Source organism: Nocardioides sp., from assembly GCF_036267815.1.
Taxonomy (GTDB): domain Bacteria; phylum Actinomycetota; class Actinomycetes; order Propionibacteriales; family Nocardioidaceae; genus Nocardioides.
This window is the reverse complement of record NZ_DATAVI010000097.1, coordinates 1-57,671: the sequence shown is the minus strand read 5'-3', so window position 1 is coordinate 57,671 and position 57,671 is coordinate 1. Positions and strand designations below refer to the sequence as shown.

Below are 57,671 nucleotides of genomic sequence, written 5' to 3'. Positions count from 1 at the left end.
ACCTGGTCGGGTGCGTCACCGACCTCGACGATCTTGACACCACCGGTCGCGGCGTCGCGGATCAAGCCCTGGGAGCCGAAGCGGATCGGCTCGCCGTGCACCAGCGGGATGATCGCCTCGTCGCGGGTGACCGGCGACTTGACGGCGTCGAACGCGCCGTCGTTGAAGATCGGGCAGTTCTGGTAGATCTCCACCAGGGACGTGCCGCGGTGCTCGGCCGCCGCGGAGAGCACAGCGGTGAGGTGCTTGCGGTCGGAGTCGATCGTGCGCGCGACGAACGACGCCTCGGCGCCCAGGGCCAGCGACACCGGGTTGAAGGGGTGGTCGAGCGATCCCATCGGCGTCGACTTGGTGATCTTGCCGGTCTCTGACGTCGGGGAGTACTGCCCCTTGGTCAGGCCGTAGATCCGGTTGTTGAACAACAGGATCGTCATGTTCACGTTGCGGCGCAGCGCGTGGATCAGGTGGTTGCCGCCGATCGACAGCGCGTCGCCGTCGCCGGTCACGACCCACACCGAGAGATCCTCGCGCGAGGTGGCGATGCCGGTCGCGATCGACGGCGCGCGACCGTGGATCGAGTGCATCCCGTAGGTCTCGAGGTAGTAGGGGAAACGCGACGAGCAGCCGATGCCCGAGACGAACACGATGTTCTCGCGGCGCAGACCCAGGTCGGGCAGGAAGCCCTGGACCGCCTTGAGCACGGCGTAGTCGCCGCACCCGGGGCACCAACGGACCTCCTGGTCGCTGGTGTACTCCTTGCCGGTCTGCGGCTGGTCCTGGGTCGGCACCAGCTCGATCCCGCTCCGCATCACCGGCAGCGGCAGGTCGGTCTGCTCACTCGTGGAGGTCATCGGTCGTCTCCTGAGATCGTGGCGCGCACAGAGGCGGCGAGGTCGACCTCGATGCCCTCGGCGTCGGCCACCAGGTTGCCGATCGCCTCGGCGAGGTCGGCGGCCTTGAGCGGCATGCCGTTGACCTGGTTGTAGCCGACGGCGTCGACCAGGTAGCGGGCGCGCACCAGCATCGCGAGCTGGCCGAGGTTCATCTCGGGGATGAGCACCTTGTCGTAGCGCTTCAGGATCTCGCCGAGATCGCGCGGGAACGGGTTGAGGTGGCGCAGGTGCGCCTGGGCGACGTGGTAGCCGGCCTTGCGCACCCGACGGCAGCCGGCGCCGATCGGGCCGTACGTCGAGCCCCAGCCGAGCACGAGCACCTTCGCCGCCGCCTCGGGGTCGTCGACCTCGAGCGGCGGCAGCGACTCGGCGATGCGCTCCACCTTCGCGGCGCGCGTGCGGACCATGAAGTCGTGGTTGGCCGGGTCGTAGGAGATGTTGCCGTGACCGTCGCCCTTCTCCAGCCCGCCGATGCGGTGCTCGAGGCCCGGCGTTCCGGGGATCGCCCACGGGCGGGCCAGCGTCTGCTCGTCGCGGAGGTAGGGCCAGAACTCCCGCTTCTCCTCGACCTCCTCGCCCTGGTCCACACCGGCCCCGCCGGCCACGTCGGTCGAGCCTGTCGAGACCCTGTGGTTGGTCGTCCTCGCGAACGCCGGGTCGATCTCGGGGAGCTCGGCGAGCTCGGGGATCCGCCACGGCTCCGAGCCGTTGGCGAGGTATCCGTCGGAGAGCAGCATCACCGGCGTGCGGTAGGTGACCGCGATCCGGATGGCCTCCAGCGCCGTCTCGAAGCAGTCGCCGGGGGAGCGTGGCGCGACGATCGGGACGGGCGCCTCGCCGTTGCGTCCGAACATCGCCTGGAGCAGGTCGGCCTGCTCGGTCTTGGTCGGGAGGCCGGTGGACGGCCCGCCGCGCTGCACGTCGACGACGAGCAGCGGCAGCTCGGTCATCACCGCCAGGCCGATCGACTCGGACTTCAAGGCGATGCCCGGTCCCGAGGTCGTGGTGACTCCGAGGCTGCCGGAGAACGCCGCGCCGATGGCGGCGCCGATGCCCGCGATCTCGTCCTCGGCCTGGAACGTCGTGACCCCGAACGCCTTGTGCTTGCTCAGCTCGTGGAGGATGTCGGAGGCCGGGGTGATCGGGTAGGAGCCGAGGAACAACGGCAGCCCCGACTGCACGGCACCGGCCACGAGGCCGTAGGAGAGGGCGAGGTTGCCGGTGATGTTGCGGTAGGTGCCGGCCGGCATCGGCGCGGGCTTGATCTCGTAGGAGACCACGAACGTCTCGGTCGTCTCGCCGAAGCTCCAGCCGGCTTGGTACGCCGTGACGTTGGCGTCGCGGATGTCGGGGACCTTGGCGAAGCGCTTCTGCAAGAACGCGATGGTCGACTCGGTGGGGCGTCCGTAGAGCCAGGACAGCAGCCCGAGGGCGAACATGTTCTTGGCGCGCGCGGCGTCCTTGCGGGAGAGGCCGTACTTCTTGACGGCCTCGACGGTCATCCCGGTCAGGTCGAGCGCGTGCACGGCGTACTCCGAGAGCGAGCCGTCCTGAAGGGGGTCGGTGGAGTACCCCGCCTTGGCGAGGTTGCGGGTGGTGAAGTCGTGGGTGTCGACGACGACCGCCGCGCCCTTGGGCAGGTCGCCCAGGTTGGCGCGCAGGGCGGCGGGGTTCATCGCCACGAGCACGTCCGGTGCGTCGCCGGGGGTGAGGATGTCGTGGTCGGCGAAGTGCACCTGGAACGACGAGACGCCCGGCAGGGTGCCCTGCGGCGCCCGGATCTCGGCCGGGAAGTTGGGCAGGGTCGACAGGTCGTTGCCGAACGCCGCCGACTCCTGGGTGAAGCGGTCACCGGTCAGCTGCATGCCGTCGCCCGAATCGCCCGCAAACCGGATGATCACGCGGTCGAGCCGCTTGACCTGCTTGGACAACCTACGTGCACTTCCTTCGCCAGCGCCGGGCTCGACTCAACCCCTCCACGATAGTCCGGAGGGGGCCCGCGGCGGCAACGCCGGACTGTTCTCCCACGTGAGTCACGCCACCCCGCCGGGCCGTCCCCGCCTCGGCGGTCCCGAGTTTTGGGTAGGTCGACGCCTCGAGCGTCCCGAGATCTGGGAGCCCGCTCCTCCAATCTGCTAATGTCAAGCAAACAACGTGACTTACGTTGGGTAAACCCGATCAGCGAGGAAGAAGAGATCCCACCATGACCCACAGGCACAGGATCATCGCGCTGACCGCCGCGGCTGTCGTCGTCCCGGCCGTCCTGGCTGGATGCGGGTCATCCAGCGGCTCCTCGTCCGGCAAGGTGAGCGTCGTGGGCTTCTCGGTGCTCAAGACCGCCAACACGCCGGTCATCGCCGACTTCCAGAAGACCTCCGCCGGCAAGGGCGTCACCTTCTCCCAGTCCTACGGCGCGTCGGGCGACCAGTCCCGCGCCGTCATCGGTGGCCTTCCGACCGACGAGGTACACCTGTCCTTGCAACCCGACGTCGACAACATCGTCAAGGCCGGCCTGGTCGACTCCACGTGGGACCAGACCCCCACCAAGGGGATGCTGACCGACTCCGAGGTCGTGTTCGTCGTGCGCAAGGGCAACCCGCTGGGCATCAGGGGCTGGGACGACCTGACCAAGTCCGGTGTCAAGCTGGTCACGCCCAACCCGGCGTCCTCGGGCGGAGCCAAATGGGACCTCCTGGCGGCCTGGGCCCACGGCGAGGGCACGAGCGGCGGCGACCCCCAGGGGCAGGCCTTCGTGACCAAGATGCTCGGGAACGCCGTGGCGCTGCCCGACAGTGCCAGCGACGCGCTGGCCTCGTTCCTGGCCGGGAACGGCAACGTGCTGCTGGCCTACGAGAGCGACGCCATCGCGGCGCGCGCGGCCGGTGACGACATCGACTACGTCGTCCCCGACGACACCCTGCTGATCCAGAACCCCGTCGCCCTGACCAAGGACGCCTCGACGGCGGCCAAGGACTTCTTGAAGTTCCAGCTGAGCACGGCCGGACAGGCCGACTACGCCAGGTCCGGCTTCCGTCCGGTCATCGAGGGGACCAGCGTCGACGTTCCGGGCGCCAACGACCCGAGCAACGCCTACCCGGCGGTGCCGACCCAGTACACGATCGACAAGACGTTCGGTGGCTGGGACAAGGCCAACGCCTACTTCGACGACAGCACCGGAGCCATCGCCAAGATCCTCTCCGGTCTCCACGTCGGCGGCTGACGTTGTCATCTGCCGTCCTCGGACAGGACACCCGGGCGGTCGGGCGCGGCCGTCCGGGTGTCCGTCTGAACCTCACCCCGGGTTCAACGCTCGGGCTCGGGGTCGCCATGCTCTGGTTCAGCCTGCTCGTCCTGATCCCGCTCGCGGCCATCGTGGCCACGGCGGGCAAGGACGGCGTGCACGGGTACGTCGAGGTCCTGGAGAACCCGCAGACGTGGGCCGCGATCAAGCTCACGGTCGGCCAGTCGGCCCTCGTCACCCTGCTCAACGTGGTGATGGGCACGCTGATCGCGTGGGTGCTGGTGCGCGACCGGTTCTGGGGCCGTGGGCTGCTCGACGTACTCATCGACATCCCGTTCGCGATGCCCACCATCGTCACCGGCCTGGTCCTCCTCGGCCTCTACGGGCCCCAGAGCCCGCTCGGCGTCAACGTCGCCAACCAGCGGGCGTCAGTGACCTTGGCCCTCGCCTTCGTCACGCTGCCCTTCATCGTCCGGACCGTCCAGCCGGTGCTGGCCGAGCTCGACGCGGACGTCGAGGAGGCGGCCGCCTCGCTGGGCGCGCGCCGTCTCACGATCCTGCGCCGACTCGTGCTCCCGTCCCTGGTGCCGGCCATCACCGCCGGTGCCGCACTGTCGTTCGCCCGCGCCATCTCGGAGTACGGCTCCCTCGTGCTGATCAGCGGCAACCTGCCCTACAAGACCCAGGTCGTCTCGGTGCGCGTGTCCAGCTTCATCGAGGGTGGCGACCAGACCTCCGCCGCGGCGCTGGCGACGATCATGCTCGCGGTCGCGCTGTTCGTGATCGTGATGCTCGACATCATCCAGCGGAGGGTGGCGCGCCGTGGTTGAGCTCTCCGCGCCCGTCAAGTGGGCGCTCCGCCTCATCGCTGTCGGGTACGTCCTCATGCTGGTCGGGTGGCCGATGGTCACGCTCGCGCAGAACGCGTTCTCCGACGGTCTGACCAACTTCACGTCCGCGTTCAGCGATCCCGACGTCGTGCACGCGATGGTCCTGACCATCGAGATCTCCGGGTGGGCGGTGGCGATCAACACGGTCTTCGGCGTCGGGATGGCCCTCCTCCTGGTGCGCTACGAGTTCCCTGGCAAGCGCGTCCTCTCGGCCCTGGTAGACCTGCCGATGGCGGTCTCCCCGGTCGTCATCGGACTCGCGCTGCTGTTGGTCTACAACGGCCGGACGGGCTGGTTCGGGCCCACCCTCGAGGCGAACGGCGTCCAGGTGATGTTCGCCATGCCCGCCATGATCATGGCCACCTGCTTCGTCTCGCTGCCCCTCGTCGTCCGCGAGGTGGTCCCGGTGCTCACCGAGATCGGCGACGACCAGGAGCAGGCGGCCAGGAGCCTGGGCGCCAGCGCGACCCAGACCTTGCGCCGGATCACCCTGCCAGCCATCAAGTGGGCCGTCGTCTACGGTGTCGTGCTCACCTTCGCCCGTTCCATCGGCGAGTACGGCGCCCTCAAGATCGTGTCCGGCAACCTGAGCGGTCAGACCCAGAACGCCCCGTTGGTCATCGCCCAGCTCTACGACAACTTCGCCAAGGGCGAGGCGTACGCCGTGGCGTTCACGCTCGTCCTGCTCGCGGTGCTGTGCATCGTCATCGTCTCCCTGCTGCGCCCCAAGGAGTCCTCGTCATGAGTATCGAGATCAAAGACGTCAACAAGCGCTTCGGCGACTTCGTGGCGCTGGAGAACGTCAACGTGTCGCTGCCCACCGGGCAGCTGACCGCCCTGCTCGGCCCGTCCGGCGGCGGGAAGTCGACCTTGCTGCGGATCATCGCCGGGCTGGAGCGGGCCGACACCGGCACGGTGAGCATCGAGGGCGTCGATGCGACGCGGATGTCGCCACAGAAGCGCAACGTCGGGTTCGTCTTCCAGCACTACGCGGTCTTCAAGCACATGACCGTGGCGAAGAACGTCGCGTTCGGCCTGGAGATCCGCCACAGGTCGAAGGCCGAGGTCCGCGACCGCGTCGCGGAGCTGCTGAGGCTGGTCCACCTGTCGCAGTTCGCAGACCGCCTCCCGTCCCAGCTCTCGGGTGGGCAGCGCCAGCGGATGGCACTGGCGCGCGCTCTCGCCGTCCAGCCCAAGGTGCTGCTGCTCGACGAGCCGTTCGGGGCGCTGGACGCGAAGGTCCGCAAGGAGCTGCGCGACTGGTTGCGTCGGCTGCACGACGAGGTGCCGGTGACGACCGTCTTCGTGACCCACGACCAGGAGGAGGCCATGGAGGTGGCCGACGAGATCGTGGTGATCAACGACGGGCGCATCGAGCAGGTCGGCACTCCGGACTCGCTCTACGACCAGCCCGCCAACGACTTCGTGATGGGCTTCCTCGGTGAGGTGACCCAGCTCGGCAACGTCCGGCTCCGCCCCCACGACGTCGAGATCGCACGAGCCCCCGACCTGGCCGGCACCGTCGCCGCGGACGTCCTGCGGCTGACCCGGGTGGGCTTCGAGGTGCGCATGGTCGCCGGTACCGAGGATGGCCAGGAGGTCTCGGTGGTGACGACCCACGCGCACGCCCGGAGCCTGGACCTGAAGGAGGGCGAGCGGGTCTGGCTCACGCCGTCCTCGGGAGCAGCGACAGTCCCCGCCATGCACGCCCTCGTCCCGAGCGGGCTGGCCGGCTAGCGTCCGCCCAAGACCCGCGACTCGGCGGATAAGTACGTCGAGAACACGCCGAGTCGGCGCAAGTTGGCGCCCGATACACGCCGACTCGGCGCAAGTGGGGGCCCGATACACGCCGAGTCGGCTTATGCCGACTCGGCGTGGGGCGCGCCGGGGCGCTGGCGCCGGCGGCTGGACCCTCGAGGTCCGAGGTCAGCCCATCCCCATGCTGTCGGTGGCGGACGGCGAGGGCGCGCCGGTGCTGCCGCCCGTCATGTCGTCCATGGGGGCGGGACCGGCACCGGGCGGGGTGATCCCGTGGTGGATGAGCTTCCAGGCCGGGAACAGGCCCATCAACGGGCCCTGGACCTGGCCGAGCATGTCGCCGGCGTCCGCCGTCCACACGATGGTCTCGTAGCCCCCCGTGACCTCGCAGGCGAGCCTGCCCTCGGCCATGTCGTTCTTGGTGAGGTCCTGGCTGATGTGGTCCTGGATCGAGAAGTTGAGCGGGTGCTGGAAGGCATGGTTCCAGCTGCGCTCGCCGGACCGATGGTGCGCGTTGCAATCGCCCTTGTTGGTCTGCAACGGCGACCCGCGGAGCTGCTCGACGATCGCCTCGTAGGCCCGGTACATCGACTGCTTGTCCGGGTACGTGCGCACGTCGAGCATGCTGACGGCCGAGTCCGGGTTCGTGCAGACGACGTGGTCGGTGCTGCTCTTGCACGAGCTGGGCGGGATCAGGCCCTTGGCGTAGTGGTCGTTCGCCGAGCTCAACGCCGCCAGCAGCGGACTCTGGTGGTGGCCTCGGGCATGCAGACCGAGCCAGCCACCCGCCACGATCACGACCGCGACGGCTACCGCCGCGGCCACCCAGACCGTTCTCCGGTTCTGCTGTCCTTCGGCGGGAGCCGGCGCAGGGGAGCCCGGAACGGGAGAGGCCGCAGCAGCGACCGGCTCCGGCGCCGGAGGGGTCTGGGCCGGCGTGTCCTCGGCCGGCGCGGGCGCCGGGTTCCTGACCGCAGAGATCACCGTCTGGCTGTCGCCGGGAGCCGGCGCGGAGCGGGAGATCTCCGGGACGAGGCTCGCCCACGACTCGACCACCGAGGCGGCGAGGCCGTCGTCCATGCCCCAGGCGACCAGGCGCTCGGTCAGGCCCGGGACCAGTGACTGCGCGGTGCCGCGCCCGGCGGTGCGCAGCTCTGTCGGCACCCCTTCCTCGGCGCTGACCACGATCGCGTCCAGCTCGGCCCGATGCTGGTCGGTCGCCGACCCGAGCACGTCGCTGAGCAGGGCACGCAACGGCCCGGGGCGCGCCGCGGCGAGCCAGCCGTTGTCGGAGACCACCCGCTCGAGTGCGGCCAGGACGACGGGTGAGATGCGGTCAGCCATCGCCGTTCACCCCTCGTCCGGACGTCGCCCAGGAAGGAGCGCCGGGTCGATCAGCATGCTCCGGCCTGGCGCCGGCATGGGCACAGCCCCGCGGAACTGGGGTGTTGCGAGCGCCGGCTGGCCGGGGCGCGTTGCCCGTTTCCCGACCTTCCCTCCGACGGGGACGTCGGGCGGTGCCCCCGCACATGTCGTGCACGGAGCGGGGGTGACGATGACGGGTGGCGGCGGCGGGGCCGGGCGCCTCTTGATCCGGACGGTGAACGCACCGGTCTGGTTGCCCAGGTTGCCCTTGGCCTTCGGCACCGAAAGCCTCAGGTGCCAGGTCCCGACACTGCCGGCTCGCGCGCCCACCCGGAACTTGCCGTGTCGGTGGGTGCGAGAGCTCCCGATGGTGCGCCAGTGGCCCTTGAGCTTGCGCTGCACCATGACCTTCACCCCGGCGTCGCCCGGGAGCCTCTGTCCGGACACCGTGAGCCGCGCGCCCTTGAAGACCGACTTGTTGAGCAGGTGGCCGCGCACCTCGGCCCGCACGTCGACCGACAAGGTCTGCGACCGACTCGGAGAGAGCGCCACCGTGCCCGGGTACTTGAAGTAGTAGTCGGTGTGCTTCTTGAGATGCTTCAGCTCGAAGGCCGCGGCGTACTGGGCCGTGAAGCTCTTGGTCGAGACCTTGTGGAACTTCTTCGAGCCGTAGGTCCGCGCGTAGAGGGAGCCTCGGTCCCCGAAGTACACGAAGCCGCCGACCTTCCCCACGCTGGCCTCGTCATTGCGGTATCCGGCGAAGCCGTCGACCCAGTCGCTCTCGCCGTAGTTGCGAACGAAGTGCTTGAGCCCCCACACGAACTTGTCGGTGGGGCTGGACAGCTTGCGCCAGCCGCCGAAGCTGCTCTCGGTGCGGGCACCCTCGAAGTCGTAGGTCCGGGTGCCGCTGGTCGTGGCGACTCGTAGGTCATCGACGTACCAGTCGTCGCCATGGCAGCCGAGCTCGGGTCCGACGTACGCCCTGGCCCCGCTGCCTGACGACCGAGCGAGACCCTGGATGGTGTCAGAGACCGTGCCGGACGCCCAACTGGCTCCGAGCCAGTGGCTCCACGTCAGCGGGTAGTTGTCGACCTGGTTCCACGTGCCCCAGCCGGCCGAGTTGGCGCCCAGTGTCAAGGCACCCGCGTAGTAGCCGTCACTGAAGTCGCCGTCGGGCGCCAGGAAGGCGATCACGTTGCCCGCACCGCTGTCAGCGGTGTCCATGTAGGACGAGAAGCGCAGGTTGGTCAGGGACGCCGGAGAGTTGAGAAGCACCAGCGGCCCGGCCCCCTCGCCCGTTGCCCCGCCGCTGGCCCCGAACTGCCACCCGATCGCCCGCTGTCCGATCGTGCCCGGCTTCTTGTACAGGTCATAGACGTTGTTCGGGAAGGCGTCGATCGGATCGGGCGCCCAGGTCGTGCAGCTGCCCCCGGCGAGGTAGAGGCCGGCGCCGGCAAGATCGTGACCATGCACGGTCACCGGCACGTCGGCGGCCTGCGCCGGCGACACCGACAGCCCCACCAGACAGGCACTGATGGCCGTGCCGATGGCCGAAATGCACACGAAATTCCGCATGGCTTCCCCCCGGAGCGCTCGCGTCTACTTACCTCTGCCGGCCCGAGCCGCGCTCAGCATAGGCGCGAGGTGCCCGGGTGTCACCGGGTGGGATCCCCACCCTCAGCGCGACCTCAGCGGTGCCTCGGCTCCACCTTGCGACGGGCGCTCCAGCGGCCGTCTGGAGGCCTCAGCGCGACCTCGGCGCGGTGCTAGATTCTCCCAACTCCCGGGCCACCCTTGGGTCCCGTCGATGTGGAGGCGATCGTGGCGGACAACGATGACACTGTCGTGAGTGATGCTCTGGCCTCGGTGATCCGCGACCACGGATGGCGAGTCGCCGGAGACCCGCCTCGACTCCGAGCCTCCCTCAGCGACCTCCTCGGACCGGCCACGGACGACCACCGGGGTCTGGTCGACGCGCTGGTCGTCAGTGCGGAGGAGGGCACGCCGGGCGCGGTCCGCGACGCCGGGCGCGAGGCGTTGCCCGAACGGCGAGCCGAGCTCGTCGCTGCGCTCGAGGCCTGGGGCCTGACGGCCGAGCGGGCCGACTGGGTCCTCGCAGCGTGGACCGGCCTGCTGCCAGGTCGTACCGACGTCCCGCCCGACACGGCGCTGCCGCCACCACCCGCGACCGAGCTGCCGACGCCGACCTCCGATGACGCCGTGACCGCGCATGCAGCTCCCGTCGATGCGCCCGGTGGCGCGCTTCTGGGTGCAGGCGCGGCGCCGACCGAGTTGCCTGGTGCCGCCCCGACAGAGCTGCCGTCAACCGCGGTCGGCCAGACACCCCTCACCCCGCCAGGGTCGAAGGGCGAGTCACGGCCGCGCGGTCGCCGGACCTGGCTGGTCGTCGCGGCCGCCGCAGTGCTGGTGGCCGGCGGCACGGGCGTCGCGGTTGCGCTCTCGAACGGCGACAGTCCCACGTCGCAGCCGGGCACCGGGTCCGCGAGCCACGCCCCGGCCGTCGGGAAGAAGCTGCCGGTCGGCCGCGTCGTACTCGCGGCGAAGGCCGACCCGACCCGAGCGAAGCGCAACGCGGTGATGGCCGGGCGCGCAGGTGGCGTGCGGCTCAACGCCTTCGGCCAGGTCCCGAGCGTGGGGAGCGGGAAGTCCGCCGTCCTGCCGGCGGACGGGGGCTCGTTGGTGGCCTTCACCGTGGCCGACTGGTGCCCCGTGACGAAGTGCGCTCACTGGCAGGGACTGGGGTTGCACGTCGCCGTCGGCGGCTCGTCGCGCCCCCTGCCCGCAGGCGGAGACACGTTCGTCGTGTCGGTGCCTCGTGGCGAGCACGACGTCGCCCTCGTCCTGCCCGGCGGCGGCCCAGCTCAGCGGCTCTCGCTGCTGGACGGTCGTCCAGGCCCGGACAACATCACCGTGCTGACGCGCCGGCTCGGGCTGACCAAGGTGCCGGGCTCTGCCGTCTCGGTCGCGAAGTCGTCCGTGAGCTTCGTCCAGAACTCGGTGCGCACGAACACCCTGGCCCGCCACGTGTATGTGACCGCGGCAGAGCTCGGGTACTACGACGGCAAGCTCACTCCCACGAAGCCCGGTGACGCCCTGGTCTACGTGCACGCCTACTTCGAGTACGCCGGCTCCGGACACCAACGGCTGCTCCGCGACGAGGTCCACTTCCAACCTCGGGGCGCGGCGATGGTGGCGCCGATCGCCGACCCGTTCTACGGCGGCGACGGCACCGAGGTCTACGTCTTCGAGGTGCCTGGTGACATGAGGGCAGGGGACTTCGTCGTCGGCGGAAGCGGACTGCCGCGAGTGATCGCCCCCGGCAGCGCCACCTCGGGCGTTCCCCCCGGCACCCACTACACCCTGTCCCTCACCCCCGCCCGGATCCCCGTCCACCTCCCCTAGCCGCCGAAGTCCCACCTCGGCGGGGGAGACCCCTTGGTTGAGGGATGCGGTCGCGGGAGTGGCGGTCTAGCATCTGACCACTTCGGCACGACCTCAGTCCGACCTCAGCGACCCGTTGCACGGTGGGGGGAGACCCGACCGTGCAGGAGGAGACATGGACACGAGCGCTGCCGACACCCGGGGTACGTCGGCCGGGCCGGCCCGGGCGGAGGGGGACCCGTTGCCATCACTGACGGCGGCCGATGCCGCCTTCGTCGACGCGCTCCGCTCGGCGCTCGCGACGGATCCCGGGGCGGCGACGCGACCCGGGCTGCTGCGGCAGAAGCTGGAGTCTGCGCTCGGGCCGGACGAGGCGTCACGTCAGCGGCCGCTCGTGCACCAGGTCGTCGCCGCGTCGGAGGAGAACCTGCCGGGCTACCTCACCAGGATCATGCCGCTGACTGCGCAGTCCCTGCGCCAGCTCAGCGGCGACCTGGCCGCCGCTCGCGGCTGGAACCTCGCCACCGCACAGCGCGTCACCCAGATCTGGGCACACGCCCTGGGCTTCAGTGGCGTCGCGGACGACTGGCCCGCCGCCGAGCCGGTAGCCGGTGCGGCTGCGTCCGATCGTCCCCCTGAGGCGCCGGCGCCCGTGCCCGTCGCGGGTGGCACCGCCCTGCCCCCGGCACCGGCAGCCGGTGAGGCCTTCCCCCTCGACGTCGTTGCCGCGAACGAGACAGGCCCCGCCGTGGGCGACGGCAGCCCGGCCGTCGGGGCGAGCGCACCCACGCCCTGGCCCAGGCCCTCGCGTCGGCTGGCCAGGCGCCACTCGCGCACGGCCACCGGGGAGTCCGCGCTCGGAGTCACGAGGGGCTACGCCGGCATGTCGCTGTGGGTCTACATCCCGGTGGTCTCGATCTTCGTGCTCCTGCTGGTCGCGACGTTCGTGGTGCTGCACCTGTTGCTCGGTGTGCTGCCGATCTTGGTGGTCGTCTACCTCATGCGTCGCGCGTTGAAGGCGGGGGTGCTCGTCGCGACCGCGAGCGGGCTCGAGTTCACGGAGTACTCGGCCCTTGGCAACCGTCCGAAGCCGGGCGGGTTGCTCGCCGCGTCATGGGGTGAGGTGACCGCCGTCGACGGAACCTTCGCGGTGGTGCAGATGGCGGGTCACCGGATCGAGCTGGGACCGCTCGGCCGGCAGTTCGCGCGAGCGGTCGTGGAGCACGCCGGACGAGGAGCCTGAGTGTCCGGGTCAGGCCTCGATGCGTGCGGTCGCCGGGCCGAACTCGACGGTGGTGCCCGGGACCAGCCCGACCGCGCGCCCGGGCGGGACGTCTTGGGCCTGCCCCGACTCGTCCTTCGCGTGCCAGGTCCTCACCCCGACGTTGCGCAGGCCCCACAGGTCCGGTCGCTGCGGATGGACGACGACCTCACCCACGATGTCGTCGTAGCCGAAGTCCCAGCGCAGCTGGTGCCGGGTCACCTTGGTGCCGGCGTTGAGCACGAGGGAGCGGTCGCCGAAGCGCAGCCGCACGGGGGTGCTGATCGGCTGGCCGCACGACCAGCACGGCCTGAACGGCACGCCGTCGTCGGTGAGGTTCTCGGCACGGCAGGCGCAGACCACCACACCGTCCAGGAGCCGGGCCAGGTGAGCACGCCAGACGCCCTCGCGCACGCGACGCGCGGGGTCGTGCAGTCCGGAGGTGAAGGCCGTCGTGAAGTCCAGCTGGAGGTACGGCGGGAAGAGCGGCCAGTAGGCGAGGACCGCCGCGTGCACCGCGGGGTCCGGACGGTTGGAGTCGTCGTGGGGGTCGAAGACGAACACCGGGTCGGTGGCGAACAGTGCCTTCTCGGCGTCCGCGTCGAAGCACTCGAAGCGCAGCTCCCGACGCCCCTGGAGCGGGTGGTGCAGCATCAGCAGGTAGAAGATCAGCACCGACAGGGAGTACAGGTCGGTGGCGGTGGAGGGCATCGCCTCGCCCCGCACGATCTCGGGCGCCATGAAGCGCGAGGTGCCCAGCACCAGCGCGGGATCGCGCCCCTCGACGCCGATGTTGTCGTTGTCGCAGATCAGGGCGTCGCCGGTGGCCGGGTCGAAGAACACGTTGCCGTAGCTGATGTCGCGATAGCAGAGCCCCTGCGCGTGCAGCTTGAGGAACGAGTCCGCCAGCCCGATGCACAGACGGATGACGGTCGAGAAGGCCGTGGCTCCCGGGTCGTTGAGCAGTGTCGCCAGCGGACGGTACGGCGGTGGCCGCAGGGGCATCACGTAGCCGAAGCTGTCGGCACCGTCGAGGACCTCGATCGGCCACAGGAACCGCGACGTGGGTGCCGCCATCTGGACGAGCCGGTCGAGGGTACGTCGCTTGGCCGGCTGGGCGCGCTCGGGGAAGTACCACTTCACCGCCAGGGTCGACGTCTCCGACTCGAGCTCGTAGACCTCACCCTCGCTGCCCTCGCCGAGGAAGGCGCCGACGCGCCAGCTGCCGCCGTGCCGGGGGAGCACCAAGGGCGTCCCGGGTTCGAGCAGCACGCCACCCACCCCTCTTCCCCGGCCCCCGGTCGTGCGGTCGCCCCATTGTGCACGTGCGGGACCGATGGCGCGCGGGCGATCGGAGGGTCCGTGCGATGACGGCTCGTCCTGGCGTGGAGCTCGCGCGCCGACCGCTGCACTTCTTCCTGCTCGTGGACTGCTCGGGGTCGATGGCCTCGGCCGGCAAGATGACGGCGCTCAACACCGCCGTCCGTGAGGTCCTCCCTCACCTCGCCGAGACCGCCCAGAGCAACCCGCACGCCGAGATCACGGTGCGCTCGATCGGCTTCGCCACCGGAGCGCGGTGGCACATCGAGAGCCCGACCCATCCCGACGACGTCGTGTGGCAGGACCTCCAGCCTGGTGGCTACACGGATCTGGGTGCGGCCATCGACCTGCTGGCCACGGTGCTGACCGTCCCGCCCATGGACGAGCGCGCGCTACCGCCGGCGGTCGTGCTCGTCTCCGACGGGATGCCCACCGACGACTTCGACGACGCGCTGCACCGCCTCGCCGCCCTGCCCTGGGGGGCCAGGGCGGTGCGGATGGCGGTCGCGATCGGGCAGGACGCGTCGTACGACACCCTGACCCGCTTCATCGGCGACTCCGAGCTGGAGCCGGTGACCGCGTCCAATCCCGAGCAGCTGGTGATGGCGCTGCGGTGGGCCACCGTGCACGTCGCGAGAGCCGCGTCGTCGGTCGCCCCGAGCGGGCCGCCTCCTGCCCAGATCGCCACGGCGTGGCCGGAGGGGTCGGAGGAGGCGACGATCTGGTGAGGGACCCCGTGAGCATGGACGCGGTCGGCGCGGCGACGTGGCGCGTGACGTCCGCCTCGCGCAAGGGGTCCTCGCACGGCGACGACGTGCCCAACCAGGACGCCGTCCAGTTCCTCGCGGTCAAGGACGCCTCGGGTGCCGACGTATGCGTCGCCGCCGTCTCGGACGGGCACGGCGGCCGGCGCTACGTCCGGTCCGACGTGGGCTCGTCCCTGGCCGTCGGCGCCGCGGTCACCCAGGTCGCCGAAGCGCTGCGAGAGCACACCGGAGCGGAGTCCTTCGAGGCTCTGCTTCGTCGGGAGGTCCCCGAGCTGGTACGCGGCTGGCGGGCCAGCGTGCTCTCGCACCTGAAGGCACACCCCTTCACCGACGCCGAGTCGAGGCGGGCGGGCGCCGATCTCGGCAGCGACCCGGTCGTGGCGTACGGCGCCACCCTGCTCGTCGTCGTCGTCGGTGACCGGGGCGTGGGGCTGGCGCAGATCGGCGACGGCGACGCGCTGGTCCGCACCCACGGCTTCGCGACCCGGCCGGTCCCCGGAGATCCTCGCCTGGTCGCGGGCGAGACGACGAGTCTCTGCCTGGACACGGCGGTCTCCGACTTCCGGTACGCCGCGCTGCCCGGCAGCGCTGACCCCGACCTCGTGCTGCTCGCCAGCGACGGCTACGGCAACTCCTTCGCCGACAAGGACTGGTGGCGCGCGGTCGTCGGCGACCTGGCGTGGTTCCTGACCGACCACGACTTCGAGGACTTCGCCACGCAGTTCCCGACGTGGCTCGGGGAGTCCGCGCAGGTCGGCGGGGACGACGTGTCGGCCGTGGTGATCGCACGGTCGCCACTGGCAGTGGCCCCGGCCCGGGCCGGAGCCGTCGTGGTGGCACCGCCCGTCGCCAGCGACCCCGCGCCGGAGCCCGTCCTGGCCGGCGGTGGCGCGCGCCCGGCTCCGGCGACCGAGGTGAGGCAGGCCCTCCCCGACCTGACCCTGGTGAACCCGCCGATCCCGGCGGCGTACGAGGCGGTCGAGCCGGCGCCCTCGGCTGGTCGTCGTGCTCGGCGCAGGCTGGCGCTGCTGGTCGCCGCGCTCGTGCTGGTGGTCGCGGCCGGGATCGTCTGGTTCGCCACCGACGGATTCGGCACCCAGGGCGGGCCGGTCTCGCCGGGGCCCAGTCAGGGTCCGTCGCCGGGCGGTTCGAAGCAGGGCCATCCCCACCACCACCAGCCGAGCGGCAAGAACGACGGCAAGAACGACGGCAGCGGCGGCAAGAACGACGGCAACGGCGGCAAGAGCAAGGCCACCCCCGGCAAGGCGGGGCGTGCGATCCGATGAGCGATGCGGACCCCGCTGCGTTCCGCCCCGGGGCGCGACTGGCAGCCCGACCGCTGCACTTCATCTTCTTGCTCGACGGGTCGGGATCCATGAGCGTCGACGGGAAGATCGAGGCCCTGAACGACGCCATCCGGGGCGCGCTGCCCCACCTCGCCGCACTGGCCGAGCAGAACCCGTTCGTCGACCTGCTGGTGCGTGCCGTGGTCTTCGCCGACGGCGCGCGGTGGCACCTGCGGGAGCCGACACCGGCACGCGACGTGGCCTGGGCTCCGGTCTCCGCAGGCGGCTTCACCGACCTCGGTGCCGCCCTGGTCGAGGTCAGCTCGGTGCTCGCCGTCCCGCCGATGGACGCCCGGGCCTTCCCGCCGGTGCTCGTCGTGATCTCGGACGGGCGTCCGACCGATGCGTTCGAGGACGGGCTGGCGACGCTGATGGCGCAGCCGTGGGGAAAGCGCGCCGTCCGGCTGGCGATCGCCATCGGGTCCGACGCGGACGTCGACGTCCTTCAGCAGTTCATCGCCGACCCCCAGCTGCGGCCGTTCTCGGCCGGGGACCCCGAGCAGCTCGCCTATCTGGTGCGGTTCGTCTCGACCGCGGCGTCCCAGCTCGCGTCCACGCCGGCCGGCGAGTCGGCCGACCGCCGCATCCCGGAGCCTGCGGTTCCGAAGCCCGCCGCCGCGGGACTCATGGTCTGGTGACACGGGTTGGCTCACCCCCGCAGCACCCCGTCGGTCGAGAGCACGCATCGGTCGCCCCAGCCGTCACCGGGCTTCGACTCGCTCCACCGTCGCTCGCCCGCGCCGCCCGTTCGCGCACCTCAGCCCGACCTCAGAGCACCGCGCGAGAGTCATCGCGTCGGGAGAGGCCCGACACCGAGAACGAGGAGTTGATCAAGATGGCACGCATCGGTGGCGAGCTCGAGCAGCTGGTGAGTCTGCGCGGCGTGTTCGACCGCGAGGCCGGGACTGTCGAGGAGCTGACCCGCACGATCCGCGGCCAGCTGGCCGGCACGTCGTGGGAAGGCCCCGCGGCCGACCGGTTCCGGCAGCTGTGGGAGTCGGAGTTCGAGCCCAACCTGTCCAAGCTGCGCACGGCCCTCCAGGACGCCGCCCTCGAGGTCGCGCGTCGCCGTGAGGCGCTCCAGCAGGCCGGTAGCTGACCGGTTCGTCCCGAACCGAACGGCGCGAGAGACAGAACGGGAGCAGGACGATGACGACAGTGACCAACGACCCGGCGAGCATGCGGGCGGCAGCAGCTCGCCTGCGCTCCGGGGCGGACGGGCTCACGGCGAGCAGCAACCAGGTGGACACCCAGGTCGGGACCGTCACGTTCCAGGGACCGGCAGGGGACCACTTCAGGGTCGAGACCATCGGGGGAGTCTTCGACCTCAGGTCCGCGTCGGTGCGGATGCAGGAGCTGGCCGACCGGCTGGTTCGCGAGGCAGACCGGCTCGAGCAGCAGCAGCTGGCCGAGCAGCGGCAAGGGGGGTGTTGGTGATGTGCCAGGAGAAGATCCTGATCGACCCGAACCAGGTCCAGGCGTATGCCCAGGTTGTGGTCCAGGCGAGCAAGCAGGCGGGGGAGGCGGTCGGCGACGAGTTCCTCCTCGGGCCCACCCAGCAGGACTTCTGCGCCTGTGGCGAGCTGCGCTCCACGGTCCCCTGGGTCGACAGCGAGCTCACCGCGATCCACGAGCAGGTGCTCAAGGGCATCACGCGGGTCGCCGGGGCGGCCGGCCACGCTCTCCACCGCTCGGTGCGCCTCCAGCAGGAGCAGAACGTCGCGACCGACGTCAGCGCACCGGGCACGGTGTCCGGGACGGCGCCTTCGGTGGTCACGGTCTCACCTCAGCCGAGCAACCTCCCGGCCGACGCCAACAGCTGGACCCCCACCCAGCTGTCCAACTGGATCGCCACCAACCAGTACTCCAACGACCAGTGGATCAAGACCATGAACATGATGAACACCGAGGACCCGTTCGTCCTGCCCGACGACGTCGAGCATCTGGGCTACGACAGCCAGGGGAACGCGACGTACGACAACACCAACGGCACGGGGTTCAGCACCGATCCGCTGGACGTCAGCCTCGGTGACGACTGACGTCTCAGACGGGCAAGGCAGACATCGGCGCCAGGTCCAGGAGAGAATCCCAGGTGCCATGACCTCCAGAGTCCACGTCGAGCTCGAGGTGTCCCGATCGGACTCCGAGCCACGACCGATCTCCCTCACCGCCCCGGCCGATGCGTCAGCCGGGGCGGTGCTCGACGTGCTCGGAGCCCAGGCGGGACTGGTCGGGGCGTCCGGAGCCGTCCAGGCCAGGTCGTTGGTCTCGGGACGGTACGTCGACCGACGCGCGACGCTGCGCGACGTCGGGCTGCTGCGGGGCGAACGGCTCAGCCTCACCGTGGGGCTCAACCCCGGTGGAGTCGTGGGGGAGCTGGTGCGCTGGCCGGAGCGGCACGGGCCGGCCGACGACGGGCGCATCTCGCTCAACCGCCCGCCGCGCGCCGTCCACGACGAGCCGGCCCTGTCCGTGCCGGTCCCGTCCAAGCGCACCCACCACCCGCCCCGACGCTTCCCGCTCGGCGCGATCCTCATCCCGGTGGCCATCGGCGCGATCCTGATCCTGGTCGTACGCCGTTGGGAGATCGCCCTCTTCGCGCTCTTCACCCCGGTGATGGTCGCCTGGAACTACGTCGAGGAGCGCCGCGCCCGCGCCGACGAGCTGCGCGAGTACGGCCGCACCTATGACGAGGAGGTCGAGCTCACCTTCGCGCAGGTCCGGACCGTCACCTCCGCATGGGCCGACTGGATGCTGCGTCACCATCCCTCCCCGCGGGAGGTCGAGGCCACGGCGACCCGGCTGACCTCGCGTCTGTGGGAGCGCCATCCCGGTGACCCCGACTTCCTCACCGTGCGACTGGGACGTGGCACCCGCAGCGCTCCGGTCACCCTGCGCAACGACATGGCAGGTCTGGCCGAGCTCTCCGACAGCCCCGACTTCGCTGCGAGCGCCGTGGTCGCCGAGATGCCGGTGACCGTCGGCCTGACGGGCAGCGCGGGGCTGGCTGTCGTCGGCAGGGGAGAGGAGCTCGATCGCACGCTCGCGTGGCTGGTCGCTCAGGTCGTGGCGCTGCACAGCCCGGCCGACGTCCTGGTCGCAGGCGCGCTCACCGACCGTGACAGCGCGGAGTGCTGGCGCTGGCTGCCGCACGTCGCGCGCGGCTGGATCGCCACCGAGCCGGTGACGATGGCCGCCGGTGCCGACGAGCTGCTCGACTCCGTCGCCCGGCTCGCCGAGCAGCGGCGAGTGGCGCGAGACCGGCCCAGGGCCGGTGGCGCCGGTGGGGATCCGCTGCTGGTGGTCTTCGTCGACGGGCGTTGCCACCCCGACCGCGCTCGCCTGTCGGAGGTGCTGGGCGCCCACGACGTCGGCATCGTGACCGTCTGGATGGGCGATGACCCGCGGGCAGCGCCCAGCACCGTGTCACACCTGCTGACCCTGGCCGGCGACCACGCCGACCTGGTGACGATGCGAGGTGGTGAGCGGGCGGTGCTGGCGCCGGAGCACCTCACGCGGGCCGCGCTCCTCGACCTGTCCGCCTCGCTGGCGCCCGTGCGTGACGCGGCCGACCTGCATCAGGTGATGTCGGTGCCCGACCGGGTCGCCCTCGACGACCTGGTCCCCGAGCTGGCCACCCCGGCGGGCATGCGGCGGCGCTGGGAGCAGGCGCCGATCACGCAGCTGACCGCTCGCCTCGGGCTCGGCGACGACGGTCCGTTCGACCTCGAGCTGGGTCCGAGCGGCTCGCACGCGCTCGTGGGCGGGACGACGGGATCGGGCAAGTCCGAGCTCCTCCAGACGATGGTGGCGTCGCTGGCCGCGTCGTACCCGCCGAGCAGGGTGGGCTTCCTGCTCGTCGACTACAAGGGCGGCGCGGCGTTCAAGGACGCGATGCACCTCCCGCACTGCGTCGGCGTGGTGACCGACCTCGACGACCACCTGACCCACCGGGTCATGGTCGCCCTCGACGCCGAGATCAAGCGCCGGGAAGGACTGCTGGCCGGTCGTGGGGCGCGCGACCTGACCGAGCTGCGCCGGAGCCATCCGGACGCCGCGCCCGGCGACCTGGTGATCGTGGTCGACGAGTTCGCCACCTTGGCCAAGGAGATCCCCGCGTTCGTCGAGGGCGTCGTCGACATCGCCGCCCGGGGCCGCTCGCTGGGGCTGCGGCTCGTGCTGGCGACCCAACGACCCGCGGGGGTGATCAACGACCGCATCCGGGCCAACGTCGGGGTCCGGATCGCGCTCCGGGTCAACGACGAGGCCGACAGCATGGACGTGATCGACTCGCGAGAGGCCGCACACATCCCGCGCACCCTGGCCGGGCGTGCGTTCGGCCGGGTCGACCGTGCGCTGACCGAGTTCCAGAGCGCCTTCGTCGGCGCCCCGGTGCGCGAGGGCGTGGACGCCGCGATCGAGGCTCGCGACCTGTGGGGCGGGACGGCGACCCCTCCCGTCTCCGCGTCCGCGGTCGGTCGCACGGTGCTCGAGGAGCTGGTCGCCTCGGCGCAGAAGGTGACCAGGCTCGGGCAGTGGCAGCCCCCGCACGTCCCGTGGCTCCCCGCTCTGGCGCCCGTCCTGCCCCTGCCCGAGCTGACCGCGCGGATCCCCGTGCTGCCTGCGGCGTCGGTGGTGCTCGGACTGGCAGATCTGCCCGAGCAGCAGGACCAGCAGGTGGTGGGCTTCGACCTCGCCCATCACCAGAACATGCTGGTGTTCGGGACCAGCAGGAGCGGCAAGACGACGCTGCTGCGCACTCTGGCCGCGGGCTTCATCGGCTCGCACGGCCCCGACGAGGTGGTCATCGCAGGTCTCGACTTCGCCGGTCACGGGCTGCACGTGCTGGAGGGAGCTCCTCAGGTCGCGGGCATCGTGGGGGCCGACGACATCGGCCGGGTCGGGCGGCTGCTGCGTCGGCTCACGGCCATGACGGAGCAGCGCAAGCGGATGATCGCCGGCCAGGGTCTGACCAGCTTCGCCGAGCTGGCCGAGCGCAGCGACGCCCGGCTCCCCCGAGTGCTGGTCCTGCTCGACGGCTACGCCGGTGCCACCGCCGCCCTCGAGCGCGTCGACGGCGGTCGCCTCCTCGAGCGCCTGGAGCGGCTGATCCCGGACGGACCCGGGGTGGGGCTGCACTTCGTGGTCACTGCCGACCGACGGGCCGCGGTGCCCAGCTCGCTGACCAGCGTGATCACGACGCGGCTCGTGCTCCGGATGGCGGAGCGCGACGACTATGCGCTGGTCGGGGTCCGACAGGATCTGGTGCACCACGCCTCGATGGGTCCGGGTCGCGGCTTCATCCAGGGCACGACCGAGGTGCAGGTCGCGGTGGTGGCCTCGCCCGACCCGCGGGCCGAGGCCGCCGCGATCGACGAGCTGGCGCAGTCCGCCCGTCAGCGGTGGAGCGTCCCGGTGCGCCGGCTCGCGCGGATGCCGGGGCAGGTGCGCCTCGACGACCTGCCAGCCCCGGCGTCGCCGTTCGCGCTCACGTGCGGCGTCGGTGACGACGACGTCCAGCCCGCGGTGCTCGACCTCACGGACGGTCATGCGCTCGTCGCGGGCCCCCCGCGCAGTGGGAGGACAACGGCGTTGGCCACCCTCGCGGTGTCGGCTGGACGAGCGTCCGAGCCGCCCGCGAAGGCGCTGCTCAGGACCCGGCGTTCACCACTCGACGACGTCGTCGCCTGGGACGTCGGGCCCGTCGACGCCACGGATCCGGAGTCGGTCACGCGAGCACTCGGCGAGGTCGACGCCCTCCTCACGGCGGGCCGCTCCGTCCTGTGCCTGCTGGATGACGTCGACTCGATGCCGGACGAGGTGTCCACGGCGCTGGAGGAGCTGAGCCGTCGGGGCCGGGACGAGCCGGTGCGCCTCGTGGCCGCCGTCGACAACCGCTGGGCGATGCGCGCGTACGCCGGGCTGGTGCCCGAGATCAGGCGAGGCAAGCGCGCCCTGCTGATGTCGCCCGACGTCGAGCTCGACGGCGACCTGGCCGGTGTCAGGCTGCGGACCCCCCTGGAGTCCCTGGCCCTCCCGGGCCGGGGCTTCCTTACCTCTTCTGGTGTATTCGAGCTCGTGCAGGTCGCACTTCCGCCCTTGACCTGACACCATGCAGCCACCTCGGGACCGTCGTGGCTCGGGCCCGACCTCAGTGCCGGCTCAGTGTCACGCCCCACCGTGTGGGTCAGTACCAGACACGAGTCACCGCGATGGGGGATGTGGGATGAACCAGGCAGAGAGCAGCCAAGCCGCAGCAGTACGGCGCCAGCTCGTCCAGCTCGTCGGCGCGCACGGTCCGGATCTCCTCGACGACGCCCGGCGCGTGCGCGCCATGCTCGGCGACGCGGTGGTCGGTGCCACCGCCGAGGCCAACCTGATCGGGCTCGCGATCAGCTCGGGTGTGCCGGCCAAGCTCCGTCAGGGCACTGCCGCCTCGGCGATCGTCAGTGAGCTCCAGCAGACGTCGTCGGTCCAGCCGCAGGACGCGGAGTGGGCGGTCAGCGCGATCGCAGCGGCCCTGGGAATGGCGGAGTCCGCGCCGCCGCCGCCTCCGCCACCCGCGCCGCCGTCCCCGGCCGCTGCCCCCGACGCGCCCGGGCCGGCCGCTGCGGCGTCGGGTCCGGCGGGTCCGGCGGGTCCCGACGACCTCGTCATCGGCGGAGTCGGTCCCGACGTGGTCGTCCGGGCCGGAACCACCGCCACGATCGGCCGTGACCCCGGCTCCACGCTGGTGCTCGACAGCACGGCCGTGTCGCGCCTGCACGCGCGCGTCGAGCGCGTTGGCTCCGGCTGGGAGTACACCGACCTCGGGTCGACCCAGGGCAGCTTCGTCGGTGGCGCCGCGGTGCGGACGACCACGATCACCGGCTCCACCGAGATCGTGCTCGGGCAGGGCGCCGAGGCGGTCCGGCTCCGGTTCGGCCCGGGCGTCGCGCGTCCGGCGCCCGAGCGGGCCAGGCCGGACGTCGCGAACGCGGCTCCTCCGACCGAGGTCCCCGGTCGACCCGGCGGAGTGCTCGCCGGCGGTGCCCCGAAGACCGAGGTGACGGGCGTCGACAGCCTGACCGTGACCCTGGGCGGCACCACCCGCGTCATCGCGTCCGGCGGTGCGCTCACGATCGGCCGCGAGAGCGACAACGACCTGATGGCTCCGGGCAGCACTGCCTCCCGGCACCACGCGCGGATCGAGCAGACCGGCGGCACCTGGGTGCTTCGTGACCTCGGGTCGAGCTCGGGCACCTGGCTGGCCGGACAGCGAGTCACCGAGGCGACGCTGACCGGCCAGCAGGAGTTCGTGCTCGGCGACCCTGGACGCGGCGACCATCTCACCACCCAGGCCCCCGGCAGCTCGCCCGCCTCGCACGGCGGCGGCATCGCTGCCGTCGCGAGCGCCGCGAGGTCCTGGCGCGGGAAGGGCCCGGCATGGGTCGTGCCCGCCGCCGCCGCGGCCGTCGTGGTGCTGGTGCTCGGTGTGGTGGCCGTCGGCCTGCGCGCACACCACGGCGGCTCCGGCGCCGACCGGCTGACCGACGCGCAGCTCGCGGAGGCGACCGTCGAGCTGGTCCGGCCAGACGGCATCTACGGCTCCGGGGTCGTGGTGGACGCCCAGAAGGGCCTGATCATGACCAACGCCCACGTGGCGGTGTCCAGCGCCCTGGGACAAGGACTGCCGAAGTTCGGACAGGACACCCCGCAGATGCAGTCGGACCTGCCGAAGAACCCGGCCGAGCTGGTCGTCTACGTCTCCTCTGACGGCAAGTCCGCCGCCCTGCCGAAGTTCTGGGCGAGACCCGTCGCGTGGGACGGCTACCTCGACGTGGCGGTCCTGAAGATCGACCGGCTCTACAACGGTGGGAGCGACCCCGGCGACGCTCCGGTAGCCGGGCCCAAGGACTGGGACTACCTCCCACAGGTGCCGCTCGGCGACTCGAGCGACCTCAAGGCCGGCGACCACATCGGCGTGTGGGGCTACCCGGAGGACCCCGGCTCGCAGGCGCCGAACTTCGGCAGCGGTCAGCTCTCGAGCACGGTCGAGGACCAACGACTGGCCCCCAAGTGGGGAACCGAGGCGAACGCCGCGATCTGGAACTTCGAGGGAGCTCAGGTCCTGCACGGCAACTCGGGCGGCCTGGTCTTCGACGAGACGACGCACACCATGGTGGGGATCCCGACGTGGTACATCCCCGACCACGATGCGGGTGCCCCCTCCGGGTCGCGGATGCGGCCGATCGACTTCGTCAAGCCGGTGCTGGCCGCGGCGCGGGCTGGCCGGCGCTACACCACGCCGTACGCCGTGCCGCACCCGGCGAGCGCCAAGATCACCAAGGTCGTGGCCGTCGGCACCGGCTATGCCGACAACGCGGTCGGGAGCTGCGACGACGCCCACACGCAGGCGGGGAGCAACGCCCTGATCGCCTTCGACTACACCGGCTTCACCGGCGGCCAGAACCTCGACCTCGCCGCCGCCGTCTACGTGCAGGACTCGAGCGGGCAGTGGAACCAGGTCACCTCTGCGATGTCGCAGCTGCACAACCAGATGAAGGCCGACGGCTGCGTGGCGTTCGTGTTCGGCGAGAACCTCCCCAACGGCACCTATCGGATCAAGGTCGGGGTCGGTGGAGACCTGCACGACATCTATGACTACACAGGGAACGTGGATTGGAACTGAGTCCGGGCACACGGGTCCGGGTAGAGCTGCTCGGACCCCTCGAGCTTCGGGTCGACGGCGAGCCAGTCTCCGCCGGCGGCCCGAAGCTGCGTGCCGTGCTGGCCCAGCTCGCGCTGGCCGGGGGACGCGTCGTCAGCGTGGACGAGCTCCTGCTCGGCGTCTGGGGCGAGGATCTCCCGGGGTCGGCGCGCAACACCCTCCAGTACCACGTGACGACGCTGCGCAAGGCCCTGGCCGAGCACGACGCCGCGGAGGCGATCGTGACCCGGGACCCCGGCTACGCGCTCGCGTGCGACACCGACGTGGCCGCCTTCCTCGCCGGCGCGACCCAGGGGGAGCGCGCCTCCTCCGGTGGGGACCACGCGGCCGCGGCCACGGCGTACGCCGCAGCGCTCAACCAGTGGCGGGGACAGGCCCTCGCCGACCTGCGCGACTTCGAGTTCGGCGAGGCGCGTGCGGTCGCCCTGGAGGCACAGCGCCTGACCTGTCTGGAGGCCTGGGCCGACGCGGAGCTGGCGTGTGGTCGCGCCGACGCACTCGTCTCCCCCCTTCAGGACCTGGTCACCGAGCACCCGACCCGGGAGCGGCTGTGGGAGCAGCTGATGACCGCCCTCTACCGGACGGGGCGGCAGGACGCCGCACTCTCGGCGTACCAGTCGGCCCGGATCGCCCTCGACCGCGAGCTCGGGGTCGAGCCCACCGCCCGCCTGGTCGCGCTCCAGAGGGCGATCCTCAACCAGGACTCCGCCCTGAGCCCGGAGCCCGCCGTACGCCGGACGCCCGCGCGCAGGATGACCCAGACGGTCCTCGTGCGCTCGGCCCTGTCGGCCGCGCCGCCCACCCTGGTCGGACCCAGCGGTCAACGGATCCCGGTCGAGGCCGCGCCGGTCGTCCTGGGGCGGCACGAGGCCTGCGACGTGGTGCTGGTCGACGACGAGGCGTCCCGCAGGCACGCCCAGGTGACGTCGGCTCCGGGTGGCTGCCAGGTGACCGACCTGGGGTCGACCAACGGCACCTACCTCAACGGCGTGCGCCTCGAGGGGCCGGCCCTCCTGGTCGACGGCGACCGGATCGAGATCGGCCACTCCGTCGTCCGGTTCATGGCCCGCGGCTGAGACGCGCTGCCGGCGGGCTGCCGGTCGGCTGCCGGTCGGCTGCCGGTCAGAAGGCGAAGCGCTCGGTGTGCTGGGCGATGGTCAGCGTGAACGCCCGGCCGTTGGTGGCCTTCTCGTCGAAGACGTGCGGGCCCCCGATGACGAACTGGCCGCCTTGCAGGGAGGCCGGAACCTCGAAGACCTGGGTGGCGTAGCTCTTCTTCTCGGTGAGGTCACTGGCGTGGTACACGGTCCCGTCCCGGGCCACGAACGTCAGCGCCGGCTCGTCGAAGGCCCACTCGTGCTTCTTGTCGGGGTCCTCGGAACGGGTGTACCACGAGCGGACGAAGAGGAAGGCGCGGCTCGGGTCGTGGGGCGTCTGTCCCGCCACGAAGTAGTCGAGGTGGGCGTCGGCGACCGTGACGTCGAGCGTGTGGTGGTAGAGCCCGGGCTGGCCGTCGATGTAGTAGATCGGGATCGACGTCGCGGTCGTGACCACGAAGTGCCGGTTGACGGTGAGGTCGCGGTGCTGGCGCTCGAGCACCTGGATGTTCCCCGCGTCCGCCTGGCCGGTGAGCAGCGAGATCCGCTGGTCCACACCCTCGGAGCTGAGCACGAGATCGGCGGACGTCGTGTCGGCCGGTACGGCGACGACGTACGGCCCCGATCCCCGCAGGGTCCGCGACTGGCCGCCCACCTCGACGCCGAGGTCGTGGCCGTGACCGCACGACGCGTGGTCCTGGCATGCCCAGGGGCCGAGCCCGAAGGTGATCAGCCGGCCGCCCGGTGGCGGGGTCATGGTGTGGCCGCCGACCTGGACCTGGCTGACCTCGGACAGCGAGGTCAGGCTGACGCCGACCTTCTCCGCGGCCATCCCCACCGGGTGGGCAAGGGGACGCGGCTGCAGGCTGTGGTCGCTCATCAGCATCGTCGCGGACGCCACCATGGGCGTGGGGCGGTGTGCTGCGTCGGTGGTGGCTGCCTGGGCATGCCCGCCGAAGGGGTGCGCGAGCGCGACGAACCCGCCGCCGGCGACGGCCAGCGCTCCCACGGTGCAGGCGGCGACCAGTCCGGTGCGCGAGCGGAGCCAGCCACGCGGGCGGTCGATGCCGACTCCCGGCCGCGGCGCAGGGCCGGGCACGGTCGCCCGAGGTGGCATCGGCGGGAGGGCCGTGGCCGCGGGCGGCGCGGCGGTCATCTCGGCGTCGATCGCCGCGTTCGTCACCAGCGGACGGACGGGCGTCGCGGCCTGAGGCTGACGCGGCGGGGCGGGGTCGGTCGTGGGTGCCGGGTCGGTCCCGCTGGGCAGGACGGAGGCCCAGGTCGCGACCGCCCACTGCGCGCGCTCGGTGCTGAGCCCCCACGACTCCAGCTGGCCCTGTACGTCGCCGAGCTCGCCGTGCCCGGTCGCCGTACTGCTCGCGAGGTCGTCCAGGACACCGTGGTCAGCCGCGACGACGAGCGCGTCGACCAGTCCGCGGTTCTCGGTCGCGTCCACCCCGAGGACGTCGGAGAGCATGGCCCGCAGTCGGTCGCGGTCCTGCACGACCCGCCAGCCGTGGTCGCGCAGCACGGATCGCAGAGCCCGCTCGACCACTCGCTCGTCCGTCATCGTCGTTCCCCTCGTCGCCGACCGGCCGGTGTCTGCCCCGGGCCTTGAAGATGATGGAGGGTCTCCCGGCGCGCTGAGGCGCCGCTGAGGGCTCGTGCGGCGTCGTAGCGCGGGAGCCGCGGCGCACACCCTGCGCCCCCTGGGTCACGCGTGCCCCAGCAGTCCCAGCAGTGGACTCCGTCGGGGCCACGTGGCCTTGACGACCGGACAGGGCCGTGATCCCCTCGTCGTCGGTAAAGAAGGTAAAAAAGTGCTGACCGGGCGGCTTGGGATCTCACGTCGGGTGCTGTCATGTCCGTTCTGTCGCGACGCAGGCCGGCACGCCCTCCCCTTCCCGAGGCCGCGGTCGGCCACCGCGCGCTTCGACGCCGACTCATGTTCCGGGCCGCTGCCGCGGAGGGCCCGCATCCGACGCAGCCGGCGCCCTGGGCTGCCGCGCGGTTCGCGGGCGCGCGTCCCTGGTGGCAGCGACCCCTGAGCTGGAGCATCGCGGTCGGCCTGGTCGTGGGGGTGGTCGGCGGCCTGGTGTGGGTGCTGGGCTCAGGCCGTCCGGCCGAGCAGCGGGCGAGGTTGGCCGCCTCGTACACCGCGCCGATCCGGCTGCGCCCGGGCACGTCGTACATCCGCACGCGGGTGCTCCCCACGGGGGACCTCGAGGTGACCCAGTGGATCGCGTCGGCGACGCCCGTGCAGAGCCTGACCCTCCGAGTCCCGCTGGTGCCGGGGCTCGCGCCGGCTTCGGTCTCGCTCGGCCGGCTGGTGGTGGCGGCGGACGGCGTGCGCTCGAGCGCCCTGCCGGTCGCCAACCAGGCCACCGGCACCTGGGAGTACCGGCTCCCCGTGGCCCGTGCGGTCTTCCTGCGCTACCGGCTGTCGGGCGCGGTGCAGACCACCAGCGTCCCCGGCCGTGCGGTCGCGACGATCACCTCTCTCCTCGTCTCGACCGGACACCGGCTGACCAGCACCACCCAGGCCGTCGTCGGCCGCGACGTCCTGGCCCTCGGCTGCTCACTGCCGACCCCGGGGACGGCTCCCACCCTGTGCGGGGTGACCTCGAACGGCATCTCGAGCGTTCGCCTCTACGGCGCCCAGCAGCAGAGCCGGGTCACCGCCCAGGTCCAGCTCTACTGACTCACCCCGGGCCCCGCAGGTCGATGCCGGCCGCTCTCGGCGTGGTGCGGCGTGAGCCGGCGGGCGTCGAGCGGGAAGTCACGGCTTGGTCCAGGTGTGGTCCTTGTGCCGTCGGTCCACGGCACCGTGTCAGCCGTACCCCGGATCCGGGTGCCCGCACGGTGGAGCTCTGTCTTGCTCAGGGCGAAGATCGACGAGGTGGGCGACGAGGTGGTCGGCGCCGAGGATCGAAGGAGGCAGTCCTATGCACGACACGACTGAGCATCGACAGTCGAGGGGCATGGGTCCACCGGCCGCCAGGGGCACGTTCACGGCGTTCGGGGCTCGTCACGTGACGGGCGTGGCGCTCACCCGATGGGCAGCCGCGGCCTGTTTCGTGATCGCGGGCGTGGTGCTGCTGGTCTTCGGTCAGTGGTGGGGGGCGGTCTTCTTCGTGGCGGCCGGGCTCAACGGCTCGCTCGCCTACCTGGTCCCGCACTGGAACCGGCGCCAGGACAGCTCGAGCGACGCCAGGATCTCGACATGACCAACGCCAGCCCATCGGCGGCCAGGGGCACGTTCACGGCGTTCGGGGCTCGTCACGTGAGGGGCGTGGCGCTCACCCGATGGGCAGCCGCGGCCTGTTTCGTGATCGCAGGCGTGGTGCTCCTGGTCTTCGGTCAGTGGTGGGGAGCGGTCTTCTTCCTGGTGGCCGCCCTGAACGGCTCACTGGCCTACCTGGTGCCGCGCTGGAACATGCTCCGGGATGCCCCGAAGAACGTCGAGCGCGTCCGCGAGCTGCAACGATCGCGGGCTCTCGTGGTGGACGACGCGGCAGCCCGGCTGCGCCGCATCGAGCAGGACCTGCACGATGGAGCCCAGGCACAGATGGTCGCGGTCGTCATGAAGCTGGCGCTTGCTCGGGACCATCTCAGCGCGCCGGCCGCCAGGATCGAGGGCGCCGATCTCGACCGAGTCCTAGGGCTGGTCGTCGCCGCCCATAGCGGAGGGATGGAGGCGATCACCGAGCTGCGGGACCTGGCTCGCGGCATCCATCCGCCGGCTCTGGGCGAAGGCCTCGGTGCCGCCCTCGCGGGCCTGGCGGAACGCAGCGACCTGCCGGTCGAGCTGGTGGTCCGCATGCCGCAGCGCCCGTCTCCTGCCATCGAGACGATCGCGTACTTCTGCGCCGCGGAGCTGCTCACGAACGCGGCGAAGCACAGCGGTGCCCAGCGCGCCCACGTGGAGGTGTCCCACCAGCCCGGCCAGGTGAGGTTGCGAGTCAGCGACGACGGCACAGGCGGCGCCCGGCTCCAACCTGGCGGAGGCCTGGCCGGCCTCGCAGAACGGGTCAAGAACGTTGACGGCAGGCTCCAGGTCGAGAGCCCGGCCGAAGGCCCCACGGTGGTCACCGTCGAACTGCCATCTCACGTCTGATCCCAGAGGAGCAGCATCGAATGCGCATCGTCATCGCCGAAGACTCCGCCGTCATCCGGGCCGGGCTGGTCGAGATCCTGGCCGACCGGGGACACGAGACCGTGGCCGCCGTAGGCGATGCCGATGCTCTGCGAGCGGCCGTGGAGGAACACGCACCGGATGCTGCCGTCGTGGACGTGCGGATGCCACCCGACTACACCGACGAGGGCATCCGGGCGGCAATCGCCATCCGCCGTGACCACCCGGGCACCGGAGTGCTGGTCTTCTCCCAGTACATCGAGATCCGGCACGCCGCCGAGCTGCTGGGAGCGGCATCCGGTCGCGGCGCGGCCGGCATCGGATACCTGCTCAAGGACCGCGTCGGCGACGTCGGCGAGTTCGTCGACGCGCTGGGTCGGGTTGCGGCCGGCGGCACGGCCCTCGACCCCGAGGTCGTCACGCAGCTCCTCCGAGGGGCCGCCCGGCGCGTCGACGGCCTCGATGCGCTGACCCCCAGAGAGCGCGACGTCCTCTCCTTGATGGCCGAAGGCAGGTCGAACGGCGCCATCGCCGGCACCCTGGTGATCTCGGAGCGGGCGGTCGAGAAGCACGTCGCCAACATCTTCGCCAAGCTCGGGTTGGCCCCCTCGGACGCTGACCACCGACGCGTGCTCGCCGTCCTGCGCTACTTGGAGTCCTGACCGGGTGCTTCCGAACCTGGCTGCGGCAGAGATGCCTCTGGTTGGCCGATGGTGAGAGTCAGCGGTAGTTGGTGAAGCGCACCCGCGTAGGTGGGTCGCGTTGACTGTGATCGACAATGGTGACGTGACCTGCGGTTACCCGTGTGTCGACGTTGGTGAATGTTGGCTGCCGACGAGAATCCTGCGGACTCTTTGCGGACTCTCAGCCATGCCCTGACGAAGGGTGACCGGGTCGGCTCCTGGCTGCCAAGCGGCGGCGCGGCGCCGTCGAAATGCCTGGTTCAGAGGCGTCGAAACGCCTAGTTCGCAGGCGTCCGTCTGCTAGGTTCGCGGCATGTCCTACCGTCGCCGGGTCGTCGACGAGCTGCTTGACGAGCTGTTCCCAGACCTTGCGGCGATCGCCCTGGAGGGAGCCAAGGGCGTCGGCAAGACCGCGACGGCCCTCCAGCGCGCCGAGACCGTGATCTCCCTGGATCTGCCCGCCCAGCGCGAGGTCATCGCGGCTGATCTCGACTACGTCGCGCGGGCCGCCCCGCCGGTCTTCATCGACGAGTGGCAACTCCACCCAGCGGTGTGGGACAGGGTCCGTCGGGCTGTCGACGAGGATCCGCGCGGTGGCCGGTTCCTGCTCGCAGGTTCTGCCGGCGTCGCACCCGGCACGCGCATCCACTCCGGCGCGGGCCGGATCGTCAGCCTGGCGATGCGCCCCCTCTCGTTCGCCGAGCGCGGGTTGGCCGAGCCAACGGTGTCGCTGTCGGATCTGTTGACCGGGTCGCGGCCGAAGATCATCGGCAGGTCCGGCGTCGGCCTGACGACATACGTCGACGAGATCCTCGCCTCGGGATTCCCGGGAATCCGAGACCTGCCGGAGCGGGCCAGGACCGTTCAGCTGGACAGCTACATCGCGCGCATCGTCGATCGCGACCTGCCCGAGAGCGGACTCAGTGTGCGCCGTCCCGGCGCGGTCCGCGCCTGGCTGGCCGCCTACGCCGCTGCAACCTCGACCGACGCCGCATACACCAAGATCCTCGACGCCGCCACCGCGGGAGTCGTGGACAAGCCCTCACGGGCCACCGTCGACAACTACCGCGAGCACCTTCGACGGATCTTCGTCCTGGACCCTGTCGAGGCCTGGGTACCGATGTTCAATCCGCTCAAGCGGCTGACACACTCGCCGAAGCATCATCTCGTCGATCCAGCGCTGGCTGCGCGGTTGGTCGGAGTCGGCAAGGCCGGGCTCCTGCAGGGAGCCGGCGACCGGGTGGCAGCTCCGACCGGCACCTGGGTAGGCGCCTTGTTCGAGTCGCTCGTTGCCCAGAGCGTCCGGGTCTGTTCATCGGCCGCTTCGGCGCAGGTGGGCCACTTGCGCACGAAGGAGACGGACCACGAGATCGATCTGATCGTCGAAGGAGAGGACCGCCGCGCGGTCGCGATCGAGGTCAAGCTGAGTGAGTCGATCAGTGACAAGGATGTACGTCACCTCAACTGGCTGCACCAGCAGATCGGCGACCGGCTCGCTGATCGCGTGATCATCACCACCGGCGAACATGCATTCCGCCGCCCCGACGGGGTAGCAGTCGTGCCCCTCGCGCTGCTCGGTCCGTAGATCGGGTCAGCGACTCTGCGCGCGATCGGTCTGTTCGGTGAGCCAGAGGATGAGGTCGGTGCGCCAGTAGCGGACGTGGCGGCCGATCTTGAAGCTGCGGGGTCCGGAGCCAAGGTGGCGCCAGTAGCGCAGGGTCCCTTCGGGGATCCGGAGGTAGCGGCAGGCTTCTTGCAGGGTGAGCATCTCGTCGCCGGGGTTGGCTCCGGCGCGAGGGCCGGTGGGTGGGGTTCGGTTGTGCGCGAACCCGACCCTTCTTCGAACCGGCGTCGACGTCGATCCCGGCAACCCACTGCTCGTAGGTCTCGCCGCCCATCGAACCCACGCGCTGGACCACGTCGGGGGTCGCGGTGAGCCGGGCAGCAGCCACCCCGGTGCCCTCACCGAGGTAGTAGTCATCAGCCCGGGACCGGTCGCGCTCGACGTAGGCCCGGGCGGCCTTCGCTGCCGCGGTAGAACTTCACCCCGCCATGCACATCGACCACCCCGAGTCCTGGTCTCAACGGCGTCCGTCGACAACCAACGGATCCCTAGAAATGCCGCGTGGGCCGCCCGATCCCGGGCGACCCATCTACGTCCTTCGTAGCATGCGTGCCGACTGAGAAGAAGGGTTGGAAGGGGGATCGGAGGAGGAGATTGAGGAAGATCCCGGGGACCGTGAAGAGGCGACGATTATCGGCTGAAGGACGGACCGCGGGGACGGCGAGACAGAAGAGTAGAAGCTGGGTGCCAAAGAGCCCTTTGTTGCGAGGCTAGCTTTGTGCATTCACCGCCTGCGCACCCGCGGAATGGAGACCCTGCCCGCAGCAGAACCGACACAAACGCGTGGCCCGACATGATGCACCGGATCTCGTTCCCCGTCTTCGAAGTTCTTCACACTTCATATTTCGGGCTTCGAAACCGGTACGCCAACGCCGGTGATCCCACCGCCGCAAGGCGTCCCCCACCGCACTATCGAACGCAGAACGTTCTGGCGCCTTCACTCTCGGTTGGTCCTTCGGTTCGGCGACGCGGCCAAGCCCTTGGGGCGCGCCCAGCTGGGCACAGCGCAATCTGAGGGTATCCGGCGATCACTTGCACGGGAAAACACCCGACGGGCCCGATGCCGCCCGCCCCTACCGGCAGTACAGTCAATTAGTTTAGGCAGATCGGAGGCGGACGCCGTGATTCGCATTCTTCGCCACCTCGCGTTTGGTGACCGCCATCGTGGGCGCGACGTTCCTGTACGGGACCTACGACGCCATGGCGTCCGGTAGCGGGATCCAATATCAACAGTCGGGGGCTGATGCGCCGCTGCTCAACTCCCAGCGTTGGACGACGCAGGGAGAGGTGGTCGACCACGGCTGCCAAGCCAGCGCGCCGGTGCTGACCCTGGCTCCCGGCCAGGACTCCGTTGAGGCCCGCGTGGTTGGCGTCGACCCCTCCACCTGCACGTTCGAGTGGGAGCAGGGCACCCCACAAGCCAGCACGTCGTCCAACGACCCGGTTGGCTCGTCGGTCACGCAAACCGACCCACCGGGAACGGCGACGCCGACGGCGCAGCCCCCGGCTACACCACTGTCACTGGCTTCTCCGACCTCGCGACGCGGCATGTCGGCTCCCGGCATGTCGCCAATGACGACGTACTCCTCCTCGGGCAACGAGCTTGCGTGGTTCGAGGACAAGGCCGGAATCGACCTCAACAAGGACCAGTCCCTGCTCTCCTGGGCTTGGAACCCACAAGGCTGCGTGACCAGTTCGAGCGGATGGGCCTACTGGTGGTGGCGCAGCGGCGACGGCTGGCACATGGACGCCAACGATAACGGCATCCATCGGTACTGCGGCTACTCCAACGCTTGGTCTCGGTCCGACTTCCACAACTCGATCTTCTGCTTGGGCTACACCACCCACACCCACTACCGGGGCGTCAACGTCGAAGGCTCCTACAGCGGCGCCCTAACCGGCTGGGTGGATAACCAGTGGTACAACGCCTGCCTGCCGTTGTACTTCCACGAAAAGCTAACCCGCACGACCGGATGATTCCTCGGGAGGAGCGACTCCGATGATCGAACTCGCCATCTTGATGCTGGTGCTGGTCACGGTCGTGGTCAGCGAAGTGATCGCCCACCGGCGCGACGCTGCCGCACGGGCTAGCGCATCTCGACGCTGCCGGTACGCCGCGCTCGGTCTGGGCGTTCTCGGGGCGGCCGCCACGTGGGCAGTCACGACCGACAACGAACGAACCGCGCCCCGGGTGTGGGCCGCGCTAGTCCCACTCGCTGACCTGCGCAAACGCGCCGATTCAGCGGAAGTTGGTGAACTGCACCGCGAAGTCGTAGTCCTGCTGCTTGACCAGGGCGATCACGGCCTGGAGGTCGTCTCGCTTCTTGCTCGAGACCCGGAGCTCGTCACCCTGGATCTGCGACTTGACACCCTTGGGTCCGTCGTCGCGGATCAGCTTGGAGATCTTCTTGGCGTCGTCGGAGGTGATGCCCTCCTTGAGGGCGATCGCGATCTTCGAGACCTGGCCCGACTGGCGCGGCTCGGAGGCGTCGAGGATCTTCAGGCTCTGGCTGCGCTTGACCAGCTTGTCCTTGAAGACGTCGAGTACCGCTGAGGCTCGGTCGTCGGCCGACGCGCTGATCTCGATCGCGTGCTCGCCCTGCCACTCGATCGTGGCGCCCGTCCCCTTGAAGTCGAAGCGAGTCGCGATCTCACGCGCGGCCTGCCCGAGTGCGTTGTCGACCTCCTGCCGGTCGATCTTGCTCACGATGTCGAACGAGCTGTCGGCCATCTTGATGCCCTCCTGGCGGTTTCGGGTCTGGTGTCCTGCCTTGCTATTCTTCCGACCGCCTTCCGAACCCGCCAACCGCGGGGCGGTGGACACGGCAGATTGCCCGAGCGGCCAATGGGAGCGGACTGTAAATCCGTCGGTGTATACCTACCCAGGTTCGAATCCTGGATCTGCCACCGCGACGACGCGATGGTCGCGGACGGGTTGTGTGCCTGAGCGCGCGCGATAGCGCGGGCTCAGGCGCACAACCCATCTCTCGAGGCTCGCGAAGCGGTCAGCCGGAGAGGTTCGAGGACCACTTCTCCTCGATCCGGCCGAACCTCCACACGCCCAGGGCGACGAGCCACGAGACCACGAAGAGTCCCACGATGGCGTAGCCGGCGTCGTCCAGGTTGACCCCGGCGACGGCCGCGAGCGGCCCGCTGGTGATCGACAGTCGGTCGGCCAGGACGCCGACCAGCTCGATCGTCCCGATCACCAGCGCCACGAGCACCGAGATCGTGGTGATCGTGAGGTTGTAGAAGACCTTGCGCACCGGCCGGGCGAAGGCCCAGCCGTACGCCGCGTTCATGAAGACGCCGTCGACGGTGTCCATCAGGCACATGCCGGCCGCGAACAGGATGGGCAGTACGAGGATGGAGTAGAAGGGCAGGCTGACCGCCGCCGCACCCCCGGCCATCACGAGCAGCCCGACCTCGGTGGCGGTGTCGAACCCGAGCCCGAAGAGTACCCCGACGGGGTAGATCTGCCAGGGCTTGGTGATCGACTTGGTGAGCCCGCCCAGGAAGCGGTTCATGAAGCCGCGGGAGTCGAGGTGCTTCTCGAGCTCCGCCTCGTCGTAGTGGCCCGACCGAATATCGCGGAAGACCTTGAGGATGCCGAAGAGGGCGGCGAGGTTGAGGAGGCCGAGGACCCACAGGAAGCCGCCCGACACCGACGGTCCGATCACGCCGGTGATCGTGTGGAGCCGGGAGGAGTCGTTCGCGACCGGGCCGATGAGTGACTTCACGCCGATCGAGAGCAGGAACGCGAGCAGGAACACGATCGTGGAGTGGCCCAGCGAGAACCAGAAGCCCACCGACAACGGCTTCCTGGGTGCCGACTCGCCCTCCACCTCGGTGGCGAGGTTGTCGCCGATCAGCTTGCGGGTGGTGTTGTCGACCGCGGCGATGTGGTCGGCGTCGAACGCGTGCCGGAGTCCGAAGGTGTAGGCCAGCACGCCGACGCCGACGGTGAACACCGGGTGGTCTCCGCCGAGGTGGTAGTGGTGGGGAGCCACGGCCCCGAACAGCACGCCGAAGCCGGCCACGTGCAGAGCCACGATGAACGCCGTCATCGAGACCAGCACCCGCCAGTCGCGCGGTGACAGGCTCGACCGGAAGGCCCGCAGGCGCGAGCCGGATCCCGGCGTCGTCGTCGGTGCGACGGTAGCGGACTGCTGGGCCATCCGATGTCCTCCCGCGGGGTCGAGGTACGTCACCGCCATCTCATCGCAGTTGCGAACGATGTGCAACTACGCGTCCTTGTCAGGTGGCTCGCGCCGGTCGCGAGGGCGGATCGTGCGCCCAGGTCGAGATCCGGCCAGGGGCCGGGGTCGGGACCCGTCGGGACGAACGTCCCGAGGATCCGGGCCGATGGCCGGATGCGAGGGTGGCGAGGCGGACGCGACCCTGGCCTCGTGGCAGACACCGGTGGCGTGATCGTGGTCGGTGTCGACGGAAGCCCCGGCGCCGCCGCGGCCCTCGACTTCGCCCTCGCCGAGGGCGCCGAGCGGGGCAGCCGGGTGCAGGTCGTCACGGCGTGGCTGGGCAGCGGCCCCCTCGACGCCCCCGACTCGGCGGACCAGGCCGACGCGCGGGCTCGCGTCGAGCAGATGCAGGGCGAGGTGGTGGCCCGGCGTCTCGCCCGGCTGGCAGACCAGCGCGAGGACGCCCCCGAGCTCGACCTCGTCGTCGTCCACGACTACGCCGGGCGGGTCCTGGTCGCGCGGGCCGAGCATGCATCGATGGTCGTCGTCGGCAGCGGGGCGCCGAGCAGTGCGAGCCAGCAGGTCCTCGGCTCCGTCGCGGAGTACTGCCTGCGCCACGTGTCCGTGCCGGTGGTGATCGTGCCTTCCCCCGCCCGCTTGGAGCGGCGAGCGGCCGCCGCGGCCGCAGCCGCCGAGGTCGGCTGACTCACCAGGTCCGGGTCGCCTCGCCCGAGGCGTGAGGTGCTCCGCGGGTCTAGTCTTCGCAAGGTGACGCAAGACGGGAGCGTCGCCGAGCAGTTGCGTGCACTGCTCGACGCCAATCGCACGATCGTGGGCGACCTCGATCAGGCCGTGGTGCTGCGCCGCATCGTGGAGGCCGCGGTCGCACTGGTGCACGCGAGGTCCGGCGCCCTCGCGGTCGCCGGCGAGGACGGCTTCCTGGAGGAGTACGTGCACGCCGGCGTCGACCTCGACACCGCCGCCCACCTGCACCCCGACGGCGAGCGCCGAGCCTCGATGTCGGTGCCGGTGCGGATCTCGGGCCAGCCGATCGGCAACCTCTTCCTGACGCGGCCGGCAGCCAGGCCGTTCACGCATGCGGACGAGGACCTGCTGGAGTCGCTGGCCGGGACGGCCGGCGTCGCCATCGCGAACGCCCGCACCTTCGACGAGAGCCGCCTGCGCCAGGAGTGGTTGGTGGCCTCGACCGAGATCACCCGGCGGCTGCTGGTCGGAGACCAGGAGGCGCTGCGCCTGGTCGCGCACGACGTGCACGTGCTGGCTCGAGCGGACCTGACCACCGTGGTCCAGCCGGTCGACACCGACCTGCTGGTCGCGGTGGCCGTTGGTGCCGCGGCCGACCGGATCGAGGGCGCTCGGTACGCCGCATCCGGCACCCTCAGCGAGCACGTCCTCCAGCACGGGAAGCCGGTGCGCATCGCCGACGCCGAGGACCCCAGGGCGCTGGCAGGCACGATCTACCTGGCGGGCGACGTCAGGGTCGGCCCGGTCATGGTCCTGCCGCTCCTCGGGCGCGAGGAGGCCCGCGGCACCCTGGTCGTGATGCGGGGGCCGGGACGCCGGCCCTTCACCGAGGGCGAGGCCGAGATGGCCACGACGTTCGCCAACCACGCGTCCGTCGCCCTCGAGCTCGCCGAGGCGCGGCGCGACCAGCAGCGCGTGCTCCTGCTCGAGGACCGCGCCCGGATCGCGCGGGACCTCCACGACCACGTCATCCAGCAGGTCTTCGCCGCGGGTCTCGTCATCCAGGCGACGGCGTCGGGCGCCACCGACCCCGCACTGGTCCGGGCCCTCCAGGACGTCGTGACCAACCTCGACGACGCGATCAAGCAGATCCGGGTCTCGATCTTCCGGCTTCAGCCGCCCGTGCCCGGTGGGTTGCGTGCGGCCGTCATGGACGTCGTGGCCGACGTGCGGCCGGGACTGGGCATCGACCCACGTCTAGACCTGGACGGACCCCTGGACCTGGTGGCCACCAGCGACCTGGTCAGCGACGTCACCGCGGTCGTGCGCGAGTCGCTCGTGAACGTCGCCCGGCACGCGTCCGCCTCCGCCGTGGAGCTGAGCATCCACGCCACGACCGCCCGGCTCACCGTGACGGTCAGCGACGACGGGGTCGGGGTCGGCGACGACGACCGGCGCAGCGGCCTGGAGAACCTGCGCGAGCGCGCCGAGAGCCGGCACGGCTCGATGGCCGTCGCCGAGGTGCCCGACCTCGGCGGCACGACGCTCGTGTGGACCGTCCCCATCAGTTGAGTGGCGAGTTCTGACCCGTTGAGATGCGGGTTTCGGTTGCCCGTCATGTCGGAACCCGCATCTCAACGGTCAGAACACGCCACTCAACGGGAGGGTCCGGGAGGATGGGGCGGTGACCGAGCAGATCCACGACATCGGCAAGCGCCGGGCGTGGGTCATCTGGCTGGTCGCCCTGTCGGTCTACGTCCTGGCGGTCTTCAACCGCAGCTCGCTGGGCGTCGCCGGGCTGCTCGCCACGCAGCGGTTCGGGATCAGCGCCACGCAGCTGTCGTTCTTCACCGTCTTGCAGCTCGTCGTCTACGCCGGGCTCCAGGTGCCGATCGGCGTCCTCCTGGACCGGTTCGGCTCCCGGATCCTCCTGCTGAGCGGCTTGGCCCTGATGGCGGTGGGTCAGCTGGTCTTCGCCGTCGCCTCGTCGTTCCCCGTCGCGGTGCTGGCACGCGCCGTACTCGGCGCCGGCGACGCGGCGATCTTCGTCAGCGTGATCAGGCTGGTGACGCTGTGGTTCCTGGTCCGTCAGGCGCCGCTGGTCACCCAGCTCACCGGGCAGGCGGGTCAGCTGGGCGCCGTCGCCGCGGCCGCTCCGCTGTCGCTGGCCCTGCAGCACCTCGGGTGGACCCGCTCCTTCTCGATCGCGTCGTCGCTCGGCATCGTCGGGATGGTCGCCGTCGCCCTGGTGGTCAAGGACTCCCCCTACGCGCGCCAGGAGGTCGCCCGGACCAAGATGCGCGCCCTGGCCCGCAGCCTGCGCCTGGTGTGGGGCAACCCCGGCACCCGGCTCGGCATGTGGTCGCACTTCACCTCCCAGTTCAGCGGCACCGTCTTCGCGCTGCTGTGGGGATACCCGTTCCTGGTGCGCGGAGAGGGGCTGGGCTCCGGCACGGCCAGCGCGCTGCTGATGCTGATGACCGGCTGGGTGATCGTCAGCGGACTGGTGCTCGGTGCCCTGGTCTCGCGCTTCCCCTTCTGGCGCTCGCGGATGGTGCTCACGGTCGTGGCGGCGATGGCCGTCGCGTGGGCGGTGGTGCTGCTGCGGACGACGCCCGCACCGCTGTGGCTGCTCGTCGTCCTGGTCTGCGCGATGGCCAGCGGAGGGCCGGCGTCGATGGTCGGCTTCGACCTGGCGCGCACCTTCATCCCGGTCGAGGCGTCAGGGCGCGCGAACGGGTTCGTCAACGTCGGCGGCTTCTCGGCCAGTCTGCTGACCATCGGCCTGGTCGGGGTGCTGCTCGACTGGCACAGCGGAGGTGGCGCCGACCGCTACGACCTGTCGGACTTCCGGGTCGCGATGTCGGTGCAGTTCGTCTTCTGGGCCTTCGGCTCGGTCCAGGTCCTGCGCTTCCGGCGCAAGGCGATCTCGCACCTGGACCGGCTCCACCCCGGCGTGGTCGACGCCATGAAGCGCGGTGAGGCCGTCGTCCACCTGGGCTTCCACGAACGCGAAGGCGTGTGAGGTGCGGTCAGACGCCGGCGGCGTCCGCCTCCATCGCCGCGACGTACTCGCGCTTGATCTGCCGCCACGCCTCGTCGGTCATCGTCCGTCGCCAGTACGGCGAGCAGGAGAGGTCCTGGCGCGAGAGGCCGCGCTCGGACAGGAGGTGACGGCGTACGCCGCGGATCTCGTCGGCCTCACCGTGCACGAAGCCGAACGGCGGGCCCGCCGCCAGCCCGGGCGCCGCGAAGTCCAGCGCCTCGACCGCGGCCAGCAGGAGCGACTCGTCGCGCTCGTCGCCATGCCGGTGCAGCCAGGCCAGGTCGACGTCCCCGCGACTCTCGAGGGGGATCTCGTGGTCGGGCCCGTCGCAGACGATCCGGACGACCGCACGGTCGCCGGGCCGCAAGGCCTCCAGGGAGGCGGCGATCGCCGGCAGCGCGGACTCGTCGCCGAGCAGCAGGTGCCACGCGGCGTCCGGTGACGGGCGGTAGCCGCTGCCCGGCCCCTCGAAGACCAGGACGTCGCCGGCCCGCGCGTTGGTCGCCCAGCGCGAGGCCACGCCCTCGTCGGCGTGGACGACGAAGTCCAGCGTCAGCTCCAGCGCCGCGGGGTCCCAGGAGCGCACGGTGTAGCGACGTCGCGCCGGCCACTCCTCACGGGGGCAGCTCTCGCGGACCACCCCGGGCTCGAAGACCTCGGCGTAGCTGGCTGCGACGGGCGGGAAGGCGGCGTTGACGTAGGCATCGGTGGCGTCGGGCATCACCAAGCCGTCCAGGTCGCCCCCGCCGAGCACGATGCGGACCGTGCTCGGGGTGAGCTCCTGCCTGCGCACCACGCGTCCGTGCACGGCGTACCACCCTCCTCGTCGAGACCAGTCAAGAACTTAGGCAAGCCTAACTTGTCACAGGGTGAGGCCCCAATCCTCAGCCGACGCCCCGGTTGAAGTCGGAGTCCCGGCGGCTGACCATGTCGCGCCGCTCCTCCTCGCTGAGCGCCTCCACGAGCGGCGCGACCTCGGTCCCGAAGCCGCTGACCTCCGGCGCGTCCGGGACCGGCACGATCGTGTGCACCACGCGGTCGGCGTAGACGTGCACGGCGTTGACCGAGGTGTTGCCGTCGACGGCGGAGATGAAGCGGCCGAGCGGTGCGGGGTCGGCGAGGTAGCAGGTCGCCGCCGCCACCGAGACCGGCACGCCGGCGAACGTCGAGTGCGAGCTGAAGTGGTAGTGGCCGCCCAGGATCGCGCGCACGTCGCTGCCCTCCACGACGGTGGCCAGCCGGTCGGTGTCGAGCAGCTCGATCACCTCGGCCACCGGGCACATCGGCGAGGGGATGGGCGGGTGGTGCAGCGCGAGGACGGTCCCGTGCTCGGCCGGGGTCGCGAGCACGTCGTGCAGCCACGAGAGCTGGTCGTCGGTGATCTCGCCGTGGTGCCAGCCGGGGACGCTGGTGTCGAGGCTGACGACGCGCAGCCCGGCGACGTCGTACACGCGGTCCTGGGTGGCCTCGGACTCCGCCCCGAAGAGCTCGCGGGAGTACGCCGCGCGCTCGTCGTGGTTACCCATGCACCACACGACCTGTGCGCCGATCCGCTCCGCGAGCGGCTCGACGAGCTCGCGCAGCCGTCGGTACGCCGCGGGCTCACCGAGGTCGGCGAGGTCGCCGGTGAAGACCAGTGCCTGTGGTGGTGGGTCGATCCGCGCCACCCTGTCCAGCGCCTGGGCCAAGCGCTCGGCGGTGTCGATCGCGCCGTACTGCCGGGCGTCGCCGGCCAGGAGATGGGTGTCGCTGACGTGGGCGATCACGTGCGTCGGTGGCGGCAGCTGGCCGTACTGGATCACGCAGCGAGCCTACGGAATGCGGGCCGGTTCGATCTGGCCGGCGACCTCGCCGAGTGTGATTCGGCCACCGGACGTGCCGGGAGCGGTGTAGCGCAGCACCACCTCGTCGCCGTCCTCGAGGAACGTGCGGCCGCCGGCGAAGGGCTGGGTGCCACCCCAGCTCAGCTCCAGGAACGACCCGCGGGTGTCGGGCTCGGGGCCGCTGATCGTGCCCGAGGCGAACAGGTCTCCGGTGCGGGTGCTGGCGCCGTTGACCGTGAGGTGGGCGAGCATCTGGGCCGCCGACCAGTACATCGTCCGGTACGGCGGGCGGCTCACCACCTCGCCGTTGAGCACCACCTCGACCTCGATGTCGAGCGCGTGCAGCCCGTGTGTCGAGTCGGTGGGGGCGAGGTACGGCAGCGGGACCGGGTCCTGGGCCGGGAGGTCGGTGCGGGCCGCGGCCAGTGCCGCCAACGGCGTCACCCAGGCGCTCACCGACGTCGCGAAGGACTTGCCGAGGAACGGGCCGAGCGGCACGTACTCCCAGGCCTGGATGTCGCGCGCGCTCCAGTCGTTGAGACCGACCACGCCGAAGACGTGCTGCTGGAAGTCCTCGACCCCGATCCGACTGCCGAGCTCGGAGCCGACGCCGACCACGAAGCCCAGCTCGGCCTCGATGTCGAGCCTGCGGCTGGGCCCGAGCTCCGGAGCCGGAGGACCCTGGGTGGTGGCTCCCGGTGCGAGCCGCTGCCCGCATGGGCGGGTCACCGGGGTGCCGCTGACCACGACGCTGCCGCCGCGGCCGTGATAGCCGACGGGGAGATGCCGCCAGTTGGGAAGCAGGGGCTCCTGGTCGGGGCGGAAGATCCGGCCGACGTTGGAGGCGTGGTCCAGTGAGGCGTAGAAGTCGACGTAGTCCCCGACGGTGAACGGCAGCAGCAGCGAGACCGCGTCCACCGGGTAGGTCGGCAGGGCCTCCGCCTCCACCAGGCCGGCGATCTCGGTGCGGGTCTCCGCCCACGAGTCCGGACCCAGCGCCATGAGGTCGTCCAGCGCGGGCCGGTCGAGCTGAGGGCGGACGGAGGAGACGTCGACCACCGTGTCGCCGTACCGCACTCCCACACGCGGGGCGGAGCCCTCGGTCACGAAGACGCCGTACGGCAGGTGGTCGAGACCGAAGCCGCCCAGGTCGCCGGAACCGCCCGATGCCTCACTCATGCGGCACCTCCAGCAGCCCGAGACCGACCAGCTCGTCGAGGGGCTCGCTGATGCTGCACGATCCGTACGACGTGAACCAGCGCCGTGCCCCCGCCAGGTCGCTCTGCCGGGCCAGGGCCACGAGGTCGTTGGCGTAGCGGTCGTCGAGCACCTCGGCCACCTCGTCGCGGGACGCACCGTCGAAGGCCGCCCGAGTGGCGAGCAGGACGTTGAGGAAGCCGAGCTGCTCGAAGCCGGTCGCGTGGTCGCGGTGACGGACGGCGTGGTGGAGTCCGGCTGTGCACTTGAACGACGTCTCCCGGTCGAGTGCCGCGTCGATCCACGCCGCGACGGTGGCTGCCGGGGGGAACAGGTGTGCTTCCACGCCGCCGGTCCTGAACTTCAAGTGAGCTTCGGCTTCGGCCACGGCGTCAGCCGCGGCGAGCCAGTCGGGGCCGGGGTCGGTCTGCGGGAGCTCGATGTAGACCGCGGTGTCGCGGACGGCGTCGGACACGGCGTCCTGGTCGCGGAGCGCGTCAAGGGCGGTGCCGATGCGGCGTACGTTCCCGGCAGGGTCGTCGAGGTCGCGCACGGCCACCTCGAGGCCGACCACGCGAAGGCCCTTCCTCGTCGCCAGCGTCGCGACACCCTCGACGACTCCGGCGCCGCTCGACAGGACCACGGACACCGGCACGTCGTGGGGCACCTCGGGCAGGTCGGTGTCGCGCACGACCAGCGGACCGACGAGGTCGGCGTACCACTCGCCGCGGCGCTCGACGTACGCCGCGACCGCGTCGGGCAGCGCGGCGTCACCCGGCGGGAAGATCGCGGCGTCGTCGACCAGCCCGGCCCACGCCTGGGGTACGTGACTCACGAGAGCAGCCAACCACAGCCGCGCGTGGGCTCAGACCAGGGCGGCTCGTCCGCGCTTGGCGAGCTGGGAGGCGATGATGGCGCGCTGGATCTCACTGGCGCCCTCCCAGATCCGCTCCACCCTCAGCTCGCGGAAGAGCCGCTCGGCGACGTTCTCGCGCATGTAGCCGCGGCCCCCGAAGACCTGCACCGCGCGGTCGGCGACCCGGCCCGCCATCTCGCTGACGAACAGCTTGACCATGGAGCACTGCGCGTGGGCCACCTTGACGTCGGCGCCGTCGTCGAGCGACCGGGCCACCTCGTAGACCATCGCCCGAGCCGCGAACAGCTCGGTGAGGCTGTCGGCGAGCATGCCCTGCACGAGCTGCTTGTCGGCGAGGTACTCGTCGCCGACCCGGCGCCGGGCGGCGAACTCGGCCATCTCGTCGACGAGCCGCTCGGCGGCGCCGAGGCAGCGCGCGCCGATCATCAGCCGCTCGTAGCGGAACCACTCGTAGACGAAGGACATCCCGGCGTCCTCGGAGCCGATCAGCGCCGAGGCCGGGACCCGCACGTCCTCGAACGCCACGATCGGGTGGTGGTGGGCGAAGGTGTGGGTGTAGGCCGGGGTGCGGACGACGCGGATGCCCGCAGTGTCGTTGTCGACGACGAGCATCGCCTGCTCGCCGGCGTGCTCGCCGACGGTCAGGACGCCCTGGAAGAAGACGTGGTCGGACTTGTTGAACGACGTCACGTGCCACTTCTCGCCGTTCAGGACGTACTCGTCGCCCTCGCGGGTGACGGTGGCCCTCAGGTCCGAGACGTCGGAGCCGGCGAGCTCCTCGGTGATTGCGTAGGCCCCCTCGCGGCGCCCCTGGATCGTCGGCAGCAGGTAGGTCTCGCGCTGGTGGTCGTTGGCCACCGCGGCCCACCATCCCGGTGGCGTCGTCAGGCACCATGCGAGCGCGTTGGTGACCCGGCCGCCCTGCTCCTGCACCAGCACCTGCTGCAAGGTCGAGCACCCTCGGCCCCCCAGCTCGACGGGGATGTTGGTCGCGGTGAGACCGAGCTCCACCGCCCTCGCCTCCAGCCGTTTCTCGACGTCCTCGGGCAGCTCACCGCCGTGCTCCTCGGCGTACTGCTCGTGACCGATGAGCTGGTCGGCGAAGCCCCGGGCCCTGGCCTGGAGGTCGAGGTCCTGCGCGGTGAGTCCGTACACGTGCGTTCCTCTCGGTGGTCCCGGCGCGGTGGCGTCGCACGCCGCCGGCCGGTGGTCGAGCCCGTCCAAGGCGCCATTGACTGACCATTCAGTCTATGTCAGCGTTGATGACCGTGACCACTGTGCCGCGGACCGCCGACGCGGTCGTCGTCGGCGGCGGCACCATCGGTGCCTGGGCCGCCTGGTTCCTGACGCGGGCGGGCATCGGCGACGTCGTCCTGGTGGAGCGCGACACGCTCGGCCAGGGCGCGAGCTCGCGCGCGGCCGGGATGGTGCGCGCCCAGGGCGGCACCGAGGCGGCGGTGCGGCTCGGGATGTTCAGCCGGGAGTTCTACGCCGGGCAGCACGAGCTCCTCGGCATCGACTCCGGCTTCGTGGCCCAGGGCTACTTCATCCCGTGCTTCACCGACGCCGAGGTGGAGACGGCCCGGGTGCGGATCGAGATGCAGCGCGGCGTTGGCCTCGACGTGCGCTGGGTGGAGCCGTCGGAGTTCGACGCGATGAACCCGGCAGTCGCACGCGGGCAGACGCTCGGCTCGTCGTACTCCGCGGGTGACGGCTACATCGACCCACCACGCAACGTCCTGGCCTACACCGCGGCCCTCGTGGCCGCCGGCGTCCGGGTCCGCGAGCGGACGGCGTTCACCGGGCTGCTGGTCGATGCCGGGCACGTGACCGGGGTGCGCACGACCGCGGGGGACATCGCCACCTCGCGGGTGATCCTGACCGGTGGCGCCGGCCTGGCCGCGGTCGGCGAGGCGGCCGGGGTCCGCATCCCCGCGTTCGGCGCGCGGCACCAGGTGGTCGTCACCGAGGCGCACCCCGATCTGGCGGCCGAGCGGCTGCCGATGGTCTTCGACCTGAGGGCCGGGATCTACTGGCGCCCCTGCGAGGGCGGCGTCCTGTGGGGGATGAGCAACCCCGACGAGGAGCCCGGCGAGGCGCGTGAGTTCGACACCGCCTACTTCGAGCGCATGCGCGAGCGGGTGGCGGCGCTGCTGCCCACGACCGCGCGGCTCGGGCTCCGCAAGACCTGGGCCGCGACCATCGACTACACGCCGGACCATCTGCCGATCCTCGGCCCGGCGCTGCGGCCGCACGGTCCGGTCGAGGGAGCGTTCGTCGCCGCGGCCGGTGGGCACGGGATGATGTGGGGTCCCGGTGTCGCCAAGGCGGCCGCCGACCTCGCGGTCAGCGGGGAGACCGACGTCCTCGACGTCTCCGACCTCGGGCTCGACCGCTTCGACGACGACGGCCGCAGTCGCCTCACCCCCGACCCGATCGCCCTCCCCTTCCCCCTCCGCTGAATGTTGAGCTGGCTCAACGAGCCGGGAGGGCCAACTCAACAGATCACGAGTGCGTCGACGACGTACGCCGCGTCGGGGCCGACCAGGACCGGGTTGAGGTCGACGCCGTCGAGGCGGCCTCCCAGCTCCACGGCGAGCTGGCCCAGGGCCACGACCACGTCGGCCAGGGCATCGGTGTCGGCGGCGGGCGAGCCGCGGAACCCCGCCAGCAGCCTGGCCACGCGCAGTCCACCGACCAGCTCCAGGGCGGTCGCGCGGTCGAGGGGTGGCAGGGCGACCGCACGGTCGCCCACCAGCTCCACGAGCACTCCTCCTGCCGCGACCATCACCAGCGGCCCGAGCAGAGGGTCGCCGACGATCCCGAGCGCCACCTCGGCGCCCGTGGCCTGCTGCTGGACGACGACGTCGGGTCCGAGCCGCTGCGCCAGGTCGGAGTACGCCGCCGCGACGGCCTCGGGGTTGCCCAGACCGAGGCGGACGCCGTCGGCCTCGGTCTTGTGGTGGACCTCGGGGGAGTCGCTCTTGAGGACGACGGGGAAGCCGATCCGGGTAGCGGCTGCCATCGCAGCCTCGGGGGAGCGGACGCTCTCGCCGGGGACGACCGGGATGCCGTAGTCGGCGAGCAGCTCGCCCCAGACCGCACTCCCCACCGGCTCGCCGGTCGCGAGCCGACCGAGCCAGCGCGCCTGCCGCTCGACATCGACGGCGGCGACCGGTCGTGGGCGGGGCGGCTCGGCCATCAGGTGGCCGAGGGCGCGCAGACCGGACGCCGTCCCCTCGAGCACCGGGATCCCCTGGGCTCGGAGGCGCGCCGCCGCGACCGGGTCGAGAGCCGAGGCGAGGTTGGTGACCACCGCCACGGGCTTCGACGTGCGGGTGAGCATGGTCTCCATCACCTCGGTCAGGCTCTGGTCGCCGTCGTACTCCTCGACGAGGTCGCAGGCGAGCGCGACGACGCCGGCTTCCGGGTCGTCGGCCAGGGCGCTGAGGCACTCGGTGAACAGGTCGAGGGTCTCCGCGCCCCGACCCCAGACGTCGAGAGGGTTCATCGGGGCCAGGCCGGGGTCGAGGACGTTCGCGAGGCGAGCGACCGTCGGCTCGGCCAGGGTCGCGAACCCGACCCCGAGCCGCTCGGCGACGTCGGCGACCAGGACGCGCTCGGCGCCCGAGTCGTGCGCCGTGGCCACGCCGCGGCCGGTGCCCGGCACGTGCCGTCGCCCGATCGCGAACATCTCGAGGCTGTCGGTCAGCTCGTCCGGGTCGGCGCAGCGATGCACGCCGTACGCCGAGAAGAGGGCCTCCCAGCCGGCGTCCGAGCCTGCGATCGCACCCGAGTGGGCGACGACGAGCGCCTGTCCGCGTACCGACGTCCCGACGGTCAGCGCACAGACGGGGATGTCGCGACCCGCGGCGTCCGCGAGCGCCGCCTCGAGCCGCGGTGCGTCGCGCATCGTCTCGAGCACCAGCCCGATCACCCGCGTCTGGGGCAGCGACAAGGCGTACTCGAGATAGTCGGCGGTGGTGGTGACCAGCTCCTGGCCCGAGGAGACGGCCAGCGTGAAGCCCAGAGCACGACGGGTGCGCAGCATCGCCGAGAACACCGAGCCCGAGTGCGTGACGAACCCGATCGGACCGCTCGGCAGCGGGTCTCGCTCGAGGTAGCCGATCGCCCGCACGCCGGTGGTGGTGTCGACGAAGCCCATGCACCCGCCGCCGACCACGGCCATGTCACCGGCGGCGGCGACGATGTCGTCCTTGAAGCCGTGCACCGAGCCGAAGACCACCGCGCCCGCGTCGCCACGTGCGACGGCCACCGCCAGCGTCGGTGCCACCGCCTTGTCGGGGACGCCGAGGAGCACCAGGTCGACGGGCTCGGGGACGTCGGCCAACGACGGCACGCACGGGCGGCCGAACGCCGAGGTGCGCGTGGGGCTGACCAGATGGACCCGCTCGACGCCGGGGCTGCGCAGGGCCTCGGTGGTCAGGCGCCACCCGAAGGTGCCCTCGCGGTCACCGGCCCCGACCACGGCGACGGTCCGGGCCGACAGCATCGCCCGGAGGCGGGCCGCGGAGCTGGGCATCATCTACCTGTCTATCGAGCACCGTCTCGACCGGCTGCCTTGACTGACTGTTCAGTCTAGGAGCGTGCTAGCGTTCGGCACAAGGAACTCGGGATCCGGCGCAGCGGTCGTGGCACACCGAACGGCTCGCAGCCGGGCAGGTCGGTGGGAGTGAGATGGCTGCTCGTGAGCAGAGTGACGCCGTGGCCGACGTACGTCGCGACCAGATGCTGGCCGCCGCCTCGACGCTGATCGCCGAGCGGGGGTTCCACGACACCCGCATCGCCGACGTCGCCAAGCGGGTCGGGGCCAGCCCTGCGCTGGTGATCTACTACTTCGGCACCAAGGACAGCCTGCTCACCGAGGCGCTGCGGTGGTCCGAGCGGTCGTTCTACGCCGCCACCGAGGAGATGCTGCGGTCGACCGACAAGCTGCGCGACCGCCTCGAGATCCTGGTGGAGTGGACCCTCGTGGCCGACAAGACCGAGGCGGTCACCGGAGACTGGGGCCTGTGGTTCGACCTCTGGGCGCAGGCGTTCCGCCACCCGGAGGTCAAGAAGGACCGGGTCGAGCTCGACGCCCAGTGGCGCGACCTGATCGCGCGCATCGTCCAGGACGCCGTGGACGCCGGCGAGATCGCCGACCTCGACGTGACGTCGTTCGCGATCCTGTGGGGCTCGCTACTCGACGGTCTCATGGTCCAGGTCTCGCTGCACGACCCCGTGGTCACGCTCCCGCTGGCCCGCAAGCTGGCCCTCGACCTGGCCTACAAGGAGCTGGGCATCGACGCCGCGCGCTCGGGCAGCGCCGAGACCGCGAAGCCCTGAACCGGCGGCGTCGTCATGGGCTTCGACGTTCCCGGCGACGCCTACGACCGCTACATGGGCCGCTACTCACGGCCGCTGGCCCGGCAGTTCGTCGACCTGGTCGGCGTGGCCGCCGGTCAGCGGGTGCTGGACGTCGGCTGTGGTCCGGGGATCCTGACCGGGCCCCTGGTCGAGCGCTGCGGAGCAGAGTCGGTCGCCGCGGTCGACCCGTCGCCGCCGTTCGTGGCCGCGGCCCGCGAGCGTTTCCCGGGCGTTGACGTCAGGGCGGCGGGAGCGGAGAGCCTGCCCTTCGCCGACGACACGTTCGACGCCGTCCTCGCCCAGCTCGTCGTGCACTTCATGGCCGACCCGGTGGCCGGGCTGCGTGAGATGGCTCGGGTCGGTCGACCCGACGGCACGGTCGCGGCCAGTGTGTGGGACAACGCCGGGACCAGCGGGCCGCTGGAGGACTTCTGGCGCGCCGCGGCGCAGGTCGACCCGGCAGTGCACGACGAGGCGGACCTGGCGGGAGCCCGCGAGGGACACCTCGCCGAGCTCGCGATCCGGGCGGGGCTGCGCGACGTCAGCTCGACCTCATTGACGGTGTCGGTGCGCTTCGCCTCCTTCGAGGAGTGGTGGTCGCCGTACCTGCTCGGCGTCGGGCCGGCCGGCTCCTACGTCGCCTCGCTCGACCCGCCGGCGCGACTCCGGCTCGAGGAGAGCTGTCGTCGCAGGTTTCCCGACGGCGAGTTCGAGCAGGGCGGCACCGCGTGGGTGGTCGTCGCCCAGGCTTGACCTGCGCCTTCTTCGGGTCGCGCGCCGCAACCCGCGCCTCGCCGCCCTCGATAGTACGGATCAGCAGACTGGTCCCGGGCAACCTGCGACGAGCCTGGTGATCCGTACTATCGACGGCGGGCGCAGGCTGAGGGCACGCGACCCGCGGAGAGCGCTGTCAGCTGCGCAGGATGCGCAGGGCCTTGGGTGAGATCTGGACGGCGACGTCGGCGCCCTCGCTGAGCCACTCCGGCGGCGCGCCCGCGACGTTGGCGACCTCGGCCTCGAGGTGCAGGTCGGCGCAGCCCAGCCTGACGTTGGTGTGTGCCCCGCGGAAGGTGAGCGTGTCGACCCGGCCCTTCAGCACGTTGGAGCCGTCGGCGCCGGATGCGGTGGCCACGACCTCGACCCGCTCCGGGCGCACCATCACCGACACCGCCTCCCCGGCCTTCGCCTCGTGGTCCGCGATGCGCAGGGTCGCACCCTCGACCGAGCAGGTGACGCCCTGCTGGTCGGCACCGGTGACGGTGGCGGGCCAGAGGTTGGCGGTGCCCAGGAACGTCGCGACGTGGGTGTTCGCCGGCGCGCTGTAGACCTCGCTCGGTGTCCCGACCTGCTGCACCTTCCCCTTGTCGAGTACGGCGAGCCGGTCGCTCATCGTGAGCGCCTCGTCCTGGTCGTGGGTGACGTAGACGAACGTCGTTCCGACCTGCTTCTGCAAGGAGCGCAGCTCGATCTGGAGCTGCTTGCGCAGCTTGGCGTCGAGGGCACCCATCGGCTCGTCGAGCAGCAGCACGGTGGGCTCGAGCACGAGCGCTCGGGCAAGTGCCACCCGCTGCCGCTGGCCACCGGAGAGCTGGTGCGGCTTGCGCTTCGACATCGAGCCCATCTGCACGAGGTCCAGTGCGGTGCCCACGCGACGGCGTACCTCGTCCTTGCTGGCCCTCTGGTACTTCAGGCCGAAGGCGACGTTGTCGGCGACGTCGAGGAACGGGAAGAGCGCGTAGGACTGGAAGACGGTGTTGACGGGGCGCTTGTGCGGGGAGACCTGGGCGAGGTCGCGGCCGTCGAGCAGGATCTGCCCGGAGTCGGGCTCCTCGAAGCCCGCGACCATCCGCAGGGTGGTCGTCTTGCCGCACCCCGAGGAGCCGAGCAGCGAGAAGAACTCGCCCTCTCCGATCTCGAGGTCGAGGCCGTCGACCGCGACCTCGTCACCGAACCTCTTCACCAGTCCGGTGAGGGAGAGGGCGCCGGCCATCAGGCTGGGTCTCCGAGGAGCTGGTCGGCGAGGTAGGAGAAGCTCGAGACGAACCGGTCGACGTCGGCGTCGGTGTGCTGCACCGACATCAGCCACTGCTCGACCTTGCCCCACGGTGGCAGGAAGGCCCCGCGGTTGTGCTGGACCAGCCAGTGCGCATGGCCGTATCGGCCGTCGAGAGAGCGGAAGTCGCGGAAGTTCCGGATCCGGTCGGGCATGAACGACACACAGCCCTTGGCCCCGGCGGTCACCACGAGCCAGGGTGCGTGATGCCGGTCGATGACGGACTGGAGCCCGTCGCGAACCCGCGTACGGAGTCGCTCGATGTTGGCGTAGGCGTCGTCGGTCAGCACCTCGGTGAGCATGGCACGTGCGGCGGCCATCGCCAACGGGTTGCCGTTGAACGTCCCGACCTGCTGGTAGTCGCCGCTGGCGACCAGCTCCATCACCTTGCCGCCGCCGATCGCGGACGTCGACAGTCCGCCGCCCATCGCCTTGGCCACGCAGACCAGGTCCGAGCTGGCTCCGAGCAGCCCCGAGGCGCCACCGGGACCGCAGGTGAAGCCGGTCTTGACCTCGTCGAAGGTCAGCAGGGCGCCGTGGGCGTGGAGCAGGTCCTTGAGCGAGGAGAGGTAGCCCTCGTCGGGGTAGATGATCCCGGCGTTCATCATGATCGGCTCGAGGATCATCCCGGCGATCTCGCCGGGATGCCTCGCCAGGGCGGCCTCGACGGCGGGGAGGTTGTTCGCCGGGACGATCACGGTGCCGTCCACGGTCGCCTTGAGGAGGCCGGTGTTCTCGGGGATGCCGTTGGGGGAGTCGACCGGGCCGAGGTCGCCCACGCTCTCGGGCTGGACCGACACCATCACCGAGTCGTGGTGGCCGTGGTAGCCGCCCTCGAGCTTGATGATCTTCTCGCGGCCGGTGGCGGCCCGCATCAGGTGGACGGCGTCCATCGTGGACTCGGTGCCGGAGTTCCCGAAGCGCCACAGCGGCTGGTGGTAGCGCGCGGCCAGGTTGTCGGCCACGACGATGGAGTCCTCGGTCGGCTGGGCGAAGTGAGTGCCCTTGGCCACGCGATCGCGGACCGCGGCGACGATCGCCGGGTGGTTGTGGCCGGCCAGCGAGACGCCGTACCCCCCGTGGAAGTCGGAGTACTCGTTGCCGTCGACGTCGTAGAGCTTCGAGCCGTTGCCGTGGCTCAGCCATACCGCGTGCGGCTCGGCGACCTGCCAGCTCGAGGTGGCGCCGCCGGCGAGGGCGGTCGCGCGTCCCGACATCTCCTTGCTGCGCTGCTGCCGGTGCAGGAAGGTGGTGGTCTCGTCGGCGATGACGGAGTCGAGGCGGGTGGACAGTTCGGGTGCGATCCGGGTCGCGGTCATCAGGGCTCCTGGCCATAAGGCTCATTGACTGATTGTTCAGTCTATGCCAGCGTGAGACACTCCGGCAAGACGGTCCCGCGCGGACCGACGTCACCCGTCGAGGGGGGTGGATGGCAGCAACACGTGGTCCGGCGAGCGACCCGGCTCGGCGTCTCAGCCGCCGGGCGCTGGTGCAGGGCGGGCTGCTGACTGCCGCCGCCGCGCCGTTCCTGGCCGCCTGCGGAGTGCGCACCCACGACTACGGCGAGCTGATCATCCCGGCGCCGAACCACCCCGTGAAGTGGCCGCTGAGCAAGCGCTATACCGCGATCGCGTCGGGGCAGAAGCCCAAGCCGGGCAGCGTCCTGCGCATCTACAACTATGCCGACTACGTCTCGCCGCGGATGCTGAAGGACTTCGAGTCCAAGTGGGGCGTCGACATCCACCTCTCGACGTTCAACGACGCCGACGAGGCGCTGACCAAGATCGCCGCGGAGAGCCTCGGGTTCGACCTGTACTTCCCCAGCTACGACTCGGTGGGCAAGCTGATCCAGGCCAACCTGCTGCGCCCGGTCAACCAGGACTACCTCACCAACGCCGACAACCTGTGGGACAGCTTCCGCGACCCGTGGTACGACCGGGGTGCGCGCTACACGATCCCGTACACGATCTACAGCACCGGCATCGGGTGGCGGACCGACCTGGCCGACGTGGACCTCACGAAGTACCCCAACCCCTTCGACGTCTTCTGGGACACGCGGTTCAAGGGCAACATGGCGATCCTCGACGACTGGCACACGGCGATGGCCATGGTCCTCATGCGCGACGGCATCAACGACATCAACACCACCAGCTCCCACGCCCTGTCCCGCGTGCGCGACGAGCTGATCTCGCTGCGCTCGACGATGCGGCCCAAGGTCACGATCACGATGTACAACGACATGCCGGCCGGGCAGTACGGCCTGGCGCAGTTCTGGTCCGGCGACGCGATCAACATGCCGTACTACCTGCCGAAGAAGGTCGACGTCGACGTCTTGCGCTACTGGTTCCCTCCGAACGGGGTCGGCGAGGTCGACAACGACCTCTGCGTCTGCCTCGGCCAGGGCTCCAACCCGGTCGCCGCCCACTACTTCATGAACGCGATCCTCGACGAGACCTCCGCCGGCCAGAACTTCGGCTTCACCGGGTACCAGCCGCCACTGAAGCAGTTCACGCCCAGCCAGCTGGTCAAGCAGGGGTTCGTGCCGGCGAACCTCGCGACGGCGATCGTCCAGGAGAGTGACTTCGAGAAGGGCCTGCCGCTGCTGGAGCTGCCGGTGACCGCCGACACCGAGTACCACGAGATCTGGCAGGAGTTCAAGAGCGGTGGCTGAGGAGATCGTGACGACGGCCGCGGCCGGCAGCGACGACAACGAGGGCGGTGTCGGCAGCCCGTGGTTCTGGCGTGGCCTCGCCCTCCCCGGCACCGCCTGGGTGCTGCTGTTCTTCGTCGCCCCGCTGTACGTCGTGCTCGCGATCATCTTCGGCAGCATCGACCCGATCCTGCGCCAGCCGGTCCCCGTGTGGGACCCGCTGCACTGGGACTTCTCCCAGTTCAACTACGTGATGGGCCGCATCTTCGGATCCGACGCCTACTTCCGTCCCGCTGTGCTCCGCACGATCGAGTACGTCGCGATCGCGAGCTTCCTGTGCCTGCTCATCGCCTATCCCGTGGCCTACTTCACCGCGCGCTTCGCGGGCCGCTGGAAGGGCGTGATCCTCGCGTGCCTGATCGCGCCGTTCTGGATCAGCTACATGATGCGGATGCTGGCCTGGATCAACCTCCTCCAGAACGACGGCCTGGTGAACCGCGCGTTGAGCGCCGGCGGCCTCTTCGACGTCCATGAGGCCTGGCTGTCGGGCCACGGCAGCACCGTCGTACTCGGTCTCGTCTACGGCTACGTGCCGTACATGATCTTGCCGCTGTTCGCCGGGCTCGACCGGGCACCGGTCTCGATGCTGGAGGCGGCGCGAGACCTCGGCGCGAGCCGATGGCAGACCTTCTGGCGGGTGACCTGGCCGCTGACCCGGTCGGCGGTCGTCGTGAGCCTGCTGGTGACCACACTGCCGATGCTCGGCGACTACTTCACCAACGACCTGCTGTCGGGATCGCCGTCCACCTCGATGATCGGCAACCTGATCAACAACGCGGTCCTGACGCCCGGCCAGACCGGCCAGGCCGGTGCCTTCGTGCTGGTCATCCTGGTCATCTCGGTGCTGCCGATGTTCCTCTACGTCCGCAGCACCCGCAGCGGAACGGACATCGCGGTATGACCTCTCCCGTCAGCTGGTACCGCAACCCGTGGCGCAAGCCGTGGATGCTCGGCGCCGTCACCGTGGGCTACCTGCTGTGGTCGCTGGCCCCGGTGCTGGTCGCGGTCCTGTTCTCCTTCAACGCCGGCCGGTCACGGGTGATCTGGCAGGGCTTCTCGATGCGGTGGTACTACGGCGACCCGCTGCGCTCGGTCTGGCACGACCAGAGCCTGCACACCGCGCTCGAGCACACGGTCTGGCTCGGCGTCCTGACCACGGTGGTGACGGTCCCGCTCGGCGTCGCGATGGCGCTCGGCCTGGATCGCTGGCGCGGCCGCATCCCCTCGGCAGCCAACCTCGCGGTGATCGTGTCGTTCGTGCTGCCCGAGATCCTGATCGCGATCTCGCTGCTCTTCGTGGCCACGGTCCTGGTCTCCCCCGTGCGCCTGGGCACCACCGGGCAGGTGATCGGGTTGGTCACCTATCAGCTCTCCTATCCGGTGGTGATCGTGCGCGCCCGCCTGCTCACGATCGGGCGTGACTACGAGGAAGCAGCGGTCGACCTGGGCGCGTCGCCGGTCCAGGCCGTGTGGCGGGTGCTGATGAAGATGCTGCTGCCGGCGGTCTTCGCCAGCGCCGTGCTGGTCTTCGCCGACGTCATCGACGACTTCATCATCGTCCGATATCTCTCGGGAGACTCCAGTACCGAGACGGCGTCGGTGAAGATCTACAACACGGCCCGAGCCGCACCCACACCTGCGCTCAACGCGCTGGCGACGCTGATGCTGGTGGCATCCCTGCTCGCCGTCGCGATCGGCTTCTTCGCGTACCGCACTCTGACCCGGGGTGAGAAGGGCGGGCTCGACGTCTTCACCGGTGAGGCCTGAGGACCGCCCGTCGTGCCCTAGAATTTCGTAGCAATCCCTTTCAGCGCAGGCGTTCGCCGCCTGCACTCCATCGCCGAAGGAGGCGAGATGACGACGATCCCACCTGCACCCCTCGACCCCGACCAGGTCGCGCTGGCGCTGGCCCCGTTCGGCCAGAGCCGGTTGCTTCCGCGCGATGCCTACGTGTCGGCCGAGGTGCTGGAGTGGGAACGTCGATATCTGTTCCACGAGTGGATGTGCGTCGGACGGTCCTCCGACGTCCCCGCCACCGGGCTGCGGGCGGAGTCCGTCGGCGGCTACGGGGTCCTCCTCGTGCGCGACAAGGACGGCGTGCTCCGGGCGTTCGAGAACGTCTGCCGCCACCGCGGTCACGAGCTGCTGCCCTGCGGCGGGGCGACGTCGTCGTCCAAGGCGATCGTCTGCCCGTACCACGCCTGGTCCTACCGCCACGACGGAAGCCTGATCGGCGCCCCGAACTTCAAGAACATCGACGAGCACTACGACCGCTCCACCCTGGGGCTCTCGCCGGTGCGGGTGCAGGAGTGGCACGGCTGGATCTTCATCGACCGCAGTGGCACCGCGAAGGACTTCGCCGACCACATCGGCGGGTTCGACGCCGTCGTCGCGCCGTACGACGCGGACTCGCTGGTGACTGCCGAGAGCCACACCTACGACGTGGCGGCCAACTGGAAGGTCATCGTCGAGAACTACCAGGAGTGCTACCACTGCTCGATGATCCACCCCGAGCTGTGCCGGATCTCGCCCCCGACCAGCGGCGACAACGTCCGGGAGCGCACCGGCGACTGGGTCGGCGGGTGGATGGACCTGCGCGAGGGCATGGAGACCATGTCGCTGGACGGCCGCAGCGGCGGGGTCAAGATGGCACGCCTCGACGAGCACGAGCAGTCGCACGTCATGTACGCCGCGATCCTGCCGAACCTGCTGATCTCCCTGCACCCCGACTACGTCATGACCCACTTGCTGGTGCCCCTCTCGCCCGAGCAGACGAGGATCACGTGCTCGTGGGCCTTCCCGCAGCACGTCGTCGAGGCCGAGGGCTTCAGCCCGTCGTACGCCGTGGACTTCTGGGACCTCACCAACCGTCAGGACTGGGCCGCCTGCGAGTCGGTCCAGCGCGGCCTGGTGGCGCCCAGCTACGTCGCCGGCCCGCTGGCCCCCGACGAGACGGGCGTCTACGACTTCACCTCCACCCTCGCCAAGGCCTACCAGGGCCATCCCTGACGCCGACTCGGCTGAGTCGGCGCCAAAGGCACACAAAAGACACGCCGACCCGGCACAAAGGGACACCCAAATCCCGCCGACCCGGCACAAAAGGACACCAAAATCCCGCCCACTCGTCACAAAAGGACACCAAAATCCCGCCGACCCGGCACAAAGGGACACCCAAATCCCGCCGACTCGTCATATGACG

At 70.9% G+C, this 57,671-nt stretch carries 48 protein-coding genes and 1 tRNA gene (1 of these 49 running past the window's edge); 32 read left to right on the top strand and 17 right to left on the bottom strand.

Annotation, left to right across the window (positions count from 1 at the left end; translation table 11 throughout):
* Together VHW64_RS20035 and VHW64_RS20030 are read right to left on the bottom strand one after the other, a co-directional pair.
* Positions 1-851, bottom strand: partial view of a 2-oxoacid:ferredoxin oxidoreductase subunit beta gene (locus VHW64_RS20035; protein WP_414690550.1) — the 5' portion only. It extends 250 nt beyond the left edge of the window; only the first 851 of its 1,101 coding nucleotides appear in the window; its start codon is at positions 849-851; the stop codon falls past the left edge of the window.
* Positions 848-2,824, bottom strand: a complete 1,977-nt coding sequence (locus VHW64_RS20030) for a 2-oxoacid:acceptor oxidoreductase subunit alpha (protein WP_329652343.1) — start codon at positions 2,822-2,824, stop codon at positions 848-850. The genes VHW64_RS20035 and VHW64_RS20030 overlap by 4 nt, the downstream gene beginning before the upstream one ends.
* 272 nt (positions 2,825-3,096) lie before the next feature.
* Between VHW64_RS20030 and VHW64_RS20025 the strand changes: the two genes are divergently transcribed.
* From VHW64_RS20025 to VHW64_RS20010, 4 genes are all read left to right on the top strand, one after another.
* Complete coding sequence (locus VHW64_RS20025) at positions 3,097-4,113, top strand: extracellular solute-binding protein (RefSeq protein ID WP_329652342.1); 1,017 nt, start codon at positions 3,097-3,099, stop codon at positions 4,111-4,113.
* 107 nt (positions 4,114-4,220) lie between these two features.
* Positions 4,221-4,964, top strand: coding sequence for a sulfate ABC transporter permease subunit CysT (cysT, locus tag VHW64_RS20020; protein ID WP_414690549.1), 744 nt, complete (start codon positions 4,221-4,223; stop codon positions 4,962-4,964).
* A complete protein-coding gene (locus VHW64_RS20015; RefSeq protein ID WP_329652341.1) occupies positions 4,957-5,769 on the top strand; it encodes a sulfate ABC transporter permease in 813 nt (270 codons plus the stop codon). The genes cysT and VHW64_RS20015 overlap by 8 nt, the downstream gene beginning before the upstream one ends.
* Positions 5,766-6,761: a sulfate ABC transporter ATP-binding protein gene (locus VHW64_RS20010; protein WP_329652340.1), complete on the top strand. Its 996-nt coding sequence runs from the start codon at positions 5,766-5,768 to the stop codon at positions 6,759-6,761. Before VHW64_RS20015 ends, VHW64_RS20010 begins: the two co-directional genes overlap by 4 nt.
* Before the next feature lie 189 nt (positions 6,762-6,950).
* On the opposite strand, the gene VHW64_RS20005 is transcribed toward VHW64_RS20010, so the two are convergent.
* Positions 6,951-8,126 (bottom strand): hypothetical protein, encoded by a 1,176-nt coding sequence (locus VHW64_RS20005; RefSeq protein WP_329652339.1) that lies wholly within the window; start codon positions 8,124-8,126, stop codon positions 6,951-6,953.
* Positions 8,127-8,132: 6 nt separating this feature from the next.
* Entirely contained in the window at positions 8,133-9,710 is a 1,578-nt protein-coding gene (locus VHW64_RS20000) for a hypothetical protein (protein WP_329652338.1), read from the bottom strand.
* A gap of 282 nt (positions 9,711-9,992) precedes the next feature.
* Between VHW64_RS20000 and VHW64_RS19995 the strand changes: the two genes are divergently transcribed.
* Together VHW64_RS19995 and VHW64_RS19990 are read left to right on the top strand one after the other, a co-directional pair.
* Positions 9,993-11,570 carry a hypothetical protein gene (locus VHW64_RS19995; protein ID WP_329652337.1) on the top strand — a complete coding sequence of 526 codons (1,578 nt, stop codon included), beginning with the start codon at positions 9,993-9,995 and terminating at the stop codon, positions 11,568-11,570.
* A gap of 154 nt (positions 11,571-11,724) precedes the next feature.
* Positions 11,725-12,792: a hypothetical protein gene (locus VHW64_RS19990; RefSeq protein ID WP_329652336.1), complete on the top strand. Its 1,068-nt coding sequence runs from the start codon at positions 11,725-11,727 to the stop codon at positions 12,790-12,792.
* A gap of 9 nt (positions 12,793-12,801) precedes the next feature.
* Here VHW64_RS19990 and VHW64_RS19985 read toward each other — a convergent pair whose 3' ends face one another.
* Positions 12,802-14,082, bottom strand: coding sequence for a serine/threonine-protein kinase (locus tag VHW64_RS19985; RefSeq protein ID WP_329652335.1), 1,281 nt, complete (start codon positions 14,080-14,082; stop codon positions 12,802-12,804).
* 95 nt (positions 14,083-14,177) lie between these two features.
* Here VHW64_RS19985 and VHW64_RS19980 point away from each other — a divergent pair, with 95 nt between their 5' ends.
* The 9 genes from VHW64_RS19980 to VHW64_RS19940 all read left to right on the top strand — a co-directional run bounded on the left by VHW64_RS19980 (position 14,178) and on the right by VHW64_RS19940 (position 26,029).
* Positions 14,178-14,858, top strand: a complete 681-nt coding sequence (locus VHW64_RS19980; protein ID WP_329652334.1) for a vWA domain-containing protein — start codon at positions 14,178-14,180, stop codon at positions 14,856-14,858.
* Positions 14,855-16,183 carry a protein phosphatase 2C domain-containing protein gene (locus VHW64_RS19975; protein WP_329652333.1) on the top strand — a complete coding sequence of 443 codons (1,329 nt, stop codon included), beginning with the start codon at positions 14,855-14,857 and terminating at the stop codon, positions 16,181-16,183. Before VHW64_RS19980 ends, VHW64_RS19975 begins: the two co-directional genes overlap by 4 nt.
* Positions 16,180-16,881: a vWA domain-containing protein gene (locus tag VHW64_RS19970; RefSeq protein WP_329652332.1), complete on the top strand. Its 702-nt coding sequence runs from the start codon at positions 16,180-16,182 to the stop codon at positions 16,879-16,881. Before VHW64_RS19975 ends, VHW64_RS19970 begins: the two co-directional genes overlap by 4 nt.
* 197 nt (positions 16,882-17,078) lie before the next feature.
* Positions 17,079-17,342 (top strand): WXG100 family type VII secretion target, encoded by a 264-nt coding sequence (locus tag VHW64_RS19965; RefSeq protein ID WP_329652331.1) that lies wholly within the window; start codon positions 17,079-17,081, stop codon positions 17,340-17,342.
* A 59-nt stretch (positions 17,343-17,401) separates the two neighbouring features.
* Entirely contained in the window at positions 17,402-17,680 is a 279-nt protein-coding gene (locus tag VHW64_RS19960; RefSeq protein WP_329652330.1) for a hypothetical protein, read from the top strand.
* Positions 17,677-18,282 (top strand): hypothetical protein, encoded by a 606-nt coding sequence (locus VHW64_RS19955; RefSeq protein WP_329652329.1) that lies wholly within the window; start codon positions 17,677-17,679, stop codon positions 18,280-18,282. Before VHW64_RS19960 ends, VHW64_RS19955 begins: the two co-directional genes overlap by 4 nt.
* A gap of 58 nt (positions 18,283-18,340) precedes the next feature.
* Positions 18,341-22,351 carry an FtsK/SpoIIIE domain-containing protein gene (locus VHW64_RS19950; RefSeq protein WP_329652328.1) on the top strand — a complete coding sequence of 1,337 codons (4,011 nt, stop codon included), beginning with the start codon at positions 18,341-18,343 and terminating at the stop codon, positions 22,349-22,351.
* 118 nt (positions 22,352-22,469) lie between these two features.
* Positions 22,470-24,914, top strand: coding sequence for an FHA domain-containing protein (locus tag VHW64_RS19945; protein WP_329652327.1), 2,445 nt, complete (start codon positions 22,470-22,472; stop codon positions 24,912-24,914).
* Positions 24,905-26,029, top strand: a complete 1,125-nt coding sequence (locus tag VHW64_RS19940; protein WP_329652326.1) for a BTAD domain-containing putative transcriptional regulator — start codon at positions 24,905-24,907, stop codon at positions 26,027-26,029. The genes VHW64_RS19945 and VHW64_RS19940 overlap by 10 nt, the downstream gene beginning before the upstream one ends.
* A 46-nt stretch (positions 26,030-26,075) precedes the next feature.
* Here VHW64_RS19940 and VHW64_RS19935 read toward each other — a convergent pair whose 3' ends face one another.
* Positions 26,076-27,620, bottom strand: a complete 1,545-nt coding sequence (locus tag VHW64_RS19935) for a hypothetical protein (RefSeq protein ID WP_329652325.1) — start codon at positions 27,618-27,620, stop codon at positions 26,076-26,078.
* Positions 27,621-27,911: 291 nt separating this feature from the next.
* On the opposite strand from VHW64_RS19935, the gene VHW64_RS19930 reads away from it, so the two are divergent.
* The 5 genes from VHW64_RS19930 (at position 27,912) to VHW64_RS19910 (ending at position 32,453) form a co-directional block, all read left to right on the top strand.
* Positions 27,912-28,751 carry a hypothetical protein gene (locus tag VHW64_RS19930; protein WP_329652324.1) on the top strand — a complete coding sequence of 280 codons (840 nt, stop codon included), beginning with the start codon at positions 27,912-27,914 and terminating at the stop codon, positions 28,749-28,751.
* Between the two features lie 280 nt (positions 28,752-29,031).
* Entirely contained in the window at positions 29,032-29,277 is a 246-nt protein-coding gene (locus VHW64_RS19925) for a hypothetical protein (RefSeq protein ID WP_329652323.1), read from the top strand.
* Complete coding sequence (locus VHW64_RS19920; protein WP_329652322.1) at positions 29,274-30,167, top strand: sensor histidine kinase; 894 nt, start codon at positions 29,274-29,276, stop codon at positions 30,165-30,167. Before VHW64_RS19925 ends, VHW64_RS19920 begins: the two co-directional genes overlap by 4 nt.
* Before the next feature lie 20 nt (positions 30,168-30,187).
* Complete coding sequence (locus tag VHW64_RS19915; RefSeq protein WP_329652321.1) at positions 30,188-30,847, top strand: response regulator transcription factor; 660 nt, start codon at positions 30,188-30,190, stop codon at positions 30,845-30,847.
* 334 nt (positions 30,848-31,181) lie between these two features.
* Positions 31,182-32,453 (top strand): ATP-binding protein, encoded by a 1,272-nt coding sequence (locus VHW64_RS19910; RefSeq protein ID WP_329652320.1) that lies wholly within the window; start codon positions 31,182-31,184, stop codon positions 32,451-32,453.
* Positions 32,454-32,459: 6 nt separating this feature from the next.
* Here VHW64_RS19910 and VHW64_RS19905 read toward each other — a convergent pair whose 3' ends face one another.
* Positions 32,460-32,636, bottom strand: coding sequence for a helix-turn-helix domain-containing protein (locus tag VHW64_RS19905; RefSeq protein WP_329652319.1), 177 nt, complete (start codon positions 32,634-32,636; stop codon positions 32,460-32,462).
* A 1,008-nt stretch (positions 32,637-33,644) separates the two neighbouring features.
* On the opposite strand from VHW64_RS19905, the gene VHW64_RS19900 reads away from it, so the two are divergent.
* Entirely contained in the window at positions 33,645-34,469 is an 825-nt protein-coding gene (locus VHW64_RS19900; RefSeq protein WP_329652318.1) for a hypothetical protein, read from the top strand.
* A gap of 262 nt (positions 34,470-34,731) precedes the next feature.
* Here the strand turns inward: VHW64_RS19900 and VHW64_RS19895 are convergent, their stop codons facing one another.
* The gene (locus VHW64_RS19895; RefSeq protein WP_329652317.1) at positions 34,732-35,223 is read right to left on the bottom strand and encodes a YajQ family cyclic di-GMP-binding protein; all 492 of its coding nucleotides are present in this window, start codon (positions 35,221-35,223) and stop codon (positions 34,732-34,734) included.
* Between the two features lie 93 nt (positions 35,224-35,316).
* Here VHW64_RS19895 and VHW64_RS19890 point away from each other — a divergent pair.
* Positions 35,317-35,399, top strand: a tRNA-Tyr gene (locus VHW64_RS19890).
* A gap of 98 nt (positions 35,400-35,497) precedes the next feature.
* Here the strand turns inward: VHW64_RS19890 and VHW64_RS19885 are convergent.
* Positions 35,498-36,736: a HoxN/HupN/NixA family nickel/cobalt transporter gene (locus tag VHW64_RS19885; protein WP_329652316.1), complete on the bottom strand. Its 1,239-nt coding sequence runs from the start codon at positions 36,734-36,736 to the stop codon at positions 35,498-35,500.
* 165 nt (positions 36,737-36,901) lie between these two features.
* Between VHW64_RS19885 and VHW64_RS19880 the strand changes: the two genes are divergently transcribed.
* The 3 genes from VHW64_RS19880 (at position 36,902) to VHW64_RS19870 (ending at position 40,421) form a co-directional block, all read left to right on the top strand.
* Positions 36,902-37,396: a universal stress protein gene (locus VHW64_RS19880; RefSeq protein ID WP_329652315.1), complete on the top strand. Its 495-nt coding sequence runs from the start codon at positions 36,902-36,904 to the stop codon at positions 37,394-37,396.
* 63 nt (positions 37,397-37,459) lie between these two features.
* The gene (locus tag VHW64_RS19875; protein WP_329652314.1) at positions 37,460-38,968 is read left to right on the top strand and encodes a GAF domain-containing protein; all 1,509 of its coding nucleotides are present in this window, start codon (positions 37,460-37,462) and stop codon (positions 38,966-38,968) included.
* 112 nt (positions 38,969-39,080) lie between these two features.
* Positions 39,081-40,421, top strand: coding sequence for an MFS transporter (locus tag VHW64_RS19870; RefSeq protein ID WP_329652313.1), 1,341 nt, complete (start codon positions 39,081-39,083; stop codon positions 40,419-40,421).
* A 7-nt stretch (positions 40,422-40,428) separates the two neighbouring features.
* Here the strand turns inward: VHW64_RS19870 and VHW64_RS19865 are convergent, their stop codons facing one another.
* From VHW64_RS19865 to VHW64_RS19845, 5 genes are all read right to left on the bottom strand, one after another.
* On the bottom strand, positions 40,429-41,250 hold the full coding sequence (locus VHW64_RS19865) for a siderophore-interacting protein (RefSeq protein ID WP_329652312.1): 822 nt from the start codon (positions 41,248-41,250) through the stop codon (positions 40,429-40,431).
* A 76-nt stretch (positions 41,251-41,326) separates the two neighbouring features.
* A complete protein-coding gene (locus VHW64_RS19860) occupies positions 41,327-42,244 on the bottom strand; it encodes a phosphodiesterase (protein ID WP_329652311.1) in 918 nt (305 codons plus the stop codon).
* A 9-nt stretch (positions 42,245-42,253) separates the two neighbouring features.
* Positions 42,254-43,444, bottom strand: coding sequence for a fumarylacetoacetase (fahA, locus tag VHW64_RS19855; protein WP_329652310.1), 1,191 nt, complete (start codon positions 43,442-43,444; stop codon positions 42,254-42,256).
* Positions 43,437-44,297, bottom strand: coding sequence for a hypothetical protein (locus VHW64_RS19850; RefSeq protein WP_329652309.1), 861 nt, complete (start codon positions 44,295-44,297; stop codon positions 43,437-43,439). The genes fahA and VHW64_RS19850 overlap by 8 nt, the downstream gene beginning before the upstream one ends.
* 30 nt (positions 44,298-44,327) lie before the next feature.
* Entirely contained in the window at positions 44,328-45,494 is a 1,167-nt protein-coding gene (locus VHW64_RS19845; RefSeq protein ID WP_329652308.1) for an acyl-CoA dehydrogenase family protein, read from the bottom strand.
* Positions 45,495-45,601: 107 nt separating this feature from the next.
* Between VHW64_RS19845 and VHW64_RS19840 the strand changes: the two genes are divergently transcribed.
* Positions 45,602-46,801 carry an FAD-binding oxidoreductase gene (locus VHW64_RS19840; protein WP_329652307.1) on the top strand — a complete coding sequence of 400 codons (1,200 nt, stop codon included), beginning with the start codon at positions 45,602-45,604 and terminating at the stop codon, positions 46,799-46,801.
* A gap of 35 nt (positions 46,802-46,836) precedes the next feature.
* On the opposite strand, the gene VHW64_RS19835 is transcribed toward VHW64_RS19840, so the two are convergent.
* Complete coding sequence (locus VHW64_RS19835) at positions 46,837-48,882, bottom strand: acetate--CoA ligase family protein (protein WP_329652306.1); 2,046 nt, start codon at positions 48,880-48,882, stop codon at positions 46,837-46,839.
* Positions 48,883-49,064: 182 nt separating this feature from the next.
* Between VHW64_RS19835 and VHW64_RS19830 the strand changes: the two genes are divergently transcribed.
* Positions 49,065-49,688, top strand: a complete 624-nt coding sequence (locus VHW64_RS19830; protein ID WP_329652305.1) for a TetR/AcrR family transcriptional regulator — start codon at positions 49,065-49,067, stop codon at positions 49,686-49,688.
* A 15-nt stretch (positions 49,689-49,703) separates the two neighbouring features.
* The gene (locus VHW64_RS19825) at positions 49,704-50,462 is read left to right on the top strand and encodes a class I SAM-dependent methyltransferase (RefSeq protein WP_329652304.1); all 759 of its coding nucleotides are present in this window, start codon (positions 49,704-49,706) and stop codon (positions 50,460-50,462) included.
* A gap of 157 nt (positions 50,463-50,619) precedes the next feature.
* On the opposite strand, the gene VHW64_RS19820 is transcribed toward VHW64_RS19825, so the two are convergent.
* Both VHW64_RS19820 and VHW64_RS19815 read right to left on the bottom strand, forming a co-directional pair.
* Positions 50,620-51,699 carry an ABC transporter ATP-binding protein gene (locus tag VHW64_RS19820; RefSeq protein WP_329652303.1) on the bottom strand — a complete coding sequence of 360 codons (1,080 nt, stop codon included), beginning with the start codon at positions 51,697-51,699 and terminating at the stop codon, positions 50,620-50,622.
* Positions 51,699-53,081 carry an aspartate aminotransferase family protein gene (locus VHW64_RS19815; protein ID WP_329652302.1) on the bottom strand — a complete coding sequence of 461 codons (1,383 nt, stop codon included), beginning with the start codon at positions 53,079-53,081 and terminating at the stop codon, positions 51,699-51,701. The genes VHW64_RS19820 and VHW64_RS19815 overlap by 1 nt, the downstream gene beginning before the upstream one ends.
* 110 nt (positions 53,082-53,191) lie before the next feature.
* Here VHW64_RS19815 and VHW64_RS19810 point away from each other — a divergent pair, with 110 nt between their 5' ends.
* The 4 genes from VHW64_RS19810 (at position 53,192) to VHW64_RS19795 (ending at position 57,481) form a co-directional block, all read left to right on the top strand.
* Positions 53,192-54,433, top strand: coding sequence for a spermidine/putrescine ABC transporter substrate-binding protein (locus VHW64_RS19810; RefSeq protein ID WP_329652301.1), 1,242 nt, complete (start codon positions 53,192-53,194; stop codon positions 54,431-54,433).
* Complete coding sequence (locus VHW64_RS19805; protein ID WP_329652300.1) at positions 54,426-55,373, top strand: ABC transporter permease; 948 nt, start codon at positions 54,426-54,428, stop codon at positions 55,371-55,373. The genes VHW64_RS19810 and VHW64_RS19805 overlap by 8 nt, the downstream gene beginning before the upstream one ends.
* Positions 55,370-56,239: an ABC transporter permease gene (locus tag VHW64_RS19800; protein ID WP_329652299.1), complete on the top strand. Its 870-nt coding sequence runs from the start codon at positions 55,370-55,372 to the stop codon at positions 56,237-56,239. The genes VHW64_RS19805 and VHW64_RS19800 overlap by 4 nt, the downstream gene beginning before the upstream one ends.
* Before the next feature lie 87 nt (positions 56,240-56,326).
* Positions 56,327-57,481: an aromatic ring-hydroxylating dioxygenase subunit alpha gene (locus VHW64_RS19795; protein WP_329652298.1), complete on the top strand. Its 1,155-nt coding sequence runs from the start codon at positions 56,327-56,329 to the stop codon at positions 57,479-57,481.
* The last annotated feature ends 190 nt before the right edge of the window (positions 57,482-57,671 follow it).

Coding starts and splice junctions, on each gene's coding strand:
- VHW64_RS19895 (WP_329652317.1), bottom strand. CDS start 35,223: ATGGCCGACAGCTCGTTCGACATCGTGAGCAAGATCGACCGGCAGGAG.
- VHW64_RS20025 (WP_329652342.1), top strand. CDS start 3,097: ATGACCCACAGGCACAGGATCATCGCGCTGACCGCCGCGGCTGTCGTC.
- VHW64_RS19970 (WP_329652332.1), top strand. CDS start 16,180: ATGAGCGATGCGGACCCCGCTGCGTTCCGCCCCGGGGCGCGACTGGCA.
- VHW64_RS19815 (WP_329652302.1), bottom strand. CDS start 53,081: ATGACCGCGACCCGGATCGCACCCGAACTGTCCACCCGCCTCGACTCC.
- VHW64_RS19840 (WP_329652307.1), top strand. CDS start 45,602: ATGACCGTGACCACTGTGCCGCGGACCGCCGACGCGGTCGTCGTCGGC.
- VHW64_RS19795 (WP_329652298.1), top strand. CDS start 56,327: ATGACGACGATCCCACCTGCACCCCTCGACCCCGACCAGGTCGCGCTG.
- VHW64_RS19950 (WP_329652328.1), top strand. CDS start 18,341: ATGACCTCCAGAGTCCACGTCGAGCTCGAGGTGTCCCGATCGGACTCC.
- VHW64_RS19820 (WP_329652303.1), bottom strand. CDS start 51,699: ATGGCCGGCGCCCTCTCCCTCACCGGACTGGTGAAGAGGTTCGGTGAC.
- VHW64_RS19905 (WP_329652319.1), bottom strand. CDS start 32,636: ATGCTCACCCTGCAAGAAGCCTGCCGCTACCTCCGGATCCCCGAAGGG.
- fahA (WP_329652310.1), bottom strand. CDS start 43,444: ATGAGTGAGGCATCGGGCGGTTCCGGCGACCTGGGCGGCTTCGGTCTC.
- cysT (WP_414690549.1), top strand. CDS start 4,221: ATGCTCTGGTTCAGCCTGCTCGTCCTGATCCCGCTCGCGGCCATCGTG.
- VHW64_RS19965 (WP_329652331.1), top strand. CDS start 17,079: ATGGCACGCATCGGTGGCGAGCTCGAGCAGCTGGTGAGTCTGCGCGGC.
- VHW64_RS19990 (WP_329652336.1), top strand. CDS start 11,725: ATGGACACGAGCGCTGCCGACACCCGGGGTACGTCGGCCGGGCCGGCC.
- VHW64_RS19910 (WP_329652320.1), top strand. CDS start 31,182: ATGTCCTACCGTCGCCGGGTCGTCGACGAGCTGCTTGACGAGCTGTTC.
- VHW64_RS20010 (WP_329652340.1), top strand. CDS start 5,766: ATGAGTATCGAGATCAAAGACGTCAACAAGCGCTTCGGCGACTTCGTG.
- VHW64_RS20005 (WP_329652339.1), bottom strand. CDS start 8,126: ATGGCTGACCGCATCTCACCCGTCGTCCTGGCCGCACTCGAGCGGGTG.
- VHW64_RS19980 (WP_329652334.1), top strand. CDS start 14,178: ATGACGGCTCGTCCTGGCGTGGAGCTCGCGCGCCGACCGCTGCACTTC.
- VHW64_RS19810 (WP_329652301.1), top strand. CDS start 53,192: ATGGCAGCAACACGTGGTCCGGCGAGCGACCCGGCTCGGCGTCTCAGC.
- VHW64_RS19825 (WP_329652304.1), top strand. CDS start 49,704: ATGGGCTTCGACGTTCCCGGCGACGCCTACGACCGCTACATGGGCCGC.
- VHW64_RS19920 (WP_329652322.1), top strand. CDS start 29,274: ATGACCAACGCCAGCCCATCGGCGGCCAGGGGCACGTTCACGGCGTTC.
- VHW64_RS19835 (WP_329652306.1), bottom strand. CDS start 48,882: ATGCCCAGCTCCGCGGCCCGCCTCCGGGCGATGCTGTCGGCCCGGACC.
- VHW64_RS19915 (WP_329652321.1), top strand. CDS start 30,188: ATGCGCATCGTCATCGCCGAAGACTCCGCCGTCATCCGGGCCGGGCTG.
- VHW64_RS19935 (WP_329652325.1), bottom strand. CDS start 27,620: ATGACGGACGAGCGAGTGGTCGAGCGGGCTCTGCGATCCGTGCTGCGC.
- VHW64_RS19800 (WP_329652299.1), top strand. CDS start 55,370: ATGACCTCTCCCGTCAGCTGGTACCGCAACCCGTGGCGCAAGCCGTGG.
- VHW64_RS19930 (WP_329652324.1), top strand. CDS start 27,912: ATGTCCGTTCTGTCGCGACGCAGGCCGGCACGCCCTCCCCTTCCCGAG.
- VHW64_RS19925 (WP_329652323.1), top strand. CDS start 29,032: ATGGGTCCACCGGCCGCCAGGGGCACGTTCACGGCGTTCGGGGCTCGT.
- VHW64_RS19945 (WP_329652327.1), top strand. CDS start 22,470: ATGAACCAGGCAGAGAGCAGCCAAGCCGCAGCAGTACGGCGCCAGCTC.